The sequence below is a fragment of the Mesorhizobium sp. BR-1-1-10 genome (assembly GCF_020165595.1).
GTDB classification, from domain to species: domain Bacteria; phylum Pseudomonadota; class Alphaproteobacteria; order Rhizobiales; family Rhizobiaceae; genus Mesorhizobium; species Mesorhizobium australicum.
In genome coordinates, this window is record NZ_JAIUIL010000014.1 from 1 (window position 1) to 57,031 (window position 57,031).

Here is a 57,031-nt window from a genome sequence, read left to right on the forward strand (position 1 = left end):
CCCCCCCCCCCCCCCCCCACGGCACAGATGGCAAAAATACAACACCTCTTTGCGAAAGGCGGTCCTCGGGCCGCCTTTTTCATGTCCTGACACCCGAAACAAAATTTGGCCGAAGTCTCGCGCCCTGCTATGAGCCGAGGGCGCTTGGCTGGTCTCACATCGATTGGAAGGCGCGAACAAGCTAACGATTGGACGGCGAGAGACACATGCATTTGAGATCGGTTCTAAGCGGCACGCTGGCGCTGCTGCTCCTATCAGGCGTAACCGCTTCGGCGAGCGGTACAGGGCAAACAGCCGAGACCGGCTTTTCCTTCCATCTGCCGACACTCGAGTTGCCCAGCCTTTTCGGCGAGAAGAAAAAGCAAGATCAGGTCCAGCTCGCCCAGTCGAGCGGCGCCGGCGTGACCGGGCTCGAGGACCAAATGCGGCAGCTGACCGGCAAGGTCGAGGAACTCAATTTCCAGATCCTGCAGATGCAGGAGCAGATCCGCAAACAGCAGGAAGACAACGAGTTCCGCTTCCAGCAGCTTGAAGGCGGCTCGCAAGGTGGACAACCGCCGGCGCAGAAGAAATCAGATGCCACCACCGGAACCAACACCGACGTGGCCTCGGCCCCGGCAACCCAGGCGCCGGCCGATGCCGGGGCCGCGCCGGGCGGCGATCAATCCACAGGCGGCAAGACGGTCGAGGACGTCATCGTCGAATCACCCGACGGTGACCCCGGCAAGGTGATCCCCGGCAAGGGAGCGCCCGAAAAGACCTTTGGGTCCATCACTGTCGACAAGAATGGCAATGTGATCGATGCTGGCGGCAGCACGCAGGCAACCGCGCCGGCACAGGACACGGCACCAGCCGCCAGCGCGCCGGCCAAGGCCGGCAAGGCCGGCGGCACGGTGGTCGCGGCGCTGCCCGCGACCAACAATCCCGAAGAGCTTTATCGCAACTCCTACCAGTTCATCCTGTCGGGTGACTACGGCACCGCCGAACAGGGTTTCCGCGATCATATCTCGCGCTTCCCCAAGGACGCGAAGGCGGCGGACGCGCATTACTGGCTGGGGGAATCGCTGCTTGGCCAGCAGAAATACCGCGATGCGGCGGAAGTGTTCCTCGCCGCCAGCAAGGATTATCCCAAAGCCAAGAAGGCGCCCGACATGCTGTTGAAGCTGGGCGTGTCGCTGGTCGGTCTCAAGCAGCACGATGTTGCCTGCGCCACCTTCAGCGAGGTCGGCAAGCGCTATCCCGATATTTCCAGCACACTCAAGGAACGCGTCAAGCAGGAGAAGGCCCTGGCTGCGTGCTGATTTTTTCTGGGGGTCTCGTAGTCCCAAAACCGGGACCGCTTTTTGGCGACATGGATTGATGCTCGATACGGGGCCTGATCTTTCGACCGGACTCTTTTCGCATATCGATTTTTCCAACGGCGCCGTAGCGGCCGTATCCGGGGGCAGCGACTCGACTGCGCTCCTTCTCCTTCTCAAACAGCATCTCGACAAAACCGCACCGTCCGCGAAGCTGCTCGCGGTCACAATCGACCACGGCTTGCGGCAAGGTTCGGCTGATGAGGCGCGGACCGTGGCGAAGCTTTGCGCGGATCGCGACATCGCCCACCGCATGCTGGCCTGGTCCGGCGCCAAGCCGTCGACCGGCCTGCCGGCGGCGGCGCGCGAGGCGCGCTACCAGCTGCTGGCCAGCGCCGCCCGGGCGGAAGGCATCGGCCTGATCGTGACCGGACATACAGCGGACGACCAGGCCGAGACGGTGCTGATGCGGCGCGATCGCAACGATGCGACCCGCGACGAGGGACGGGGCCTCGCCGGCATGGCGCCCGCCACCCTGCATGACTGGCGCGACTGGATCGTGCGACCGCTTCTTGGCGTGCGGCGCGATGCGCTGCGCGATTTCCTGCGGCGCCAACAGGTCGGCTGGGCCGAGGACCCGACCAATGCCGATGAAGCTTTCGAGCGCACGCGCATGCGCGCAGCCCTTGCCGGGGAGGCCGGCGCGCAGCGCATGAACGACGCGCTGGCGTTGGCCGCGCGGCAGGCCGGCGACCGGACGCGGCTTGGCGGTGAGGCCGCCCGTCTGATCGAGCGCTTTGCCAGCCAGCCGGCGGCGGGCCTCATCCGGCTCGATCCGGCCCTGCTCGGCGCCGGCGCCGATCGGGCGGCCGTATACGCACTGCGCGTGCTCCTGGCGACGTCAGGCGGGATTGCCTTCCTGCCGGACCAGGCCCGCGGCGAGGCGTTGTTCGCCCGGCTGAAAGCCGGATTTCTTTGCGCCACATTGTCGCGGACAGTGGTCGACTTCCGGCGCGCCGGCATCTTCCTGCGTCGGGAGATGCGCGGTTTGCCGGCGGCGGCGGCAACGATCGACGGCGCCATCTGGGATGGGCGCCGCCAAATCACATTGAACGACGCCGGCGGCGCATTGTTGATCGCGCCATTCGGGGCAATGGCGGCGAAGCGGCTGGCTGTAGGCCGGGACGAAACCCCGCCAAGCCTGCTGCGTGCCGCATTGGCGGCGGAACCAGGATGGCTGCAAGCCGTCGAGAAGGTGGGTCCGGAGCCTGATTGGCCGACATCGCAAGGGTTCGCGGCCTCGCCGGTCGTTGCTCCCTTTGCCCGCTTCCTGCCGTCCTTCGACCTGGCCCCGGCGCGCGCCGTCGCCGGGTTGATCGGCGCGGCGCCGCTTCCCGCCCTGCCATTGCGTGGCCCTAGTGCCGGTTGATGCTGGGCGAAAGCTTAACCCAGACATGCTGTTCTGCTTGGCAAGGGGGTACGCTCTCCCTATGTTAGGCCCAAGTTTCCTCTCATGATGCTGTCCGCTCGCGGACGCCAACGGGACAATTGATGAATCCGAACTATCGCAACCTCGCGCTCTGGGCGATCATAGCGGTCCTGCTCATCGCCCTCTTCAATCTGTTCCAGACGCCGCAGACGCGCGGGGCTTCGAGCGATGTGCCTTATTCGCAGTTCCTGCAGGACGTCGCGGCCGGCCGGGTCAAGACGGTGACCATCGCGGGCGCCCGCATCACCGGCAACTACACCGACAATTCCAGCGGCTTCCAGACCTATTCGCCCGGCGATCCCCAGCTGGTCTCGCGGCTGCAGGACAAGAACGTCACCATCAATGCGCGGCCCGAGACCGACGGCTCCAATTCGCTGTTCGGCTATCTGATCTCGTGGCTGCCGATGATCCTCATCCTCGGCGTGTGGATATTCTTCATGCGCCAGATGCAGTCCGGCTCCGGGCGCGCCATGGGCTTCGGCAAGTCGAAGGCCAAGCTGCTTACCGAGGCGCATGGCCGCGTCACCTTCCAGGACGTCGCCGGCGTCGACGAGGCCAAGGAAGACCTCGAAGAGATCGTCGAATTCCTGCGCGATCCGCAGAAGTTCCAGCGCCTCGGCGGCAAGATTCCGCGCGGCGTGCTGCTGGTCGGCCCTCCCGGCACCGGCAAGACGCTGCTTGCCCGTTCGGTCGCCGGTGAAGCCAACGTGCCGTTCTTTACCATTTCGGGTTCGGATTTCGTTGAGATGTTCGTCGGCGTCGGCGCGTCCCGTGTCCGCGACATGTTCGACCAGGCCAAGAAGAATGCGCCCTGCATCATCTTCATCGACGAAATCGACGCCGTCGGCCGCCATCGCGGTGCCGGCCTCGGCGGTGGCAATGACGAGCGCGAGCAGACGCTGAACCAGCTGCTCGTCGAGATGGACGGCTTCGAGTCCAACGAAAGCATCATCCTGATCGCCGCCACCAACCGGCCCGACGTGCTCGATCCGGCGTTGCTGCGTCCAGGCCGTTTCGACCGCCAGGTGGTGGTGCCGAACCCAGACATCGTCGGCCGCGAGAAGATCCTCAAGGTGCATGTGCGCAACGTGCCGCTGGCGCCCAATGTCGACCTCAAGGTCGTCGCCCGTGGCACGCCCGGCTTCTCCGGCGCCGACCTGATGAACCTGGTCAACGAATCCGCGCTGATGGCGGCGCGGCGCAACAAGCGCCTCGTCACCATGGCCGAGTTCGAGGACGCCAAGGACAAGATCATGATGGGCGCCGAGCGCCGCTCGTCGGCCATGACCCAGGCCGAGAAGGAACTGACCGCCTATCACGAGGCCGGACACGCCATCCTGGCGCTCAACGTGCCGTCGGCCGATCCGCTGCACAAGGCGACCATCATCCCGCGCGGCCGCGCGCTCGGCATGGTCATGCAGTTGCCGGAAGGCGACCGCTATTCCATGAGCTACAAATACATGGTCTCGCGCCTCGCCATCATGATGGGCGGCCGCGTTGCCGAGGAGTTCAAGTTCGGCAAGGAGAACATCACGTCCGGTGCTTCCTCCGACATCGAGCAGGCGACCAAGCTGGCGCGCGCCATGGTCACGCGCTGGGGCTTCTCCGACAAGCTCGGCCATGTCGCCTATGGTGACAACCAGGAGGAAGTGTTCCTCGGCCATTCGGTGGCGCGCACGCAGAACATTTCGGAAGAGACCGCGCAGATCATCGACGGCGAGGTGCGCCGCCTGATCGACGAGGCCTATTCGACGGCGAAGTCGGTGCTGACCAAGAAGAAGAAGGAATGGATCGCGCTGGCGCAGGGCCTGCTCGAATACGAGACGCTGTCGGGCGAGGAGATCAAGCAGCTGATCGCGGGCAACAAGCCCTCGCGCGACCTCGGCGACGACACGCCGCCGAGCCGTGGCTCGGCCGTGCCGAAGTCCGGCGGCCGCCGCAAGAAGGGTCCCGAGCCCGAAGGCGGCATGGAGCCACAGCCGTCAAGCTAGACCAGAGCGGTTCACCGTTTCACGGAACGCAGAACCGCTCTGTTCTTTGACGCTATCCCCGACGCGCTTTAAGTCTTTGCTTCTAAGTATGTCGTCGCCCCCAAACCACCTTTGGGCGACATCGCATCAGGAGGCTGGCCGGACGTACATTTGGAACGTCAACCTCGGGCTAGCCCGAGGTCCAGATGTCGCCCGACAGCAGATCCTCGGGACAGCCTGAGGATAACGGCCACGTCTGCGGGAAAAACGGTGAACCGCTTTCCGCCGTTATCGCTTTTTATGATTCAGCTTTCAGCCGCGCATTGCACAGGCTGTAATAACCACCGCCCTTCTGGATCCAGCGAAGGCCGTTCAACGTACCTGCCTCCTTGTTGCCATGGTAACCCTGCAGGCAGGTCTTCATCCGTGCCTTCGCGGGCTTTTCGGTCTCGAACTCGGCGGCGAGGGTGGTCGGGAATGTTACGCCCGCTGGCGCTACGGTGGGGGCAAGTGCCGCGCTGGTTTCCTTTTTCGGCTGCGGTGCGGTTTCGACCTTATCCGCGCTGACACTCTCCGCAGCCGACGTCGCGCATTTCTCCTTGCGGAAAGCGGCCCAGTCCATGCCATTCAGAGTGCCGCTCTCCTTGGCTGTCCGATAGGTCTCGCCACATTCCTTCATCGTCAATGCGCTTGCAGGGGCGACGCCGCAAGCAACCAATGCCGTCACAGCCAATACCGCCAATTTTAAACTGGGCATAAGATCCTCCTGGTTGATGACAAGTTCAGACGTGTTTTGTATACTGTTTGTTCCTGATATGTTCAATCAGAATTTTCATGAGTTACCAATCAGCCTCGCGGCGAGAGTGTAAGCGATGATACAGGCAGCTTCCGCGATATGCAGACGCGAGCAAGACCCTGGCGTCTTCGTGCGCAACAAAAGGCCCGCGAAGCAGATGCATCGCGGGCCTTTGCCTGGCCTTGCCAGATTTCATCTAATTCAATTCACCGTCATGCCCCATCGATCCCGGGGGGGATGCTATGCGCGGCTCAGCCCTTCAGCTTGGCATTGCAGAGGCTGTAGAAGCCGCCGCCCTTCTGGATCCACTTCAGACCGCCAAGTGCGTTGGCGTCCTTGAGGACATAGTACTGGTCAAGGCAGGTATGCATGCGGCCTTTTCCGGGGGTCTCGCTGGCATATTTCGGCGAGATCGCGGACGGGAAGGTGACGCCCTTGGGGGCAACCGTCGTCGGCTTTGCGGGTTCCTTGGTGTAGCTCGCCTCGCTTGGAGCGGGCACGCTGTCGTCATCCGAGGCACTGGCGCCGCATTCGGCCTTGCGGAAGTCGTTCCACTTCATGCCCTTCAGCGTGTTCGCCGTCTTGGCAGCCTGGTACTTGGTGCTGCATTCGGCCATGCTCAGGCCCTTGCCAGAAGCTGCGGCCGTCGTGGTCGCAGCCTTGGTGGTCGCCGGCTTGACGGTGTCGGCGGCGGCGGATGCGCCAGCGGCGCATTCGGCCTTGCGGAAGTCGTTCCACTTCATGCCGTTCAATGTGCCGGCGGCCTTGGCCGCCTGGTACTTGGTGCTGCATTCCTTGGCGGTCAGGCCCTTGGCCGTGCTGTCGCTGGCCGCTGCGGCGGCCTTGGTGGTCTTGGCCGGCTTGGCTTCGGCCGGCTTGGTTTCAGCAGCCTTGGTCGTGGCCGCCTTGGTGTCGGTGGTGGCGGCGGCGTCAGTGCCGCACTGTGCCTTGCGGAACTGGTTCCAGGTCGCCCCGGCAAGTGTCCCAGCGTCCTTGGCGGCGTTGTACTTCGTGCTGCACTCGGCCATCGTCAGCGCGTTGGCTGGCGCGGCCAGGAACAACGTCGCGACCGCAAGGCCGGTCAGAGTAGCAATTCGGTGGATGAGCATAGCGTTTCTCCGTGGCTGCAGCCCATTATACGTCCCAGCGAATCAATAACGCTCAACGGTCGGTTGCGCCAGATGCCAAGCGGCTTATATATCGCCGAAATCGCTTTCTAACGACAAGGTGATGAAATCATTCGGCCTGACTGCCGCCGAGGCAAGAATTCTCGGGATGTATCCGCGCCGAATGGCTGGCAAAACTGGTATATGTGACGCCACAGCGTCTCCGTGCTAGGCTGCGGCCATGTTGTGTGCAACGCACAACAATGATTTTCTAAGGATTGGTAACATATAATCACACAATGTGATCAAGGCACGACGGCCAATTGTGGCATGACGTGCCGGCTAAGGACAACCAAGGAAACTGACTGGCATGGCAGGGAATTACTTCGGCACGGACGGCATTCGCGGGCGCGCCAACAAGTTTCCGATGACCGCGGAAATCGCCATGCGGGTCGGCATGGCCGCCGGCCTTTCGTTCCAGCGCGGCAGCCATCGCCATCGTGTCGTGCTCGGCAAGGACACCAGGCTGTCCGGCTATATGATCGAAAACGCGATGGTGGCCGGCCTTTGCGCCGCCGGCATGGACGTGTTTCTGCTCGGCCCGATCCCGACCCCGGCGGTTGCCATGCTGGTGCGCTCGCTGCGCGCCGACATTGGCGTCATGATCTCGGCCTCTCACAATCCCTACTACGACAACGGCATCAAGCTGTTCGGCCCAGACGGCTACAAGCTGTCCGACGAGATCGAAGAGCGCATCGAGAGCATGCTCGACAAGGATATCGAACTGGCGCTCGCCGATTCCGACGGGCTTGGCCGCGCCAAGCGCGTCGACGGCGTGCATGACCGTTACATCGAATTCGCCAAGCGCACCTTGCCGCGCTCGATGTCGCTTTCGGGTCTGCGGATCGTCGTCGACTGTGCCAATGGCGCGGCCTACAAGGTGGCGCCCGAGGCGCTGTGGGAACTGGGCGCCGAAGTCGTGGCCATCAATGTCGAACCCAATGGCTTCAACATCAACAAGGAATGCGGCTCGACCCATCCCGCCGATCTGCAGAAAAAGGTGCACGAAGTGCGCGCCGACATCGGCATCGCGCTTGATGGCGATGCAGACCGGGTCGTCATCGTCGACGAGAACGGCGCCATCGTCGACGGCGACCAGATCATGGCGCTGATTGCCGAGTCCTGGCACCAGAGCGGGCGGCTGGCTGGCGGTGGCGTCGTTTCGACGGTCATGTCCAATCTCGGCCTCGAGCGCTTTCTCGGCGACATGAAGCTGCAATTGCATCGCACCAAGGTCGGTGACCGCTATGTCGTGGAGCATATGCGCGCGCATGGGCTCAATGTCGGTGGTGAGCAGTCGGGCCACATCGTGCTGTCCGACTTCTCGACCACCGGCGACGGGCTGGTCTCGGCACTGCAGGTGCTGGCCTGCATCAAGCGGCAAGGCCGCCCGGTCAGCGAACTGTCGAAGAAGTTCGAGCCGGTGCCGCAACTGCTGAAGAACGTTCGCATCGCCGGCGGCAAACCGTTGGAGGAAGCCCCGGTCAAGGCCGCGATCGAGGACGCCCGCCATCGTCTCGGCAAGGCCGGGCGGCTGGTCATCCGTCCATCCGGCACCGAGCCGCTGATCCGTGTGATGGCCGAGGGCGACGATCCGCAACTGGTCGAGGCCGTCGTCAACGACATCGTCGGGGTCATCTCGGAAACCCGCAGCAGCGCCGCCTGATCCCCGCCAGCCTCGAAGGCGTCACGCCGCCGCCTTCATTGCATCGAAGCCCGCCCCTCCGGCGGGCTTTTTTGTTGGCAAAGGATCGGTCTCTTTCTGTCGAAATCCTTGCCAGATCTCCGGGATTCTGGAGATTCGTGGTTAATCGACAGGGTTAAACGCCTTTTAACTTTTGCAATTCATTATCCACGCCTGAAAGCCAATCTTATTCGGACGCGATCGCCGTTCCGAGGTTTCTAGGGGTGACAAGCATGTTCAATACAGCAAGAAAGGCCCTGTTCGCGCTGCTGTTCGCGGGCTTGGCCTGGCCGGTGTTCGCAGCTGACCTGCCCGAGCCGCAAGTCGAAGAAGCGCCGCCGCCGGTCTATGAGCAACCGGTCGATGTCGGCGGCTGGTATATCCGTGGCGACCTCGACTATCACAAGTCGAAGGTCGGTGACATCGACTACATCACCTACGGCGCCGCGCCTTGCCCGTGCGGGCCTCCTGTCGGGGTCGCCGGGAGCAAGTCCTTCGACTATGGCAAGCTCAAGGGCGGCTTCTCGCTTGGCGGCGGCGTCGGCTACAAGATCAACGAACACTTCCGCACCGACCTGACCGCCGACTACTGGTTCAAGTCGAACTTCAACGGCGGCACCTCGGATCTCACCACGGTCTCGGTCGAGTCGTCGAAGATGAGCGCCTTGCTGCTTCTGGCAAATGCCTATGTCGATATCGGCACCTGGCACGGCATCACGCCCTATGTCGGCGCCGGTATCGGCGGAGCGCGCGTCAAATGGGATACCGTCTACGACCCGACCCCGGGCGCAACCGAGTCCAACCCCGGAACATCCAGCTGGCGCTTCGCGTACGCGGTCATGGCCGGCGCCTCCTACTGCTTGACCGACAAAGTCATCCTCGATGCTGGCTACCGTTTCTCCCATATTCAAGGCGGTCGCATGTTCGAGTATGGTCCAGCCGGCGCCACGCCGGGCGCCGGGCCGGGCTTCGATCACGGCTTCAACACCCACGAGGTGCGCGGCGGTCTGCGTTACCAGTTCGGCGGCAACAACGGTTGCGCCGCGCCGGTGGTGGCCTATCAGCCGGAGCCCGAGCCGATCTACACCAAGTAATCGCTTCGAAGCTTCCAGGAATTCGTCGACCGCCCGGCATCAGCCGGGCGGTTTTCGTTTGAGATGAGCCGAGGTCAGCCCGTTCGAAATCAATTCGCTAACCCTCTGTTAGCCTTAACCGGCACTTAACCACTATGGTTAACAATGGCTCATGAAACGTTGGCCGCCGTTGCTTGTTTGACGGCGCCGAATTCGGGAGCCGGGGACCATGATATCAATATCGCGTATGGCGCTGGCGCTTGCCGCACTGCTGTTGCCGCTGACGCCTGCAATCGCCGCCGACTACGATCCGCCGATCTATGTCGACCAGGCGCCGGATTATGTGCCGGTCGAGGTCGGCTCCGGCTGGTACCTGCGCGGCGATGTCGGATATGCGTTCAACAAGCCATATGAGATTTCGGAAACGCCGGCCGGCTTGACCCACGACACCAGCCCGCTATCCGCCTCGATAGGCATGGGGTATCATTTCAATGACTATTTCCGCGGTGAATTGAACTTCGGTCTGCTGCCGACAAGCAAATTCTCCAGCAAATTCGACAGCACTTGCGATGGGACGCAGACGGTGAGCGTTACCAGCGGCGGCAGTACAAGCGTATTCGCCGGCCCAAGCACCCGCGGGTGCGAAAGCTCCAACAGCGGCGACAACAAGGCTTACGATGTGATGGCCAGCGCGTTTGTCGATCTGGGCACCTATGTCGGTATCACGCCCTATGTCGGAGGCGGTGTTGGCATAGCGTACAGCACCTACAAGTACGCTGAAGGCGCTCGCAATTGCCGCAATTCCTCGACGACAGTGGGTTCGACCACGACGATCTTTGAATGCGACGATCCAAGCGGCTACGATGGGACGACGAAGTCGGAGAAGCAGTTCAGCCTGGCATATACGCTGGGCGCTGGCTTTGCTTATCAGGTCAGCAAGAATGTTGCCGTCGATGTTGGCTATCAATACACGGCGCTGCCTTCGGCGAAATACGTGACGGCAGACGATGTCGGCAACCCTGTCTTCAAAAAGGGCCTGGATTATCATCAGGTCAAGGTCGGTCTGCGCTACGATCTCTGGTAGCCATATGACGCCTGGCACGAACACGGCGGATCCCTGTGGTCCGCCGTTTGCGTTTGCGGTCACGAGATGCTGATCGCGGAGCTTTCCTGTTTGATGCATGTCGTTGTCCCAAAACCGCCGCGCACTTTTGGGCGACATGCATCCGGTATCCCGGCAGCGACAAAAACTTTCCTCTTGACGCCCGAAGCCTGAACGCATATCGCCGTCCGTGGGCCACCCCTCCCCAACGAGGGGCCACTATCTGGAAGGATAGACCACGATGACGACGCTTACGAAGCCCGGACTCCGTCCGGCAAATCCCAATTTTTCCTCTGGTCCCTGCGCAAAACGTCCCGGCTGGTCGGTCGAGGCGCTGAAAGCTGCCGCGCTCGGCCGCTCCCACCGCGCCAAGATCGGCAAGACCAAGCTCGAGCAGGCGATCGCGTTGACGCGCGAGATACTCAAGGTCCCGGCCGACTACCGGATCGGCATCGTGCCGGCCTCCGACACAGGTGCCGTCGAGATGGCGCTGTGGTCGCTGCTCGGCGAGCGCGGCGTCGACATGGTCGCCTGGGAAAGCTTCGGCTCCGGCTGGATCACCGATGTCGTCAAGCAATTGAAGCTCGCCGATGTGCGCAAGATCGAGGCTGGCTACGGCGCGCTGCCGGATCTGGCCAAGATCGATTTCGATCGCGACGTGGTCTTCACTTGGAACGGCACGACCTCGGGCGTGCGCGTGCCGGACGGTGACTTCATTCCCGCCGATCGCAAGGGCCTGACCATTTGCGACGCTACTTCAGCGGCCTTCGCGCAAAGGCTCGACTTCGAGAAGCTCGATGTCGTGACCTTCTCCTGGCAGAAGGTGCTGGGCGGCGAGGGTGCGCATGGCATGCTGATCCTGTCGCCGCGTGCCGTAGCGCGGCTGGAGAGCTACAAGCCTTCATGGCCGTTGCCGAAAATCTTCCGCCTGACCTCGGGCGGCAAGCTGATCGAGGGCATTTTCAAGGGCGAAACCATCAACACGCCGTCGATGCTTTGCGTCGAGGATTATCTCGACGCGTTGAACTGGGCTAAGTCGGTCGGCGGCCTCGATGCGCTGATTGCCAGGGCGGATGCCAATGCCGCCGTGCTCGACCGGTTCGTGGAAAGATCATCCTGGCTCGGCCATCTTGCGGTGGCCCCGGCGACACGCTCGAACACGTCGGTCTGTCTGTCCTTCACCGACCCCGATATCGCGGCGCTCGACGCTGATGGACAGGCGGCGTTTGCCAAGGGCCTGGTCTCGACGCTCGACAAGGAAGGCGTCGCCTACGACATCGGTTCTTATCGCGATGCCCCGCCGGGATTGCGCATCTGGTGCGGCGCAACCGTCGAGACCTCCGATCTCGAAGCGCTGCTGCCTTGGCTCGACTGGGCCTTTGCCAGCCAGAAGGCGTCGCTCAAAGCGGCCGCCTGAGAGTTTCCGTGGCGGCCCCGAGGGCCGTCCGTTCCCGGGTCAATTTCATTTTCAAGGAGGCCGCCATGGCGCCCCGCGTTCTCGTCTCTGACAAACTCTCTCCCACCGCCGTGCAGATATTCAAGGATCGCGGCGTCGAGGTCGACTATCTGCCCGACCTCGGCAAGGACAAGGAAAAGCTGCTCGAAGTGATCGGCAAGTATGACGGCCTCGCCATCCGTTCGGCGACCAAGGTCACCGAGAAGCTGATCAACGCGGCTACCAATCTCAAGGTCGTCGGTCGCGCCGGCATCGGTGTCGACAATGTCGATATCCCGGCGGCAAGCCGCAAGGGTATCATCGTGATGAACACGCCCTTCGGCAATTCGATCACGACGGCCGAACACGCCGTGGCGATGATCTTCGCGCTCGCCCGCCAGATCCCGGAAGCCAACGCTTCGACCCATGCCGGCAAATGGGAGAAGAACCGCTTCATGGGCGTCGAGATCACCGGCAAGACGCTGGGCGTCATCGGCTGCGGCAATATCGGTTCGATCGTCGCCACACGCGGCGTCGGGCTGAAGATGCACGTCGTCGCCTTCGACCCGTTCCTGTCGGACAAGCGCGCCGAGGAGCTCGGCGTCGACAAGGTGGAACTGGACGAACTCTTCGCCCGCGCCGACTTCATCACGCTGCACACGCCGTTGACCGACAAGACCCGCAACATCATCGATGCGGCGGCGATCGCCAAGATGAAGAATGGCGTGCGCATCATCAACTGCGCGCGTGGCGGGCTGGTGGTCGAGGCCGACCTGGTCGCGGCGCTGAAGAGCGGCAAGGTGGCAGGCGCCGGCATCGATGTGTTCGAGGTCGAACCGGCGGAGCAGAATGCGCTGTTCGGCATGGAGAACGTGGTGGCGACACCACACCTTGGCGCCTCGACGGCGGAAGCGCAGGAGAATGTCGCGCTGCAGGTCGCCGAGCAGATGGCCGACTACCTGATCAAGGGCGCGGTCTCCAACGCCATCAACATGCCCTCGATCACGGCGGAAGAGGCGCCGCGGCTGAAGCCGTTCGTCAAGCTCGCCGAAGTGTTGGGCGCCTTTGTCGGCCAGGTCACCGAGGATCCGATCAGCGAGGTCGAGATCCTGTTCGACGGCTCGACCGCGACGATGAACACGCGGGCGCTGATCAGTGCCGCCCTGGCCGGACTGATCCGGCCGCAGGTCGCCGACGTCAACATGGTGTCGGCGCCGATCATGGTGAAGGAGCGCGGCATCATCGTCGCCGAAGTCAAGCGCGACAAATCGGGCGTCTTCGACGGTTACATCAAGCTGACCGTCAAGACCGAGCACATGACGCGCTCGATCGCCGGTACCTGCTTTTCGGACGGCAAGCCGCGCTTCATTCAGATCAAGGGCATCAATCTCGACGCCGAGGTCGGCCAGCACATGCTGTATACGACCAATGCCGATGCGCCCGGCATTATCGGCCTGCTCGGCACTGTCTGCGGCGAGAACGACGTCAACATCGCCAACTTCCAGCTTGGCCGCAACCGGCCGGGCGGTGACGCTATCGCACTGCTCTATCTCGACGCCCCGTTCCCCGAGAAGGTGCTGGAGCAGGTGCGCGGCCACAAGTCGATCGATTCGGCAAAGCGGCTGCGGTTCGACGTGGGCGGGATCTAGCCCCCACACCCTCTGAGGTGACAAGCCATACATCGGACGCCCCGTTTGCCGGCATGCATGCGGGGCGTTTCCACGACCGCTGGCGCCGCCCGACGGTTTGCGTCGTTGCGGGCGCCGCCGCAGGCGTCGCGCCAACGGCGTCCTTGCGTCAAGCTGCTGCAAGATATCCTTTTTAGCCGTCAGTACATTAGCGGATGTAGATAAGCATAAGGTCTGGCCCAATCTAACGATTTTGTGATCTGCTTGACGATCCCGGTTTCTTTTCGCACGCTGCGGTCAATTGATGGATGCGATCTAAACTTAACTGGGTTGGTCATGATTTTGCGCGCAACATCCGGCGCGCTTCTGTTGCTGTCGGGGTGCCTTCGATGGATCATCGCAATACTGTCCGACTGAGCCGGCGTCTTTTTCTGTCTTCGGCTGCGATGTTTACAGTGACGGCAACATCGGCAGGTTTTGCCCGATCCTTGTCCGGCTCGCTGCCCTGGGCGCCGCTGTCTTCCGATCCTCCTATGCAGGTGGTGTCCGGCGGCTGGCAGTTCTTCACGCCGCAGGAGGCCGCGCTGGTCGAGGCTATCGTCGACCGCATCATCCCCGCCGACGATCTGTCGATGGGCGGCAAGGAGGCCGGCTGCGCCGTCTATATAGACCGTCAGTTGACGGGCGCGTTCGGAACGTCGAGCCGGCTCTACACAAAAGGACCGTTTCTGCCGGGATTGCCCACGCAGGGCTACCAGGGGGAGGCAAACCCCGCCCAGCGCTACCGCTCCGGCCTCGCCGCCATCGACGCTTTCCTGAAGCAGCGCGATGGCAAGGCGTTCACCGAACTCCAGCCAGCCGATCAGGATACGTTCCTGGCGGCGATGGAGGCTGGAAAGGTCGACTTGCCCAATGGAGTCAAGGCTGCCGGCTTCTTCGGACTTCTGCTGCAGAACACGATGGAAGGGTTCTTTGCCGATCCGGTCTATGGCGGCAACAAGGACATGGTGTCGTGGCGCATGCTTGGTTTCCCCGGCGCGCGCTATGACTACCGGGATCACGTCAGCAAGCACAATCAGCCCTATCCGCGGCCGCCCGTCTCGATCGAGGGCAGCCCGGAATGGCTCGTGAAAAGGAGCTGACCATGACGACGATACTGCCCCGCAAGGACGTCGTGATCGTCGGCCTCGGCTGGACGGGGTCCATCCTTGCGCATGAACTGACCGATCAGGGCCTGGACGTGCTGGCCATCGAGCGTGGTCCCTGGCGCGACACGGCGACCGATTTCAACATCGGCTATGCGCAGGACGAGTTGCGCTACAGCGTGCGGCGCGACCTGTTCCTGCAGCCAGCAGTCGAAACCATGACGATGCGCAACGACCCTTCGCAGACGGCGCTGCCGATGCGCGATTTCGGCTCGTTCCTGCCCGGCAACGGCGTCGGCGGCGCAGGCGTCCATTGGAACGGCCACACCTGGCGGTTCTGGGACTCCGACTTCCAGATCAAGACCAACCTGACCAAGAAGTATGGCGCGGCGCGGATCGCCGATCTCCAGGTCGAGGACTGGGGCGTGACCGGCGCCGAGATGGAGCCGTATTACGACCAGTTCGAATATCTGGCGGGAATCTCGGGCAAGGCCGGCAATATCCAGGGGCAGATACAGGAAGGCGGCAACCCGTTCGAGGATCCGAGGTCCCGGGATTACCCAAATCCGCCAATGGAGATGACCTACGCGCCGACCCTGTTCGCCAATGCCGGCAGGTCCATGGGACTGCACCCGTTCCCGACACCGTCCGCCAACATGTCGCGGCCCTATGTCAATCCGCTCGGCATCACCATGGGGCAGTGCACCTACTGCGGATTCTGCGAGCGGTTCGGCTGCGCCAACTACTCCAAATCCAGCGCCCAGACCACCATCCTTCCCGTGCTGATGAAGAAGGCCAATTTCGAGGTGCGCACCGACAGCGAGGTGCTGCATGTCGATCTCGCCGCCGGCGGCAAGTCCGCGCGAGGTGTCACTTACGTCGATACGTCGGGGCAGGAATTCTTCCAGCCGGCCGATCTCGTGCTTCTGTGCGCCTACGGCCTGCACAATGCCCGGCTGATGATGCTGTCGGGCATCGGCAAGATCTACGATCCCGCTACCGGCGAGGGCACCGTCGGGCGCAATTATTGCTACCAGACCAATGCCGGCGTGCAGGTGTTCTTCGACGATAAGAACTTCAACCCATTCATTGCCGCGGGCGCGCTCGGACAGACGATCGACGACTATAATGGCGACGCCTTCGACCATGGCGGCCTCGATTTCGTCGGCGGCGCGGGCATCAACTGCATTCCCACCAATGGACGTCCGATCGGGACGAGGCCGACGCTGCCCGGCACGCCGAAATGGGGTAGCGCCTGGAAGAAGGCGACCGTCGCGGGCTACAAAAGCACGCTTGGCTTCTCCTCGCAGGGCAGCAGCTATGCGACGCGCACCAACTACCTCGACCTCGATCCGACCTACAAGGACCGCTTCGGCCGGCCGCTCATGCGCATGACCTTCGATTTTCCCGACAATGATATCCGGATGTCGAATTATCTCTGCGACCGGATGGAGGAGATCGCCAAGACGCTTGGGGGCAAGCAGTACAATGTCGGCCGCCGCAAGAAGGGCTGGGACAGCGTCCCTTATCAAAGTACCCATAATACGGGCGGCGCCATCATGGGAACGGACCCTAGGAAGAGTGCGGTCAACAGCTTCCTGCAAAGCTGGGATGTACCCAACGTCTTCGTCATCGGCGCCTCGGCCTTTCCGCAGAATGCCGGCAAGAATCCGACGGGAACGGTCGGCGCGCTCGCCTACCGCGCCGCTGACGGCATCCGCAATCACTATTTGCGCAATCCCGGCGCGCCCTTGGTGCAGGCATGAGGACGCTCGCCGCCGCCGCCGGCGCCGCTATGCTGGCGATCACCCCGGCGCTCGCCGCCGACCAGGCCGACCAGATCATCCGTGGCCAGTATCAGGCCGTGCTCGGCGATTGCGCGGGCTGTCATACCAGGCCGGGCGGCAAGCCGCTGGCCGGCGGCCTGCCGCTCGAAACGCCTTTCGGCACACTGGTGCCGCCCAACATCACGCCCGACCACGAGACGGGCATCGGCAATTGGTCCGAGGGCGATTTCCGCAACATGATGAAGACCGGCGTCGGCCACAATGGCGTGCGGCTTTATCCCGCCATGCCTTACCCCGCCTATACCAGGATGAACGAGCAGGACATTTCCGACCTGTGGGCCTACATGACCACGGTCGACCCGGTCTCGAACAAGGTCGAAGCCAACCAGCTGCCGTTCCCGCTGAACATCCGGCTGGCGATGTGGGGCTGGAACCTTCTCAACTTCAGCGAGGCAAGCTTCCAGGCCGACCCCTCCAAATCGGCGGAATGGAACCGCGGCGCCTATATCGTCCAGGGCGCCGGGCACTGCGGCACCTGCCACACGCCCAAATCGTTCCTTGGAGCGGACCAAGACAGCGGCTTCCTGCAAGGCGCCTCGCTGCAAGGCTGGTTCGCCCCCGACATCACCAACAATGCCCAATCCGGCCTGGGCAAATGGTCGCAAGAAGATGTGGTCGCCTACCTCAGGACCGGCGTCAACGCGCATTCGATCGCATCCGGTCAGATGGCCGAGGCGATCGAGAACTCGACCTCCAAAATGACGGAACCCGACCTCAAGGCCGTGGCCGTCTATCTCAAGAGCCTGGGGCCGGACACCGGCAATGCGCAGGCGCCCAAGCCCGACGAGGCGCGGATGGTGGCGGGCGCGGCGATCTATCATGACAATTGCTCGGCCTGCCATGGCGGCGATGGCGCCGGGGCCGGAGCGCTTTTCCCGGCGCTTGTCGGCAACTCGATCGTCGCGCAGGGCAATCCCGAGACCCTGGCCCGCATCGTTCTCGCCGGAAGCCAGGCCGTGCACACGGCCGGCGCGCCGACGACGCCTTCGATGCCCTCATTGGCATGGCGGCTGAAGGACCAGGAAATCGCCGACGTGCTGACCTATGTGCGCGGCAGCTGGGGCAATTCCGCTCCGGCGGTCTCGTCGGACGATATCGCGGCGGTGCGCAAAGAATTGGTGCAGTAATTTTAGGCGCGACCTCAGAAGCCAGACGCCATCTTGCGGCCGCTGTATTCGGCGAGCCCGATGCCGCCCAGAACGAGGACCAGCGCCAGCGCCTGATAGAGCTGGAAGGTCTCGCCGACGATCAGCACCGAAAGCAGCGTGCCGAAGATCGGCACCAGATTGATGAACAGGCCGGCGCGATTGGCGCCGATCAGTTCGTTGCCCCTGATATAGGTTATCTGCGAGATGACCGAAGCGCCGATCGCCGTGTAGACGATGACCGCCCAGCCGCGGGCGTCGGGCACGATCACCTTGCCGACGGCGGCTTCCCACAGGAAGAAGGGCAGTGAGGTGATGAGCGCGGCGAACGACATGGCCAGCATCAGGCTTTGCCAGCGCATCGCCGGCTTCAGCCGTAACCCGACCGAATAGCTGCTGTAGAGAACGACCGCGACGAGCATGATGGCGTCGCCGAAATTGAGCTCCAGCGTCAGCAGCCGGCGCGGATCACCATGGCAGGCGGTCAGGATGACGCCCAAGATGGTCAGCACCACGCCGGCGATCTGCGCCCAGTTCACGCGAAGGCGGAAGAAAACGAAATTGGCTGTCATGATCAGGATCGGCATCGCCGCCTGTTCGATCGAGACATTGATCGCCGTGGTGTAGTTGAGGGCGGTGTAGAAGATGGTGTTGAACAGGGTGAAGCCGCTGGCGCCAAGCGCCGCCAGCACGAGCCAGTGCCGGCGCACGACGGGCCAATCCTCCTGGATCGTGCGCCAGCCGATCGGCAGCAGGATCGCCACGGCCAGCATCCAGCGCAGGAAGACCAGCGTCATCGGCGAGACGTGGCCGACCGCCAGCTTGCCGGCCACCGAATTGCCGCCCCACAGCAAGGTGGTGAGCAGCAGGAACATGTAGGCGTTTCGATGCATCGCTGGCTTCCGGCCGCGGGATGGGCCGCGGTGTTTGCCGGCCTATTGCCCCGGTCAGCCCAAGTAAATGATGTCAAAGCCGAAAATTGTTGTGCCTCAGGGCATTTTCGGCGGCAAAGAAAGGTCGCACTCGCGAGGTCTTGACGCTATAGAGGCCTGTCGTTTCGAACCATATCCAAGCCGCGCGGCGGCGTCTCAAGGGAAAAGAAACATGGCCAATGTGGTGGTCGTCGGCTCGCAGTGGGGCGACGAAGGCAAGGGCAAGATCGTCGACTGGCTGTCGGAGCGCGCCGATGTCGTGGTGCGTTTCCAGGGCGGCCACAATGCCGGCCACACGCTGGTCGTCGACGGCAAGGTCTACAAGCTGTCGCTGCTGCCTTCGGGCGTCGTGCGGGAAGGCAAGCTGTCCATCATCGGCAATGGCGTGGTCTTCGATCCGCATGCTTTCGTCGCCGAGGTGCAGAAACTGAAAGGCCAGGGCGTGGACGTGACGCCGGATCGCCTGAAAATAGCCGAAAACACGGCGCTTATCCTGTCCGTACACCGGGAGCTGGACGGGTTTCGCGAGGATGCCGCTTCGAATTCCGGAACAAAGATTGGCACGACCCGACGCGGGATCGGCCCCGCCTACGAGGACAAGGTGGGCCGGCGCGCGGTGCGGGTGATGGATCTGGCGGATTTGGAAACTTTGCCCCTGAAGGTCGACAGGCTGCTGACGCACCACAATGCGCTGCGTCGCGGGCTCGGCCATGACGAAGTCACGCATGATGCGATCATGCAGGAATTGACCTCGGTCGCGAACGACATCCTGCCCTACATGGACCGCGTCTGGAAGGTGCTCGACGACAAGCGCCGCGCCGGCGAGCGCATCCTGTTCGAGGGCGCGCAAGGCACGCTGCTCGACATCGACCACGGCACCTATCCGTTCGTCACCTCGTCCAACACGGTCGCCGGCCAGGCCGCCGCCGGCTCCGGCGTCGGCCCGGGCGCCATCGGCTATGTTCTCGGCATCACAAAGGCCTACACGACGCGTGTCGGCGAAGGTCCGTTCCCGACCGAGCAGAAGAACGAGATCGGCGAATTCCTCGGCACGCGCGGCCATGAATTCGGTGTCGTCACCGGGCGCAAGCGCCGCTGCGGCTGGTTCGATGCGGTGCTGGTGCGCCAGGCGGTTGCCGTCAACGGCATCAAAGGCATCGCGCTGACCAAGCTCGACGTGCTCGACGGGTTGGATGAGATCAAGGTCTGCACCGGCTACAGGCTGGACGGCGAGACGATCGACTATCTGCCGGCAAGCCAGGGCGCCCAGGCTCGCGTGGAACCCATCTACGAGACCTTGGAAGGCTGGAAGGGCACCACCGCCGGCGCACGCAGCTGGAACGACCTTCCGGCCCAGGCCGTCAAATATGTCCGATACATAGAGGAGTTGATCGGCGCGCCGGTCGCGCTCCTCTCCACCAGCCCGGAACGGGACGACACGATACTTGTGACTGATCCGTTTCAAGACTAGTTTCTGAAGCCTTTCCGGGCATCGCGGCTGATTTGCGGGGGCCGGCGCGGAGGCAAAAAATACAGGTCGACTGAAGCATGGCAGATTTCGTTGCTGTTCTGAAAAACGCGTTCGAGAAGCACGGCGACGAGACGCCTGAGAAGCGTACGCGCATCTATAACAGCGTGCGCGCCATGCTGGCGAAGAAGCTGGCGGAATATTCGCCGCCGCTGGCTTCCGAGGCCATAGACAAACAGAAACGCGCGCTGGACGACGCCATCGCCGGCGTCGAGCGGGACTATGTCAAGAGCGTGCCCGAGCCGGATCCGCTCGCGGAACTGGAACACATCTTTTCCTCCATCGACCGCAATAAGAACCAGTCGAACCACGTCAAGCAGCCGGCCAAGGCGGAGGCTGCCGCAATTCCTGCTCCGTCTCCGTATCGGCCCGCCCCGGCCACGGTCAGGCCGGAGCCGTACAAGCCGGCACAGCCGGCGGCGAACCCCGAACCCTACCGGCCCGCTCCAGCCGCCAAGGTCGAGCCAGGCTGGCAAAGGCCGGCGCCGGTGCAGCCCGCTCCGGACTTTTCCGAGAAGACCTTGCCGGGGATGGACGCGGATCGGGACGACGACCAGGACGACGTCTTTGCCGATGACGAAGCGCCTGCCGCCACCGACACTTTCGAGCGTTTGCGCCCGGCCGAACGCAAGCGCAGCTATGGCGGGCTGATCGCCGCCGTCGTCGCACTGCTGGTCGTTGCCGGCGGCGGCTACGGCATCTGGCTGAACAAGGATGCCTTCGGCAAGATGCTGGGCCTGGAGAGCAGCAAGGTTGTTGCCAAGACCGAACCGGTGAAAACGACGCCGGCCAAGCCGGCGACCGATACCACGGCCACGCCGCCGGCGCCCGCGACCGGCGCGGAAGGCACGAAGTTCACGCAGCGGCTGACGCCTGAAGGCGGCGAAACCGACCCCGGCCCAGCCGGTGGGCAAAGTGGCGTAGGCGAGGGCGAATCCGTCGCCGCGCTGACCACACCGCCGACGGCAACGAATGCGCCGGCCACGGCAGCGCCGGCGGTTCCCGCGCCGGCTGCCAATACGCCGGCTGCCAATACGCCTGCTGCCGGTACGCCCGCGGCAGGCGCGCCAGCCGCGACCACGCCCGCAGCGGGCACCCCGCCCGCGACACCGCCCACCAACGGAACCGTGCCCGCGGCCTCGGCCGATGCCGCCGCCACGCCGCCGCCCGCACCGGCAGCCGCAACGCCGCCGGCGGCACCGGCTCCGGCCGTGGCGCCAACCTCGGTTCCGGTCGGCCAGAAGGCGATCTTCTATGAGGAGCGCACCAGCACCGCGCAGGGTTCAGCCGAGCCCGGCAGCATCGTTTGGTCGCTGGTGCAGGAATCGCCCGGCGGCGACCTGCCGCCCGAGCCGGCGATCCGTGCCGAGGCGACCATTCCCGGCAAGGACATCCAGTTGCGCATGACCATCCGTCGCAATACCGACCAGACCCTGCCGGCCAGCCATATCATCGAGATGATCTTCCTGACCCCAGACGGGTTCGAGGGCGGCGGCGTCGACAATATATTGCGCGTTGCCATGAAGAGTTCGGAACAGGACGCCGGCAGCCCGCTGATCGGCATCCCGGCCAAGATCGCCGACGGCTTCTTCCTCGTCGCGCTCAACGACACCAAGGCCGACGAAGACGCCAACATGACCCTGTTGCGCGGCCAGGACTGGATCGACGTGCCGGTCGTCTACAAGACCGGACGGCGGGCACTGCTGACCATGGAAAAGGGCATTCCCGGCGAGAAGGTGTTCGACGAGGCGATCAAGGCCTGGCAGGCCAAGACGGCGGGCTGAGACGGCGGGCTGAGACGGGCGGCGTAACGGTCGCCTCCGTTCAGAATCCTTGGAACAGCATGTCGAGCGCGGCAACGATGTCATCGTGATGCTTCGCCAGGTTCAGCCGACTTTCAACCAATTCGCTTGCGGGAACGGTGGCGATCAGGTGTGTCGCCATGACCAGCTTCCGTCCATTGATCTCGAAGATCGGATGAAGCTTTCGCATTGGCGGCGGCACCGTTGCGACCGGCAGAAGCGGAACGACAATCCGCGTCTTGAAATTGTCGAGCAGGTCGGATTGGACGTCGAGCAAATAGTTGTCTTCAACGCGACCGGCGAAGACATCATAGCGGGGCATCAGAACTGCCGATACTGTTCCAACGGGATGCCGTTCTTGTCGATGTAGTCGTTCCACGCATCCATCGTGGTACGGTTCTCAAGCTTCCACAGCCGCGCCTTTTCAGCTGCCACCGCCTCCGCGATGCCGGCTTCCGCAGCGCGCGAGACATTCACGTTAAGCCCCTTGGCTTCCCGCATGAGGTTCGAGTCGATCGACAGATTTGCTGGCTGACGGATCGCATTCAAGGCAATCTTACGCATAATGGCCTCCGCAACATGCGCATAATGTATGCGCATTGCGATGTGGAGGCAATGCTCAGGCGCAGCAAGGAGCGCCCCACTATGGCTCCGGGCGCTCGTCGCTTCAGTCGACAAATCGTTGTCAATCGATCGGCCTACGGCCGACCGCTCTTCACCCTTCCATCTCCTCGCGCAGCATCTCCAGTTCCAGCCATTCTTCCTCGAGCGCGGCCAGCGTCGCACGCTCCTTGTCGAGGGCGGCGATCGTCTTCTGGAACGAGGCCGGGTCGCGTTCGTAATAGGCCGGGTCGGCGATGTTGTTCTCCAGCCGCGAGATCGACGCGGTCACTGCCTCGATCTTCTTGGGTAGGGACTCCAGCGCGAACTTCTGCTTGAACGACAATTTCTTCGCCGGCCCTTTTGGCGCCGCCGGATCGCTCTTGCCCGGTGCCGGCGCATCGCCGGCTTCCGCCTTGGCGCGCGCCTTGCGGTCGTCAAGCCTGGTGCCGCCGCGCTGCGCCAGCATGTCGGAATAGCCGCCGGCATATTCGACCCAGCGGCCGCCGCCGTCCGGCGCGATGATGCTGGTGACTGTGCGGTCGAGGAAATCGCGGTCGTGGCTGACCAGGATGACGGTGCCGGCAAAACCGGCGACCAGTTCCTGCAGCAGTTCCAGCGTCTCCATGTCGAGATCATTGGTCGGCTCATCGAGAACCAGGAGGTTTGCTGGCCGTGCCAGCACGCGCGCCAGGATCAGCCGCGCCCGTTCGCCGCCGGACAGCTCGCGCACCGGCGTGCGGGCCTGTTCCGGCTTGAACAGGAAATCCTTCATATAGGACACGACATGGCGCTGCTCGCCATTGATGACGAGGTTCTCGCCGCGCCCGTCGGTCAGATATTGCGCCAGCGTCTCTTGCGGGTCGACCGCCTCGCGCTTCTGGTCGAGCGTGGCGATCTCCAGATTGGTGCCAAGCCGTATCGAACCCGCGTCCGGCGCCAATTCGCCGGTCAGCATCTTCAGAAGTGTCGTCTTGCCGGCGCCGTTCGGCCCGACAAGGCCGACGCGGTCGCCGCGCTGGATGCGGGTCGAGAACCCCTTGACGACGGTGAGGTCGCCAAAGCTCTTCTCGATGTTCTTGGCCTCGATCACCAGCTTGCCGGATTCGGCGGCGTCGCTTGCCACCATTATCGCGGTGCCTTCGGCGCCGCGATGGCCGCGAAAACGCTGGCGCATGGTCTGCAACTCGCCCAGGCGCCGCATGTTGCGCTTGCGCCGCGCCGTCACCCCGTAGCGCAGCCAGTGCTCCTCGCGCACGATCTGGCGGCCGAGCTTGTGCTGCTCGCGCTCTTCCTCTTCCAGCACCAGGTCGCGCCATTCCTCGAAATGGCCAAAGCCCTTGTCCAGCCTGCGCGTCTGGCCGCGATCGAGCCAGACTGTGGCGCGCGATACGCGCTCGAGGAAGCGGCGGTCATGCGAGATGACGATGAGCGCCGAGGAGGTCCGGACGAGCTCTTCTTCCAGCCATTCGATGACAGATAAATCAAGATGGTTAGTCGGCTCATCAAGAAGCAAGATGTCAGGCTCCGGCGCCATGACGCGGGCAAGCGCGGCGCGCCTGGCCTCTCCGCCGGACAGGTCGCCAGGCCGTTCTTCGCCCGACAGGCCGAGATGCTCCATCAGATAGCTGGCGCGGTAGGGATCGTCGGCGGGCCCGAGCCCGGCCTCCACATAGGCGCGCACGGTTGCAAAGCCGTCCATGTCGGGCATTTGCGGCAGATAACGCACCGTCGCCGAAGGCTGGCGGAACACCTCGCCGTCCTGTGGTTCGATCAGGCCGGCGGCGATCTTGAGCAGCGTCGACTTGCCGGACCCGTTGCGGCCGACCAGCGCGATCTTGTCGCCGGCCGAAGCGGTCAAGGCGGCGCCGTCGAGCAGCGGCGCGCCGCCGAAGGTCAGTCTTATCCCGTCGAGATTGAGAAGAGGCGGGGCCATGTCAGCTTTCGGGCAATGGATAGGGATGGGCGAGCAGCAGCGCGCGGCCATGGCCGAGCGCGATGTCGAGGCGGCCCCCGGTCTTGCCGAACTTGACCTCGTTGGAAATGGTCAGCGACGAACCGAACGCCACCTCGACCTTGTCGAGCGGCCATTTGGCGCCGGTGACGGTCAGGCCGGAGAGTTCGGAGAAGCCGAGAATCGAGAACAGCGTGCCGTCGGCATAATCGAAGCCGGCCCTGCCGGGCAGCAAGGGAACACCTTCCTGGGCGCCGCTGGTCAGAAACACATCCATTCCGGCTTCGGCCAGCCGCAGGCCAAGCGCCAGATGCAGGAAGGCGTGGTCGGCGCGCTTGCCGCCGAAGGCGCCCGCCAGCACAAGGCGGGTCGCCCCGCGCTCCAGTGCGGCCGCGATCGCCAGTTCTCCGTCGGTCTTGTCCTTTTCCGCCGGGAAGGTTTGCCGCGGCACGGCGGCGAGGTCGGCGGGCAGATCAGCCGGGACCGAGTCGAAATCACCCACCCACAGTTCCGGCACGAGGCCCAGCATCTGCGCATGGCCGATGCCGGCGTCGGCAGCGATGACGCGCGAGCCTTCGACCTGGCGGTCGAGCCGAGGCGTGCGGATGAGGTCGCCGCCAAGCAGGATGGTGAATGTGCTCATATCCCGTCGCCTTACCAGCCCGGCACGGGAAACGGAAGGCGGCAAAGTCCCACTTGCGCGGGTCATCGGCCCGGCCTATGTGTCGAAACGCTCTAACGGGGTGCCGGACGCGAATTTCGCGGGCCGGCTGAGAGGCAGTCTCGCCAACCCGCTGAACCTGATCCGGTTTGTACCGGCGGAGGGATTAGACGTTTCGGACACTCCGACGCCTCAATTCCTTTCAACGCAAACGAAGGAGGCGCCGATGCGCACGTTTTTATATTCTCTGGTCGCCGCCACGGCAGTAACCCTGTCCGGGCCGGCCTTGGCCAAGGACAAGCTGACCGTCTACACCTATGAGAGCTTCACCGCCGACTGGGGTCCAGGTCCCGTGGTGAAGAAGGAATTCGAGGCAGAATGCGGCTGCGATCTCGAGTTCGTCTCGGTCGCCGATGGCGTGGCGCTGCTCAACCGCGTCAAGCTGGAAGGCGCTTCGACCAAGGCCGACATCGTGCTCGGCCTCGACACCAATCTCACCGCCGATGCCAAGGCCTCGGGCCTGTTCGCGCCACATGGCGCAATAACGGACGTCAACGTGCCGGGCGGCTGGACCGACGACACTTTTGTCCCGTTCGATTACGGCTACTTCGCCGTCGTCTACGACACTGAAAAGCTGAAGAGCCCACCCAAGAGCTTGAAGGATTTGGTGGAGGGTAGCGCCGACGACAAGATCGTCATCCAGGACCCGCGCACATCGACGCCCGGTCTCGGCCTGCTGTTGTGGGTGAAGTCGGTCTACGGCGACAAGGCGCCGGAGGCCTGGGCCAAGCTCAAGACCAAGGTGCTGACCGTGACGCCGGGCTGGAGCGAGGCCTATGGCCTGTTCACCAAGGGCGAGGCGCCGATGGTGCTGTCCTACACCACCTCGCCGGCCTACCACATGGTCGCCGAGAACACCGAGCGCTATCAGGCGGCGTCGTTCGAGGAAGGCGAATATCTGCAGATCGAGGTCGCGGGCATCACCACGACCGGCGCCAAGAATCCGCTGGCGGAAAAGTTCATGGCCTTCATGACTGGGCCGAAATTCCAGGACGCCATCCCCGAGACCAACTGGATGTTCCCGGCCGGGAAGACCGACAAGCCGCTCAACCCCGCCTTCGACAAGCTGGTCAAGCCGACCAAGACCTTGCTGTTCAGCCCGGAGGAGGTCGCGGCCAACCGCAAAGCCTGGGTCGATGAATGGCTGGCGGTGATGAGCAAGTAGGTTTTGTGGGCTAATCTCGTGAGATGAACGCTCTCCGGCGATGCTCCCTAAGCTTCACCCAATCGTTGATGTGCGGTGTGCAAACCCGCTCTGATCCCCGCATCACAGCCGGCGTGATAGGGCTCGCCGCCATCGCCATTTTGATCGGCGGAGCGTTTGCGGGGCTGCTTGTCGAAGGTGCTCGCGATTTTTCCGGCGCTTGGGCTGCGTTCGATCTCTACCTGTTCCGGGTCGTGCGCTTCACGCTCTGGCAGGCGGCCCTGTCGACGCTGCTCTCGGTCGGGCCGGCCCTGCTCGTGGCGCGGGCGCTGTCGCGGCATCCACGGTTTTTCGGCCGTGCCTTCATCCTGCAGCTCTTCGCCGTGCCGCTGGCGCTGCCGGGCATCGTCGCGGCGCTCGGTATCCTGGCGCTCTATGGCCGCGCCGGCTATTTCTCCGGCTTTCTCAGCGCCGTCGGCGGCCAGGGTTGGCCGGGCATCTATGGCCTGTCCGGCATTCTCGTCGCCCATGTCTTCTTCAACCTGCCGCTGGCCACACGTCTGCTCCTCGAGGCGCTGCGGACCATTCCCTCCGACCAGTGGCGGCTGGCGAGCCAGCTCGGCATGGGGGCGCGGCCGGCATTCCGGCTGATCGAGTGGCCGACGCTGCGTGCCGCGCTGCCCGGGGTCGCCGGACTTGTCTTCATGCTGTGCGTCACATCCTTCACCATCGTGCTGACGCTCGGCGGCGGGCCGGCCGCGACGACGCTCGAAGTCGGCATCTATCAGGCATTGCGCTTCGATTTCGATCCCGCGAGGGCTGTCGCGCTGACAACGCTGCAGATCGCCTTGACCCTCATCGTGGTGCTGGCGTTGACCCGACTCGGAGCCGACGTCGTCGGCGACGTCAACCTGCCGGTCGCGCCGCGCCGCTACCTCTCCGTCAACAGGACCGAAGCCTGGCTGAACGCGACGCTCATCGTGTTGGCCTTGCTGTTCGTTGCGGGGCCGATGGCGGCGACCGTGGCGGCCGGCCTTGGCGCCGACCTCGGCCGGCTTGCAGGCGAGGCCACTGTCCGTCAGGCGACGCTGACCAGTGCCGTGCTCGCTTTCCTTTCGGCATTGCTTTCGGTGATGCTTTCGCTGGCATTGACCATGGCGCGCAGGGCGCTGGCGTCGAACCGCCGCTTCGGGGCAAGGACACTGCTCGAACATGCCACCGATACCGGCGCCGGGTTTGTCCTGGTCGTGCCGCCGATCGTCGTCGGCGCCGGCTGGTTCCTGTTGCTGCGCCATGTCGGCGATGTGTTAGCCATCGCCCCGCTCATGGTCGTCACCGTCAACGCTGTCATGGCGATGCCTTTTGCGCTGCGCGCCATCCGTCCCGCCTATGATGCGGCAAGCGAGCGTCACGAGCGGCTTTGCGCGCAGCTTGGAATTTCCGGCTGGTCAAGACTGTGGCTGGTCGACTGGCCGACGTTGCGGCGCCCGCTGGCCACCGCTTTTGCCTTCGCCATGGCACTGTCGCTCGGCGATCTCGGCGTCATCGCCCTGTTCGGCAGTGATTCCGTGCAGACCTTGCCCTACCTTCTCCTGGCGCGCATGGGCAGCTACCGAACCGAGGACGCCGCCGGCTTGGCGCTGCTGCTCGGCCTTGTCTGCCTGGCACTGGTGCTGGCAGCGGACCGGCTGGGAAAGGAGACGGCCCGCAATGTCTGACGGGGCGGCTGGCGGCAAAGGGGTTTCGGTGCGGCTGGACAAGGTTTCGTTCAGCTATGGCGAGACGTTGTTCACCTTCGATGCCGAGTTCACGGCGGGGCAAATCACCGCCATCATGGGACCGAGCGGCTCCGGAAAGTCGACGCTGCTCAATCTGGTGGCCGGGTTCGAGCCGCCGCGATCCGGTCGCGTGCTGATCGGCGGGGCCGATGTCAGCACCGCGCCACCGGCGACGCGGCCAGTGTCGATGGTTTTTCAGGAAAACAACCTTTTCGCGCATCTTTCCGTCGAGCAGAATGTCGGGCTCGGCCGTTCGCCATCGTTGCGGCTGGCCGAAGGCGATCGCGCTGCGATCGCCGATGCGCTTGCGCGCACCGGCCTTGCCGGCAAGGAGAAGCGGCTGCCCCGCGAACTTTCCGGCGGTGAGCGCCAGCGCGTTGCCCTGGCTCGCGTGCTGGTGCGTGACCGCCCGGTGCTGCTGCTCGACGAGCCCTTCGCTTCGCTTGGGCCCGCCTTGCGAGACGATATGCTCGACCTGGTTGCCGGCCTGCATGCCGAGCGTGGCATGACGGTGCTGTTCGTCACGCACCAGCCGCAAGATGCGCGCCGCATCGGTCAGAGGCTGGTGTTTATCGAGAACGGCGCGGTCGCCGCTATCGGCACGGCGGATGATTTCTTTGCCGGGGCTGGTCCGGAGGCATTCCGGCGCTATATCGGAGCCGGTGCCGGGGATTCCTTATCACGAGATATTGCCCGGAAGCGGACATAATTTACGCTCAAACCGGCCCGATGCGATGTGGCGCTTGCTTGCCATGACTGGAGTAGTGTGGCTAGGTCCGCTCGATACCGGTCCGGCACAGGCCGTGATTTGCCTACAGCTTCCGCCGCATGCTCCGAGGGGCGCGTGACGGATACTGTAGCAGTTTGTTTTGCGCATGTGGTCATGTGCAGGGACCTGAAAGGAAGCCGTTCTGGCGATCGGCGTTGACAGGCTACGAATGAACCCGCTGGCGCGCTTTCTGGCGCTGGCCGGCTTTGCCGTGGCGCTGGCAAGCTGCCAGATGTTCACGCCTCCGGAAGTCCAGGAATCAGGCTTCCAGCCATCCGACAAGCCGATCACGGTCGACAATGTCGCCGCCAACAACAAGCTCGCGGAACTCGCCAAGGCGCAGCATCCGCGCATCCTGGCGACCTATGGCGGCGAATATTCCGATCCCAAGCTCGAACGCATGGTCGCCAAGGTGGTCGGCAATCTGACCGTGGTGTCGGCGAACCCAACCCAGACCTATCGCATCACCATCCTCAATTCGCCCAACGTCAACGCCTTCGCGCTGCCGGGCGGCTATCTCTACATAACGCGCGGCCTCTTGGCGCTGGCCAATGATTCGTCCGAGCTCGCCGCCGTCATCGCGCATGAGATGGGCCACGTCACCGCCAATCATGGGTTGCAGCGCCAGCAGCTGGAGGCCGAGGAAGGTCTGGCGACCAAGGTCGTTTCCGATGTGCTTGGCGACAGCCCGACCGCCAAGGCTGCACTTATCCGCGGCAAGCTCAGGCTGGCGCAGTTCTCGCGCAACCAGGAGCTTGAGGCTGACGCCATCGGCATCAAGTCGATCGGCGAAGCCGGCTACGATCCCTATGCCGCCGGCCGCTTCCTGCAATCGATGTCGGCCTATACCGATTTCCGCTCGATCAGCGGCGCCACCGACGCCAGCCTTGACTTCCTGGCGACGCACCCCAACACGCCGCAACGCATCGATTTGGCACAGCGGCACGCCCGCCAGTTCGGTGCGCCAGGCTTCGGTACACGCGACCGCGATTCCTTCCTCGCCGGCATAGACGGCCTGCTTTACGGCGACACGCCGGAAGAAGGCTATGTGCGCGGCGAAACCTTCCTGCATCCAGGCTTGGGCGTGTCGTTCACGGTGCCGGACGGTTTCATCATCGACAATTCGGCGGCGGCGGTGACGGCGACCGGTCCCGGCGACATAGCGATCCGCTTCGACGGCGTTTCGATCGACAAGAACCGCGCCCTGACCGACTATATCAGAAGCGGCTGGGTGGCCGGGCTCGACGACAGCACCGTCAAGCAGGAAACCATCAACGGCAATGAGGCGGCGACCGCCCATGCAGGCGCCGAAGGCTGGCAGTTCGATATCGCTGTGATCCGCGCCGGCGGCCAGGTTTACCGATTGCTGACCGCGGCCCCCTCGGCCAGCACCTCGCTTGAAACGGTGGCGCGCTCGGTCAGCGGCTCCTTCCGTATCCTCAGCCCCGCCGAGAAGGCGGCACTGAAGCCACTGCATATTCGTGTGCTCACCGTGCAGCCGGGACAGACCATGGGATCGCTTGCCGCGCAGATGGTTGGCGTCGACCGCAAGCTCGACCTGTTCCGCGTGCTCAATGCGCTGTCGCCGGGGGCCGCGGTTTCGGCCGGCGACAAGGTCAAGATCGTCACCGACAAATAAAAGCCCGAGCGGGAGATCAGGCGGCGGTCGCCATGAATTCCGGATTCTGCTTCACCAGCGCGACCTTGAGCTTTTCCATGGCGCGCGCCTCGATCTGGCGGACACGTTCCTTTGAGATGCCGAGCGTCTCGCCGAGCGCCTCGAGCGTGGCCCCCTCGTCATTAAGCCGGCGTTCCTCGATGATCCTGAGTTCACGCGCGTTGAGCGCGTGAAGCGCTTCCTTCAGCCAGAGCGAGCGGCGCGCGACATCGATCTTGTCGCCGACAGTTTCGTCCGGCAAGGGATCGTCCGAGACCAGGAAATCCATCCGCTCGGTGCCGCCCGCATCGTCGGCCAGCGGCACGTTCAGCGAAGAATCCGGAGCCGACAGCCGTGAATCCATCATCGCCACATCAGCCTCGGATACACCAAGCGCAACCGAAACCTCGCGGTAGAGATTTGTGTTGGAGAGCGGCTCGGCGCCGTTCGCGAGACGCGCACGCAAGCGTCTGAGATTGAAGAACAGGGCCTTTTGCGCCGAACTGGTGCCACCACGCACAATCGACCAGTTGCGCAGGATGTAGTCCTGCATCGAGGCGCGGATCCACCACGTCGCGTAGGTCGAGAACCGCACCTCGCGCTCCGGTTCGAAACGGGCGGCGGCCTCGAGCAGTCCGACATGGCCCTCTTGAACCAGATCGCCGAGCGGCAGTCCGTAATGGCGGAATTTCGAGGCCATGGAAATGACCAACCGCATGTGGGCGACGGTGATGCTGTGCAGCGCGTTCTGGTCGTTGTCTTCCTTCCAGAGCAATGCCAGCCGATGCTCCTCCTCGCGCTCGAGATAGGGTGCCTTCATTGCCGCGCGGACCATGATCCGTCCTGCCGTGTCTTCCATCATAAGGCGCTCCGTGGCTCGGCGAGGCAAATGGCAGACACCGGCTTGAAATGACGGCGGCGTGCCCTACAACAGCCAAAACTGTCATGCGCGAGAAAGGTTCCGCCGGTGCGGGCAGGGCAAGCGCTAGCGTCCGCGCAGCTGTCTGGAACTTCCGGGCCTGCGAGTGAATTCCTTCCGGAGAATTTGATTTCCGGAAGACGCTTTGCTTGAAATTTCATTCCTTATTTTTTCGATGTGCATCTGTCATTTTCCAGCCCTCACAACATGCCGGGTTACCGGCCAAGGACGGGATCACAGAAAAATGAAATGGCTCAAGTCACTCATCATCGCCGGAACGTTGCAGGCCCTGGCCGTCGCATCGGGCCACGCCGGCGCCAATCTCGACCAGATCAAGCAGGCCGGAATCATCAAGGTCGGTACGGAGGGCACCTACGCTCCCTTCACCTACCATGACGCTTCCGGCGCGCTGGTTGGCTTCGATGTGGAGATCGCGAAGGCGATCGCCGATAAGCTCGGCGTCAAGGCTGAGTTCCTCGAAGGCAAGTGGGACGGGCTGATCGCCGGCCTCGACGTCAACCGTTATGATGCCGTCATCAATGAAGTCGGCATCACCGACGCCCGCAAGGCCAAGTACGACTTTTCCGATCCCTATATCGCCTCCAAGGCAGTGCTGATCGTGCGCGGCGACAACACCGACATCAAGGCCTTCGCCGACCTCAAGGGCAAGAAGTCGGCGCAGTCGCTGACATCCAATTTCGGCAAGCTGGCCGAGTCCAATGGCGCCGAACTGGTCGGCACCGACGGCTTCGACCAGTCGATCCAGCTGCTTTTGACCGGCCGTGCGGACGCTACCATCAATGACAGCCTGTCGTTCCTCGACTTCAAGAAGCACAAGCCCGACGCCAATGTGAAGATCGCCGCCCAGGAAGAGAATGCCGATTACTCCGGCGTCATCGTGCGCAAGGGCGATCCGGAGCTGGTCGCGGCCATCAACAAGGCGCTGGCCGACATCAAGGCGGACGGCACCTACCAGAAGATCGCCAACACCTATTTCGGCCAGGACGTCTCGAAGTAATTCACCAGGCGGGGCCGGCTGTCGCCCTGTGACGTATCCAGCGGCGAGTCGTTTTTGACGGCTCGCCGCTTTTGTCGTGATATGGCTGGCGCATTCGCGCTTCGATGACGTTCCCCGTCCATTCCGGAGGATCTTTCGTGCCGCACTGGCTGCAACTGATGCTGGACTCGCTGCCCTCGCTGCTGTGGGCAGCGTTGATCTTTACCGTGCCGCTGACGTTGCTGTCCTTCGTGCTCGGCCTGACGGTAGGGCTGGGCGCGGCGCTCGGCAGGCTGTTCGGCCCGAAGCCTCTGGTGGCGCTCGTGCGCTTCTATGTCTGGATATTCCGCGGCACGCCGCTCCTGGTGCAGCTCTTCTTGATCTTCTACGGCCTGCCGTCGGTCGGCATCCTGCTTGACGCCTTCACCGCGGCGCTGATCGGCTTCACGCTCAACATCGGGGCCTACACGTCGGAAATCATCCGGGCGGCCATCGGCTCGGTGCCCAAGGGCCAGTGGGAGGCCGCCTATTCGATCGGGATGACCTGGAGCCAGGCGATGCTGCGCACCATTCTGCCGCAAGCCGGACGGGTGGCGGTGCCGCCGCTCTCCAACACTTTCATCTCGCTGGTCAAGGACACGTCGCTGGCCGCCGCCATCACCGTGCCGGAAATGTTCCAGGCGGCGCAACGCATCGTCGCCACCACCTATGAGCCGCTCATCCTCTATGTCGAGGCGGCGATCCTCTATCTGGCGATGAGTTCGGTACTGTCGGCCTTGCAGACGCGACTGGAGGAGCGGCTCAACCGCTATGGCGGCTTCCTGGAGGCACGCTCATGATCAGCCTCACCAACATCGAAAAGCGTTTCGGCGACAATCTCGTGCTGAAGGGGGTGACTGTCGCCATCGCCGAAGGCAGCGTCACCGCGCTTGTCGGCCCTTCCGGCGGGGGGAAAAGCACGCTGCTGCGCTGCATCAACCTGCTGGAGATCCCAACTTCGGGCACGGTGCGGATCGGCGACGAGACGCTTGAGTTCCGCCCGGGCGGGAAGGTGCCGGCGGCGGACATAAGGCGTCTGCGCCTGCAGACCGGCATGGTGTTCCAGAATTTCCAGTTGTTTCCGCATCGCACCGCCATCGAAAATGTCATGGAAGGCTTGGTTACGGTGCTCAAATGGTCGCCGCAGAAGGCACATGAGCGGGCACTCGCGCTGCTGGAGAAGGTCGGCATGGTGCATAAGGCCGATGCCTGGCCGGCGACGCTGTCGGGCGGCCAGCAGCAGCGCGTGGCGATCGCCCGTGCGCTGGCGCCGTCGCCGAAGGTGCTGCTGTGCGACGAACCGACTTCGGCGCTCGACCCGGAGCTGGCGCAGGAGGTGGTCGATGTGCTGGGTCAGCTCGCCAGCGAGGGAACGACCATGGTGATGGCGACGCATGATTTGCGCCTGGCCTCCAAGATCGCCCAGGAGGCGGTGTTCCTCGACGCCGGCGTCATCGTCGAGCAGGGGGCATCCGCCAAGCTGTTCGGCAATCCGGAGCGCGAACGCACCAAGCGGTTTATCGCCACGCTGAAGCAGGAGGCGGCGGAGGAAGAGGGAGGCGCATAGGCGCGACAATCGCGGCCTTCCCCAAAAACAAAAACCCGGCGCGAGGCCGGGTTTTCGTCAACTTGAATGCGAAAAAGCTCAGGCAGCTTCTTCCTGCTCGGCTTCCTCATTGTCGGCCTTGGCGCCACGCTTGGGGCCTTTGTTGAGGTTGACCTCGATCAGGCGCACGGCTTCGGTTTCCGACATGCGGTTGACGGCCGCGATCTCGCGGGCCATGCGGTCGAGTGCCGCCTCGTAGAGCTGGCGTTCGGAATAGGACTGCTCCGGCTGGTTGTCGGCGCGATAGAGGTCGCGCACGACTTCCGAGATCGAGATCAGGTCGCCCGAATTGATCTTGGCATCATATTCCTGGGCGCGGCGCGACCACATGGTGCGCTTGACGCGGGCGCGGCCCTGCACGACCTTCAGCGCGCGCTCGACATAATCCTCTTCCGACAGCTTGCGCATGCCGATAGAGGTCGCCTTGGCGACCGGCACTTTCAGGCGCATCTTGTCCTTCTGGAAGTCGATGACGAACAGTTCCAGCTTGTGGCCGGCCACTTCCTGCTCGTCGATCGAGACGATCTGGCCGACGCCATGCGCCGGATAGACGATAAACTCGCCGGTCTTGAAACCGTGACGTGCAGCTGTGGACTTCTTCTGCGGGGTGATCGTTGCCATTACGCCCTGAACTCCTTGTTGTGGGCCGGCGGCGGTGCCGGCTGAACTCACGTGATCGGGGTCACCGATCATTAGCCGCACAACAGATGAACCCACCGGAAAAGCCGGGACCGGCAAACCGCAAGAATTGCGACCGCCTGGCCCAGATCGCTCTGGTCCGGAATGGGATTTTCACCTTTCAGTGATTTGGGGCGTCTGCGCCATAAATCGACGTTGTGTCACCGGCATGTTTCGCTGATGTAACACAAAAAGTCGGAAGAATCAAGGTTTTGCTGCGTAAGCGAAGGCCACAACCAATCGCCGCCTGTCAAGGCGGTTAATCCGGCGTGCCTGTTACGCTGCGTCATACAAGCCTTTACAGCGGTGTTGTCAATCGCCTTCGCCGGGCTCGGCGGAGAAGTATTTCTCGAATTTGCCGGCCTCGCCGTCGAAGCTCTTGGCGTCGGCCGGCGGCTCCTTCTTGGCGGTGATGTTGGGCCATTTATCGGCATATTCGGTGTTGATCTGCAGCCATTTGTCGAGGCCGGACTCGGTGTCGGGCTTGATCGCGTCGGCCGGGCATTCCGGCTCGCAGACGCCGCAGTCGATGCACTCGTCGGGATGGATGACGAGCATGTTCTCGCCTTCGTAGAAGCAGTCGACCGGACAGACCTCGATGCAGTCCATGTATTTGCATTTGATGCAGTTGTCGGTCACGACATAGGTCATCGGTCGGCTCCGGGACGTCCCGTTTTTGTTGGCTTTTTCCGTGAGGTAACGCCTTTATGGGCTGCTTGCAAGGGTAGCCATTCCCAGCGGCGCCAGAGTTTGGGAATTGAATTTTCAGGTCGGCGGTGCCGCGACGGTCCCGCATCCCTCACCGACGTTGGTTTGCCGGTGCAAAATTCGCTTTGGTTGCCGTTGCCGCGGGAGCGCACATCTGCGTCGATCGGCAGGCTCAATCTTCGTCGCGCAATCGGTCGGTCTGGCGACGCTCTTTTTTGGTCGGGCGGCCGCTGCCTGCCTCGCGCAGCGCCGCGATAGCGTCGGGCGGGGCGTCGCCCTTTGGTGCGGGCGGAGGCGACATGTCTTGATAAAGAGTGCGGGCTTCCTCGGACGGGCCGCGCCGCGCGCCAGCGCCGAGCACCTTCCAGACGAAGATACGCCGGTCGAGCGTGATGGTCAGCACGTCGCCTGGCTTGACCAGATCGGAGGCCTGCGCCGCTTTGTCGCGATTGATGCGCACGCGGCCGGCGACCACCAATTTGGCCGCCAGCGAGCGCGATTTCACCGCGCGCGAGAAGAACAGCCATTTGTCGATGCGCTGACGGCCTTCAGCAACCATCGAAGCGAGTTTACTTCTTCAATTGGTCGCGCAAGGCGGCGAGCTTGGCGAAGGGTGAGTCCGGATCGAAACGCACCGGGCGCTCCTCGCGCGGCTTGGGCTGGAAAGCGGGCTTTCCGCCGCGATCGGCACCCTTGCCTTCCGGCCTGCCGCCCTTCCAGTCTGGCCGGCCTTCGCGGCGCTCGGGACGCTCGCCCTGCGGGCGGCCGTCGCGGCGCTCAGCACCCTCAGCTTGCGGCTTGGGCTTGAACTTCGAGCGGTCGAAGCGCGGCTTTCCGGCGCCGTCGCGGCGTCCTTCGTGTGTGGGACGGTCCGCGGGCGCGGCTGTTGCTTGTTCACCGCCGGCCGGCGCGTTGCTTCGGCCGCGCGCCTGTCCGTTTTGCGGCCGGTTGTTGCGGCCGTCGCGATGACGCGGACGCTGGTCGAAGCGACCTTGGCGCCACAGCAGGATCGGCTTTGGCGCTTCGGCTTCCGGCACGGGTTCGCCGGCGGCTTCCGCCACTGCAGCCGGTTCGGCGGCTTCAGTCGACGCGGAGGCTTCGACGGCGGGCTCCGCCGCTGCGGTTTCCTCGGTGGGCTCGGCAGTTTCAGGTTCGGCCCGCGGCTCAACCGGCGCCGGCTCGGCGGCTTCAACAGCGGCTTCGGCTACAGGTTCCTCCGCAACTTCAGCGGTGGCTTCCGCCTGCTCTTGCGCGACAGCTTCCACCGGCGCGTCGGCGGCGACTTCGGCTGGAACCTCCGTCTCCACGTCGGTTGCCGCATCCGGCACCAGTTCAACTCCCTCGGCGGCCGGCGAAACCGCCTCTTCCGCCGCCTTGGCTTGTTCCGCGCGGGCTGCTTCTTCGGCTGCCTGCCTGGCCGCGGCGGCTTCCCGCGCGGCATTGTCCTGCGCTTCCAGCCGTGCCTTGACTTCCGCGGCCGGCTTCGGCTCGGCGCGATAGCCAAGACCCTTGAGGATCTCTTCCATGTCGTCGGCGGTGGCGCCAAGGATCGACATCATCGGCGGCGTCACCATGAAGGACTGGCCGTCATAGGCGCCGTCCGGACGCTGGCCAAGGCCGGGCTTCCAGTTGGTCGCCGGGCGGATCAGGTCGGCCAGCCGCTCCAGAATGTCGATGCGCACGGCGCGGCGGCCGAGATTGCGGTAGCCAGCGAGCTTGTAGAAGGCCTTGTCGAAGGCCGGGTCGATGACAACAGAGGTGCGGCCCGAGGCCAGCGCGTGGACGACGTCGCCGAAGCCTGGCTTGTCCTTGCCGTCGTTCTTCAACGCCCACAGCAGCGTCACCAGCCCGGCGGGTGCCGGCTTGATCAGCGCGGGCACGAACACGTGGTAGGCGCCGAAGCGGACGCCAAGCCGGCGCAGCGCCGCGCGGCCTTCCTGGTCCAAGGATTTCATCTCTTCGGCGATGTCACGACGGTTGATGAGGCCGAAATTCTCGACCAGCTGGAAAGCGATGCCACGGCCGATGCCGGAAATCTGCTCGGCGTTCTTCAGATCGACCAGCGGCTTCAACAACGACTCGATCTGGAAATTGACGAAGCGTTCGGCGCGCGCCGCGACCTTGTCGCGCGCCGGGCCCGTCAGCTGTTCGTCAGTCAGCAACACCAGGCGCGGCTTCAGCGCGTCTTCGCCCGAGACCAGCGTGCCTATCGGCGCGCCGATCCAGCGCAGCGTGCCGTCCGAACCGAGCGCGAGATCGCCATTGGCGCAGGCGCCGAAGCGCTCCGCGCGTGCCTCGAACTCGGCGGCAAGCGCCTTTTGCGCGGCAGTGCGCACGGCCTTGGCGTCTTCGCCGCCGGCGGTCTGGTCGGCGGTGAAGCGGAACCCTTGCAACTCGCCGACATGATGGCCTTCGACAAGGACGGTTCCGGTAGGACTGATTTCGGCTTCAGGCATGGTATTTTCTCTAAGGCGCCGCATGAGGACGGAAGTCCTGCGGTCTACGAAGCGTTTCGTCAACCGCTCATGCAGCGCATCCGACAATCTGTCTTCGATTTCGCGCGTCTTTTCCTGCCAGTGTGCCTGATCGGCCAGCCAGCCGGGCCGGTTCGACACGAATGTCCAGGTGCGGATCTGGGCGATGCGGTGCGACAGCGTGTCGATGTCGCCCTCGGTGGTGTCGGCGCGGCGCACCTGTTCGGCCATGTAGTTCTCGTCGACATGGCCCTGCCGGGCGAGGTCCATGTAGATCGAGGCGATGAGGTCGGCATGCTGGGCAGGCGCGATCTTGCGATAGTCGGGCAGGGCGCAGGCTTCCCACAGCAGCGCCACGCGCTTGGCGTTGGTGGCGAGCGCGCGGATGTCTTCGTCGCGGGAGAGATGTTCGAGCGCTTGCGCATCGACGGCCGGCAGCGCGCGTGTCAGGCCCTCGACCGGAGCGTTGGTTTCGATCGAGCGCTTCAGCGCATCGAGGCTGGCGAAATCGAATTGGGCGGTGCGCCACTGCAGCACCTTCACTGGGTCGAAGTCATGGCCCTCTATCTTCTGGACCAGGTCCTCGTCCAGCGGATCGACCTGGCCGGTGACGCCGAACGTGCCATCGCGCAGATGCCGGCCGGCGCGGCCGGCGATCTGGCCGAGTTCGGCCGCCGTCAGATTGCGGTACTGGTAGCCGTCGAACTTGCGGTTCTGGGCGAAGGCGACATGGTCGAGGTCGAGGTTGAGGCCCATGCCAATCGCATCGGTGGCAATGAGATAGTCGACATCGCCCGATTGGAACAGCGCCACCTGAGCATTGCGGGTGCGGGGCGACAGCGCCCCGAGCACGACGGCCGCACCACCCTGCTGGCGGCGGATGAGTTCGGCGATGGCATAGACCTCGTCGGCGGAGAAGGCGACGATCGCGGTGCGCCGTGGCAGGCGGGTCAGTTTCTTGGAGCCGGCATAGGCGAGATGCGACAGCCGCGGCCGCGTCACCACGGAGATGCCTTTCAGCAGCCGCTGGAGAATGCCGTGCATGGTGGCCGCGCCAAGCAGCAGCGTCTCCTGGCGGCCGCGCAGATGCAGGATGCGGTCGGTGAAGATATGGCCGCGCTCGAGGTCGCCGGCCAGTTGCACCTCGTCGATGGCAACAAAGGCGGCGTCGGTTTCACGCGGCATGGCTTCGACGGTGCAGACCGAATATCTGGCGCCCGGCGGCTGGATCTTCTCCTCGCCGGTGATCAGCGCCACTTTGTTGGCACCGACCTTTTCGCAGACGCGAGTGTAGACCTCGCGGGCCAGCAGCCTCAGCGGCAGGCCGATGACACCGGTTTCGTGCGCCACCATGCGCTCGATTGCGAGATGGGTCTTGCCGGTGTTGGTCGGCCCAAGCACGGCGGTCACGTCGCGGCCCGACAGGATCAGCGGCTCGGTGTGTTTCGGCTGGATGTTCATCGGCTCGGAAATAAGGCTTTCTGGCCTCTCGTGGTCGGGAGCGTGCCAGGACGGCGCGTATGACAGCCGACACATAGGGATTTCGGGCGCGAAGCGAAAGCAGAATGTTCCGGCAGGGTTCCGGAGACGCCCGCCTCACTCCGCAAATCAGCCCCTGCTTAACAGTTGGAACGAGTCTGGAACGAATCAGCGACGAATCGGCGACTCCGTCAGATTCAGCTTTTGTTCACGGCTAGATATGGATTTCGTGACCACGAGTCTCACCACATGCTGAATCACCGAACTGGCCCGTTTTATGCTGGGCGGGTCCTGCCGTTAACTTTCGCCGGGAACGATGAGGGCGATTCGGTGCGCGTCCTGTTAAGCTTATGAAACTGTTAATCTTTCTAAACTCGGCGTTAAAGAATAGCAGCTTATCGCGGCCATTAATCTTAACATTGGGGCTCAAAGCCGGAACGAATCGGCGACAAAGCAGCGCCGGCCGTATTTTCTCTTTTTGTTCCCTCAATATCTTGTGTTGTGAACAGCTTATCCACCGAGAATCCACAGGCTTGATCACAGGGTTCGCACAGACGCGCCTACCGGCATTAGCCTTTGCGTGCCGGATTGGGGCATTGCGTCACAGCGGCGTCTTCCAAGAGTCAGGCGCCATTTGGAAGCGGACCGATTTTCCGGTCCGCTTATCGCAGGGCACGCATGGATCCGCAGCGTTGGACTGCGCGAGCAGACGTCTCAGACGAAGTACTGGCCGCCATTGGCGGTGAGGGTCGAGCCGGTGATGAAGCCGGCATCTTGCGAAGCGAGGAAGACCACGCAGCGCGCGATCTCTTCCGGTTCGCCAAGGCGGCCGACCGGGATTTGCGGGATGATGCGCTCGTTGAGCACCTTTTCGTCGATTGCCTTGACCATCTCGGTGGCGATGTAGCCAGGGCAGATGACGTTGACGGTGATGCCCGCGCGGGCACCTTCCTGGGCGAGCGCCTTCGAGAAGCCGATGTCGCCGGCCTTGGCGGCGGAGTAATTGACCTGACCGGCCTGGCCCTTCTGGCCGTTGATCGAGGAGATGGTGATGACGCGGCCGAACTTGCGGTCGCGCATGCCGCCCCACAACGGATGGGTCATGTTGAAGACACCGGACAGATTGGTATCGATCACCTCTTTCCACTGCTCGCGGGTGATCTTGTGGAACATGGCGTCGCGGGTGATGCCGGCATTGTTGACCAGCACCGAGACAGGGCCGAGGTCGGCCTCCACTTGTTTGATACCGGCCGCGCAAGCGTCATAGTCGGCGACCGACCATTTGTAGACCGGAATGCCGGTCTGCGCCTTGAACTTCGCCGCCGCCTCGTCGTTGCCGGCGTAGTTCGCGGCAACCGAATAGCCGGCGTTCTTCAAAGCGATCGAGATCGCCGCGCCGATGCCACGCGATCCACCCGTGACGATTGCAACCTTGGTCATGCATTTCCCCTTTTTGAAATCGCCCTGTTGTCGGGCTTGGCAGGCACTGGATTTGCTACAGGCACCACATGTGAAACGGGCGGCTTGCGCCGCCCGTCCAAAGTCTATCAGAAAGCCTCCACGCACATGGCGACGCCCATGCCGCCGCCGATGCATAGGGTGGCCAGTCCCTTCTTGGCGCCGCGCCGGCGCATTTCGAAGACCAGCGTGTTGAAGATGCGGGCGCCCGAGGCGCCGATCGGGTGGCCGATGGCGATGGCGCCGCCATTGACGTTGACGATCGAGGGGTCCCAGCCCATGTCCTTGTTGACGGCGCAGGCCTGTGCGGCGAACGCCTCGTTGGCCTCGACAAGGTCGAGATCCCCTGCCGACCAACCGGCCCGTTCCAAGGCCTTGCGTGAAGCGGGAATGGGTCCGGTGCCCATGATCGCCGGATCGACGCCGGCGGTCGCCCAGGAGGCGATGCGCGCCAGCGGGGTGATGCCACGCCTTGCGGCTTCCGCTTCGCTCATCAGCAGCGCGCCGGCGGCACCGTCATTGATGCCGGAGGCATTGGCGGCGGTCACCGTGCCATCCTTGTCGAAGGCCGGCTTCAGCTTGGTCATGGCATCGATCGTGGCGCCGTGGCGGATGTATTCGTCCTGATCGACAACCGTATCGCCCTTCTTGCCCTTGATGGTGAAGGCGACGATCTCGTCCTTGAACTTGCCCGCCTTCTGCGCGGCCTCGGCCTTGTTCTGCGAGGCCAGTGCGAACTGGTCCTGGTCGTCGCGGGTGATCTGGAACTGGCGGGCGACGTTCTCGGCGGTGTTGCCCATGTGGTAGCCATTGAAGGCGTCCCACAGCCCGTCCTTGATCATGGTGTCGATCATCTTGTAGTCGCCCATCTTGACGCCGGCGCGCAGGTGCTCGGCGTGCGGCGACAGCGACATCGATTCCTGGCCGCCGGCAATGATCACCTTGGCGTCGCCGGTGGCGATCTGCTGCATGCCGAGCGCGATGGCGCGCAGGCCCGAACCGCAAACCTGGTTGAGGCCCCAGGCGGTGGTCTCCTTGGGCAGTCCGGCAAGGATCGAGGCCTGGCGGGCCGGGTTCTGGCCTTGCGCCGCGGTCAGCACCTGGCCGAGGATGACCTCGTCGATCTCGGCCGGTTCGACCCCGGCACGCGCCAAAAGTTCCTGCACGACGACGGCGCCGAGCTCATGCGCGGGCGTGGCGGCGAAGGCGCCGTTGAAGGAGCCTACAGCCGTGCGCGCGGCGCTGGCAATGACGATGGAAGCGGACATTTTCTTCTCCAGACTTCAAGGGTGTTGTTGTGCCGTTGAGGACTTTTTTGCCCTTTCCCACCCCCAAGTCAAACCGGAAATCGGCATGGCGCCGATGCGCCGCAAGCGGGCCGCGCATCGCGGTGTCGGCGGTCCGGTCGCTGCCGCGCAGCATATTTTGCCTGCTATGCAGCATTATATGATCCCGCAGTGCACAAACTGCTTGGAATTGTAGGGCTTTTGCGCATATCCTCAAAAAGGGCGCAATCGTTACCGGCTGCTTACTCAGGCGTGCCGGTGTCCGGGGAGGATGCAGATGGCCGCAAAAGACGACCCTATCATTATCAAGAAATACGCCAATCGCCGCCTCTATAATACGGGGACGAGTACGTATGTGACGCTCGAGGATCTGGCCGAGATGGTCAAGAAGGGCGAGGAGTTCACCGTCCAGGACGCCAAGACCGGCGACGACATCACGCATCCGGTGCTGACCCAGATCATCTTCGAGCTGGAGAACAAGGACGGGCAGAACATGCTGCCGATCCCGTTCCTGCGCCAGCTGATCGCCTTCTACGGCGACCAGATGCAAATGATCGTGCCGAGTTTCCTCGAGCAATCGATGATCGCCTTTTCCAAGGAACAAGAGCGGTTCCGCGAGCAGATGAAGGGCGCCATCGGCAAGTCGCCACTGGACGTGATGAAGATGGCGACGCCGATCAAGGCGCTGGAAGAACAGACGCGCCGAAACATGGAAATGTTCCAGAACGCGATGCGGCTGTTCACGCCTTTTCCGCCCGCCGGCTCGGCACCGGCAGCGGCCCCCGCCGAGCCGGCCAGGAAGGAAGCGCCGGAGAAGTCCGACGATCTGCAGCAGTTGAAGGACCAGATCGCGGCCATGCAGCGCAAGCTCGACACGATGTCATGAGCGCATAGCGCTCACGCGATTTACGGCAGCAATCCCTCATAGCGGCCGCGCGGCCGGATGATGCTGCCGCTCACGATCTGTTCGACCAGATGTGCCGCCCAGCCGACGCTGCGTCCAAGCGCGAAGAGGTGGAACGGTGCATCGAGCGGCAAGCCAAGGCTGCGCGCCAGCACGGCCAGGGCAAAATCGATATTCGGTTGGGCGCCGGTCGCCGCCATGGCGGCGGTTTCCAGCGACCGCAATGTTTCATCGGTGTTGTCGAAGGTCGCCAGAAGCGCCGTGGCCCGGGGATCGCCCTCGGGATAGAGCTGGTGGCCGAATCCCGGCAGTGGCCGGTCGTGGCCAAGCCAGCGCCGGATCGCGGCATCGGCACCATATCGTCCCGCGTCTTCGGCGAGTTGCATTACCGCTTCGCCGGCGCCGCCGTGGCGGGGACCTGACAGTGTCGCCAGGCCGGCCAGCAGACAAGCGGCGGGCGAGGCTCCGGTCGAGGCGGCGACGCGGGCCGCGAAGGTCGACGCATTGAGTTCGTGATCGGCAAGCAGCACAAGCGCACGCCGAATCGCATCCGCGCCTTCATCGTCCACCGACCAGCCCCGCGCCAATCGCTGGTGTACTGGTTCCGACCCCGCCTCGGCGCCGAGGGCGCTGGCCAACACGCCGATCGCGTGTGCGGCATCAGTGCACAGCGAGGCACCATTTCGTCCAAGCGAGGGCCGCGCCTGGCCGGCAAGCAAAGCGAGTTGCACGAACGCCTGGGCGCGGCCGGTCGGGCGCGGCGCATCTGGTGGCGATGCTTCGAAATGGACCGGGCCGGACAGAGCCCAGAGCAGTCCAGCGGTTTCTTCCAGCGTGGCATGGTCGGACAGCGCAACGGCATCCCGGCCCCGATAGATGAGGTTGCCGTGCCAGACGGTCGAAATCGCGGTGACGAGCGACGGCTCCCCCCAGGCGATCGCGCTTTCGGCGATGGCCGAGGGGCTGCGCCCGCGCGCCCTTCGCGTAGCCAGCGCCGCGATATCGTCGGCGCGGTACTGGCTGCGGCGCGGATCGGCCCGATCCGGGCGCATGCCGATGCGGCCGCGGCTGACATAGGCATAGAGCGTCTGCGGCCTCACCCGGAGCCTTTCCAGTGCCTCTTCCCGCGACAACCATTCGGACATATCGAGCTCAGATATTGATTCTATTGATCAAGATTGATGCTTATGGCGCCCATCCTTATCTCCCACCGGGAAAAGCTACAAGGAGACAAGGCCATGGCGAATGGGCTCGATGATGTGGTGGCGGCCGAAACCGTGCTGTCCGACGTGGATGGCCTGGGCGGCCGCCTGACGATCCGAGGCCATTCGCTTGGGGACTTGGCTGGACGATGGAGTTACGCCCGGGTCGTCCGCCTGCTGCTGGACGGCTTCTTCGACGATCTGCCTGGTGACGCCGAACTGGCGGCAAGGTTGGGCGGGGCACGCACCGAGGTCTTCGACCGGCTCGCGCCTTCGCTGCCCCTGCTGGCGCCGCTCGAAGTCTACAGCGCCATGCGCGCTGGTATGGCCTTGCTGCCGGATGGCGAAACGCTGGCGGACGCCTTGCGGCTGATCGCTGCGCCCGCGGTGCTGACGCCGGCCCTGCTGCGCCTGCGGCGCGGCGAGCAGCCGATCGCACCCGACGGCAAGGCGGATCATGCCACCGACATGTTGCGGATGCTCAGGGGATCGGTCCCGTCGCCGGCATTGGCAAACGCGCTCGACACCTATCTGGTGACCGTTTGCGATCATGGCCTCAATGCCTCGACCTTCGCCACCCGCGTCGTCGCTTCGACCCTGGCGGGCCTGACATCGTCGGTGCTGGCCGGGCTTGGCGCGCTCAAGGGGCCGCTGCATGGCGGCGCGCCCGGCCCGGTCATCGAGATGCTCGACGCCATCGCCGCGCATGGCGATGCGGCCACCTGGCTGCGCGACGAGATCGCGCATGGCGAACGCATCATGGGCTTCGGTCACCGCATCTACCGCGTGCGCGATCCGCGTGCCGATGTCCTGAAAGCGGTGGTGCGCAAGCTTGGCGGTGAGGGCGACACCGGCAGGCGGCTGGCTTTCGCCGAGACGGTCGAGCAAACCGCGCTCGACGTGCTCCGGGTCGCCAAGCCGCAGCGTTCGCTGCAGACCAATGTCGAATTCTACACCGCACTGGTGCTGGAAGCGGCAGGGTTTCCGCCCGAGGCGTTCAGCAATGTCTTCGCAGCCGGACGCGTCGCCGGGTGGGTCGCGCACGCGCGCGAGCAGCAGACCACCGGACGGCTGATCCGTCCGCAGTCACGCTATATCGGGCCTGTGCCGGACCTCGTCGCCTAGCTCCCATTTGCCTGGCTTCATGTCTGTTTCGAAAGCCGCGGTCTCTCCGCATGCAGCGATTGGCTTTCGCATGACCGAAATTTCATGTGATCACGCGAGCGTGTTCGTGTTCTTGCCTTGGCCCATCCTTATATATTGCACTGCAACATAAGCTGGCGATAGCTGCTTCCTTCGAATGACGTGGGGGGCGGGCTGGCGTATCAGGATGACAGGAACGCCATGACGAAGAGCGGCAAGGCGGAGGAAAAGAAGAAGATCAACATCGCTCTCCAGGGTGGCGGCTCGCATGGCGCCTTTTCCTGGGGCGTGCTCGACCGGCTGCTGGAGGATGGCAGGCTGGAGATATCGGCGGTGTCCGGTACCAGTGCCGGCGCGATGAACGCGGTGGCGCTGGCTGACGGTTTTGTCAGAGGCGGGGTCGAGGGCGCGCGCAAGAAGCTGGACGATTTCTGGCGCGCGGTGGCGGCGAAGGGACGGTTCAGCCCGGTGCAACGCATGCCGTGGGATGTCGCCTGGGGCAATTGGTCGATCGAGAACACGCCGGGCTATGTCTTCTTCGACACCATGTCGCGGGTATTCTCGCCCTATGTCGCCAACCCGCTCGGCCTCAATCCGCTGCGCGACGTCGTCGCGCAGGAGATCGATTTCGGGAATGTCCATGCCTGCAAGCCGATGGAACTGTTCATCTCCGCCACCAATGTCGAGACAGGGCAGTTGCGAGTGTTTTCCGATGGCGAGATCGATCTCGACACAGTGATGGCCTCGGCCTGCCTGCCGCAATTGTTCCGTGCTGTCGAGATCAAGGGCGTGCCCTATTGGGATGGTGGCTATGGCGGCAATCCGGCGCTCTATCCATTCTTCAAGACGGCGGCGACCGAGGACGTGCTTCTGGTGCAGATCAACCCGGTGGTGCGCGAGGGAACACCGAGAAGCGCCAACGAGATCCAGAACCGCATCGACGAGATCACCTTCAATGCCGGGCTGCTGCGCGAATTCCGCTCGATCGCCTTCGTCAAGGAACTGATCGCCGCCGGGCGTCTGCCGCATGGCGAATACCGGGACATCCGCATGCACCGCATCGATGCCGACGAGGCGTTCAAGGATCTGTCGGCATCCTCGAAGGTCAATGCCGAATGGGCCTTCCTGACCTATCTGCGCGACCTCGGTCGCACCGCCGCCAGCGACTGGCTTGAAGAGAATTACGCTGCCGTCGGCAAGCATGCCACGCTCGATCTCTCGGGCGAACTCGACGACGGTTTCAAGCCGGTCCGCGGTCCAGCACCGGGCCGTCGCGTGAAGGAGTTTCTCGCCGTTCGCAAGAATCCGGAGGCAGAGCGCCGTCGGGCCTGAGCCCGCCGGCGGCATGGCGGGGTCTCCGCAACAGCGCGTAGTCCAGCGCTGCTGGCGTGACAGCAACCTTGGCGTGCGGAAGAGCCGTCATCATGCTGACGCCTGTTGCCACCAACGGTCAGATGACGCCGGGCGGAAGACGTCCGAAGGGATCGGGCGCAATGCTCGACCCGAATTGCGAATGGGACGAAACACACTCGGTGTTCCCGCACCTGTCTCGTGCCGAGCCCTATGTCGCGCGTATCGCGACGCGATGGTCCAAGGCGTAAGAATGCGGGCGCGTTGAGTTTTTCAGCATCAGGTTCGACCTCGGGGCCTTGGCGGCGACAAACCTGACCTGAAAGGTTGCCGTGCCTTTTTTTCGAACAATTCCAGCCCTTTAGTCGAGTGTTATGGTGTCTCGACCATTGCCTCTCGCCGATCACACTGACGCGGATCGTCGGTTTGTGCCTGCACTTCGATCGGCGACGCAATGCGGATCGCGGCTATATTTCGGAGACGGCCGGACGGGCCTGTGGCGAGCCGCGCTGGTCTCCGGTGGACGATGTTTCAGAGCCGGATCGTGAGCCGGCGGCCGGCTTCACCAAGTAGCCTGGCAAGTGACGAAGTACCGTTTCATGGCGGCCACACCTTGTTCGGCTACGCAATGCTGCTGCAACTTTGGGGCTATATTGCGATGCAACTTTGATGTAGAAGCGCGCTCGCCGATCACGGCAATTTGAACACGGTCGAGCGCGCACCCATATCGGCGACGCGCACGCGTCATCAGACGCGGTGCTGGCCGAACCCGCAGTGGAAAAATGACGATGCCTAAAATCAGGTTTCACAAGCTTGCAGCCATTGTTGTGCTCATCGGTTTCGCGGCGTGGATGGCGACAGGCGAGTTCTCGTCGGTCGGCAGCGTGGCGGCGAACAAGGCCAAGGCAGCCGAAGCCGAGCAGGGCAAGACGCCGGACGCGAGCAAGCCGAAGACGGCGGAAGCCGAACCGAAGGCCCCGCTGCGTACCGTCGCTGTGGTGACGCCGCCGCGAAAGACCTATGCGCGCGCCATCCGCATTTCCGGGCTGACCGAAGCCGACAAGCGCGCGGTGCTGGCAACCCGCGTCGCCGGCGTCATCGACAAGCTGCCGGTCAAGCAGGGCGACCACGTCAAGACCGGCGACCTGGTGCTGATGCTCGCCGCCGAGGAAAAGATCTCGATGGTCGACAACGCCAAGCAGCTTGTGGCGCAGCGCAAGGCCGAACTCGACGCCGCCGAGCGTCTGGCCAAGACAGGCAATTTGCCGAAGCTGCAGCTCGACACCGCCCGCTCCAACCTGACCCAGGCGCAATCGCAGCTGGACACCGCACAGGCCGAGCTCGACCGCAACGAAGTGAAGGCGCCGTTCGACGGCGTCATCGACCGGGTGCCGGTGGAACTCGGCAGCTCCGTCATGCAGGGCGGCGAGGTGGCGACGATCCTCAAGCTCGATCCGGTGATCGCGCGCGGCGAAATCAGCGAGCGCGACCTCGGCTATCTCAAGATCGGCGACAAGGCCAGCGTTCGGCTGGTCAGCGGCCAGACCGTCGAAGGCACCGTGCGCTATATCAGCCGCGACGCCTCGTCGGCGACCCGCACCTTCCGTGTCGAGATTGCCATCCCCAATGCCGATGGCTCGGTGCCGGCCGGCATGACGGCCGAAATCAAGCTCAGCGCGCTGCCGACCGACGCGGTGCTTTTGCCGCGCTCGGTGGTGACGCTCGGCGACAAGGGCGACCTCGGCATCCGCGCCGTCGGAAAGGACAACAAGGTGGCGTTCTTCCCGATCGATCTGGTCGACGATACGCCGACCGGTCTCGTGCTTGGGGGCATCCCGGCCGATGCGCGCATCATCGTTGCCGGCCAGGAACTGGTGAAGGAAGGCGACGAGGTCCATCCGGTCGAGGCCGACCAGGCGACCATCAAAAAACTGATCGGCGAAGCCACCGCCGGGACGCAGTAGCGCATGGGCGCCGGCGCCGGGCCTTGTCCGGCGACAGCATGTCCGTTCGCCACTCCCGAAAGCAACAGCAGGCATAAGTCATGGATATCGTCAGACTCGCAATCAACAATGCCCGCCTGACCATCTCGGTCCTGGTCTTCCTGCTGATTGCAGGCTGGGTCGCCTATCAATCGACACCGAAGGAAGCGGAACCCGACGTTCCGATTCCGATGATGTATGTCAGCCTAATCTATCAAGGCATTTCGCCGGAGGATTCCGAGCGTCTTCTGCTGCGGCCGATGGAAAGCAAGTTGAAAAGCCTGAAGGGCCTCAAGGAGATGCGCTCGGCCGCCTTCCAGGGCGGCGGCTACGTTCTGGTCGAGTTCCAGCCGCAGACGAACCTGGCGACGGCACTGCAGGACACACGCTCCAAGGTGCAGGACGGCAAGGCCGACCTGCCGCAGGCGGCCGAGGAGCCTGTCGTCACGGAGGTCAACATTTCCGAATTCCCGGTGCTCGTCGTCACGCTGTCCGGCGAATTGCCCGAACGCGTGCTGGCTGCCGCGGCGCGCGAACTGCGTGATCGCATCGAGGAAGTGCCCGGCGTGCTCGAAGGCTCGTTGCAGGGCTCGCGCGACGATCTGGTCGAGGTCGTCATCGATCCGATGAAGCTGTCGTCCTATGGCCTGCAGCTCGACCAGCTAATCGGCGCGGTCGGTGCTTCCAACAGCCTGGTCGCCGCCGGCAACATCGAGGGCTCGGAAGGCAAATATGCCGTCAAGGTGCCGTCGCTGATCGAGACACCCGAGGATGTGGCGGCACTTCCCGTGGTCGCCGGGCCCAATGCCGTGGTGCAGGCCAAGGACATCGCGACGATACGCTCGACCTTCGCCGACGCGACGACAATCACGCGCCTCAACGGCAAGCCGGCCATCGCCATCGAAGTCAAAAAGCGCATCGGCGCCAATCTGATCGATACGCTGACCAAGGTCAGGGAGGTGTCGGATGCCTTCGTCAAGACCATGCCCGAGGGCATGCACGTCACCTACACGCAGGACAAGTCGGTCTTCGTCAACCAGCTGCTGGGGGACTTGCAGAACCATGTGATGATCGCCGTCATCCTGGTGTTCATCGTCATCCTCTACGCGCTGTCCGGCCGTGCCTCGCTGCTGATTGGCCTGGCCATTCCGTCGTCCTTCCTAATCGGTATCCTGCTGCTTGCCATGATGGGCTACACGATCAACATGATCGTGCTGTTCAGCCTCATCCTGGCGGTCGGCATGCTGGTCGACGACGCCATCATCGTCACCGAGTTCGCCGAACGAAGGATGAGCGAAGGCATGCCGAAGCAGGAAGCCTTCGCGCTTGCCGCCAAGCGCATGGCCGGCCCGGTCATCGCCGCGACGATGACGCGTATCGCCGCCTTCTCGCCGCTGTTGTTCTGGCCCGGCATCATCGGCGATTTCATGAAGTACATGCCGATCACGCTGATCGTCACGCTGTCGGCCTCGATGCTCTATGCGCTGGTCTTCGCGCCGACGCTGGGCGCTATATTCGCCAAGGCGCCGCAGCATCACGAGGATGGCAATCGCGACGGCTGGTACATGGCTGTCGTCAAGCAGGCGGTGCGCTTTCCCATCACCGTGATGGTGCTCACCGTCGTCTTGCTGACCGGTATTTTCGTTGGCTATTCAAAGTACGGTGCCGGCGTCGAGTTTTTCCCGAGCGTCGAACCTGACTACGGCCTGCTTTACGTGCATGCCCGTGGCAACCTTTCGCTGGCCGAAATGGATACGGCGACCAAGATCGCCGAGAGCCGGTTGCTCGGGTGGCCTGGCGTGAAGTCGGTCTACACCCGCGTCGGCAAGACGCAGGGCGGCGGCCAGGACGTGCCCGAGGACGTCGTCGGCGTCATCCAGTACGAATTCATCGACTGGCGCGAACGCAAGTCCGCCAACCAGATCCTAAGCGATCTGCGCGGCGTGATGGCCGGCATTCCCGGGGTCGACGTGGAGGTGCGCGTGCCGGAAGCCGGTCCGCCGACCGGCAAACCGATCCAGATCAGGCTATCGGCCGTCGATCCAGCCGGCCTCGACGACAAGGCGCGCGCCGTCGCGGCGCGTATCGCCAAGGTGCCGGGCGTCATCGATATTTCCGATGGCCTGCCGCCGCCCGGCGTCGACTGGGCTCTCGAGGTCGACCGCGCCAAGGCCGCGCAATACGGCATCAGCCCGACTTCGGTCGGCACCGTGGTGCAGCTGGTGACGAACGGACTGAAGCTCTCCGAATACCGGCCTGCTGGTGCCGATGACGCCGTCGACATCCGCCTGCGTCTTCCGGAAGACCGGCGCACGCTGTCGACGCTGGACGAGCTCAGGGTGCAGACCTCGCAAGGGTCGGTGCCGATCTCAAACTTCGTCGTGCGCAAACCCGAGCCGACGGTCGGCATCCTCAACCGCATCGACGGTGCCCGAACCGTGGTGGTGCAGGCCAATGTTGCCGCCGGCCAACAGGTCGCGGCAGTCCAGCAGCAGGTCACTCAGGCCGTCACCGATATGAATCTGGGCAGCGGAATACGCTGGAAGCTCGCCGGATCGAACGAGGACAGCGCGGAAGCCAGCGCCTTCCTCAGCAAGGCCTTCGGCGCGGCGATCTTCCTGATCTTCTTGGTGCTGCTGGCGCAGTTCAACAAGTTCACCAGCGTATGGCTGGTGCTGTCCTGCGTGGTCATGGCGACAATCGGCGTGTTCCTTGGACTGCTGATCACGGGCGAGACGTTCGGCATCGTCATGTCGGGCATTGGCGTCATCGCGCTGGCCGGCGTGGTGGTGAACAACAACATCGTGTTGATCGACACCTACGACCGGTTGCGTGAGGAGGGCTGGGACAAGATGGACGCGGTGCTGCAGACCTGCCGCGAGCGTGCGCGACCGGTTGTGCTGACGGCGGTGTCGGCGATTCTCGGCGTGCTGCCGATCGCCTTCGGCCTTGGGCTCGAAATCTTCCATCACGAGACGACGATCAATGCGCCGTCGACGCAATGGTGGATTTCGCTGTCCTCGGCGATCGTCTTCGGCCTGTCCTTCGCCACCATTCTGACGCTGGTCGTGACGCCGTCGATGCTGATGGTGTTCACCCGCGCCAAGATCAAACCCGGCGCGCGACGCGGCTTAATCAGCCGTCTCTTCCGGCGCGGCAAGGGCGAGATCTCGTCCCAAGGGCCTCTGGCAGATGTCGGCGCCGAGCCGGCAGTCAGCTTCCCGAAGGCGGCGGAATAGAGCGTTTCGCAGGCCAAGCAACAAAGGCCGTCCGGGAACAACCGGGCGGCCTTTTGCATTGTTCCCTCGAATGCAACCAGACGGCGAGGGCTCAAAATGACGATCAGCACACTTCTCGTTATCATCCTGATCCTGATCCTGATCGGCGCTGTGCCGGCATGGCCGCATTCGCGCTCCTGGGGCTACGGACCATCGGGCATTGTCGGCGTCATCCTGGTCGTGGTGCTGATCCTGCTTGTGCTGGGCAGGATCTGACCGGCAACGATCCGCCGCCGGACCTTACCGAGCGCAGCCGTTCTCACCTGCCAGCAAGCTCGATCAGGCGGCCTGGCGACGGGTGGGCGCGACGGCGATGCCGATATCCTGCAAGGCTTCGTTCACCGCCTGATCGAGCGGCGTATGCGGGATTTCGCCGATGATGCCTGCCAGCCGCGTCGAGGCCAGCCGGTGCGGCTCGAAGCGCAGGTATGACATCGAGACGATCTCTCGCCACATCGCCACGAACGGGCTGCCGGCGCGCAGCACCCACCAAGGCATGGAAGTCATCTTGAGTTGATGGCCGATGGCGTTCTCGGCGGCCACCTTGATCTCGAGATCGGTGGCGGCATGGCCTGGAAAGTTCAGCGCCTCATAGAAGCCGAGCTTGTCGAGATTGCGGGCCAGCGCGACGAAACCGACGGCGAAATCCGGCAAATAGGCCCATTCATGCACGAGGTCGGCCGGACCGGGCGCGGTGTAGATGCCCTTGTTGATCTTGGCGGCGACGATCAGGTCAAACCAGGAGCCGCTGCCGGTGCCGCCGAAGAAATCGCCGGCCCGCAGAACAATGGTGCGCACCCGTCCGGCCTCGGCCTCACGGCGGAACAGATCCTCCATGGCACAGCGGATGCGGCCCTTCTCGGTCGTCGGATGGAACGGCGTGTCTTCCGTGATCACCGCCGGCATGGGCGAGCCGTAATTGTAGACGGTGCCGGGGAAGAGATGCTGCGCATCGTTGGCATGGCAGGCGGCCATGACATTTTCGGCCATTGGCAGGCATTTGCCCCAGTCGGTGTAGATCGGGTTGAGGCCGTTGAAGATGATGTCGACACCCTCGGTGGCCTGGATCAGCGATTGACGGTCCAGCGCATCGCCGGCAACCGCCGTGGCGCCCTCAAGCTCGGCCGGCACCATGCCGGTACGGGTGACGGCGCGGACGTCGAAGCCGGCGTCGATGAAGGCCTTGGCAACCACGCGACCGAGCCGGCCATTGGCGCCGAGAATTGCGATCTTGGTCATTCTTCGTCTCCTTATTCGTTTTCAAGTGCGGGGTTTGCCTAGAAGCGACGGGACGAGCCCGCCGCTTCTGGATTTTCGAGGACCACCGTTCAGCGGCTGCCGAAGAGGTCGCGGTTGCTGCCCTGGACGACAGGCTTCTGATTGGTCGCCTCGGATTTGCTGATCGACGAGGTGGTCACATTGTCGGTGGTGGCGACGGTCTGGCTGGCATTGTCCGAGCCAAACTTGTCGCTGCCGGCAAAAGCCGTGTTGGCGGCGATGAGGAGGGCGGCGGTTGCGAGTGTGATCTTGGTCATTGGATTACTCCTGGTTGGTTGTGCAGTCCGTATCGGTGTTTGCAGGGTGAATATGATTGCTTCATCGATGAATTAAAATTGACCAAGATTGCAGTTTTGTTATTCATTACCGAATGGATGAGATTGACTGGAACCTGATCAAGAGCTTTGTCACCGTGGCGGAAACCGGCAGCCTGTCGGCCGCGGCGCGAAAGCTGTCGGCGAGCCAGCCGACGCTTGGCCGTCACATCGGGGAGTTGGAACAGGCGCTCGGCGTCACACTTTTCCGGCGCGGTCGAAGCGGCTATGCGCTGACCGAAGTGGGAGCCACGCTGTTCGAGCGCGGCAAGACGGTGAGCGAGCAGGCAAGCGCCTTTTCACGGCTCGCGCTGGGTTCGGTCGAGGCGATCGAAGGCACGGTGCGCATCGCGGCCAGTGAGGTGGTAGCGGCCTATGTGCTGCCCGACATGATGGCGCGGCTCGGCGTCGACGAGCCCGGCATCGAGGTCGAGATCGTTGCCTCGAACCAGGTCGAGAACCTGCTGCGCCGGGATGCCGACATCGCCATCCGCATGGTCAAGCCGGCGCAGAACGAACTGGTGGCGCGCAAGGTCTGCGATATCGGACTCTGCGCCTGTGCAGCCATATCCTACCTCGATAGGCGCGGGCGCCCGCTGGGACCGGCCGACCTCGTCAATCACGCCCTGATCGGCTTCGATCGCAGCGACGAGATGATCCGGGCCTTTTCCCAGCATGGCATCCCGGTCACCCGAAACAGCTTTCGTTTCAGGGCCGACAATCAGATCGTGCTCTGGGAAGCGGTGCGGGCGGGAAACGGCGTTGGTCTTGGCCAGGAGCCGCTGGCAGACCGCGATCCGCTGGTGGAGAAGGTGTTGCCCGGCCTGCCCTTGCCTGCCCTGCCGGTATGGCTGGCCATGCATCGCGACGTGCGCACCAGCGTGCGCATCCGCCGCGTGGCTGATTTTCTCCACGAGGAATTGAAACGTTATTCGGCGGGCGCGGCATCCGGAGCGAATTCGGCGCGGTGAGCCAAACCGGCCATCAGCAAGACGACGATCAGCAGAGCCGACATGGCGATGAAGATCGGGCCGAAACTGGAATGCTCGGCGACGAAGCCGATCGCCGACGGCGCCACCAGAATGCCGGAATAGCCCATGGTGGTGACGACGCTCATGCCGGTGCCCGAGGACATGCCCTCCTGGTTGCCGCCGGCGGAAAAGATGATCGGCACCATGTTGGCGATGCCGAAGCCGCAAAGCGCAAAGGCTGATATGGCGAGCCAAGGCGAAGGCGACAGGCCGGCGATCAGCATGCCGGCGGCCGCGACGATGGCCGAACCGCGCAGTGTCATCACTGCGCCGAAGCGGTTGCGGACGCCATCGCCGAAAAAGCGCATGATCGCCATGACGCCGGAGAAGGCGGCATAGGCAAGACCGGCGACGGCGAGGTCGGCGCCGAGTTCCTGCCGCAGATACAGCGCCGCCCAATCGAGCACCGCGCCCTCTGAAATCATCGTCAACAGGGCCATCAGGCCGATGAGGTAGACCAATGGGTTTGCCGGCAGAGCGAATTTATGATGCTCGACCGCCTGCGGTTTGTTTTCGGCCACGATGTGGGGCACCGCCGCCGCGATTGCCGCGAAGGCAAGCACGGTCACCACCGCGGCATGGGCGAGGTGGCCATAGGTCTGGATGGCGAAGCCGCCGAGGGCGCCGCCGGCGAAACCGCCGAGGCTCCAGAAGCCGTGCGACGAGGACATGATGGCGCGCCCCAGCCGCCGTTCCACTACCACCGCATTCGCATTCATGGCGACATCCATGCCGCCGATGGAGCCGCCGAATATGAACATGGCGATGGCCGCCAGCGGCACGTCGGGTGCCAGCGCCACGACCAGCAGGCCGAGGCTGCCGCACAGGCCGAACCAGCGCAGCACGGTGCGCGAGCCGTGTTTGGAGATCAGGTGGCCGCACCATGTCATGGCGGTGACCGCGCCGGCGCCGAACAAAAGGATCAGCAGGCCGAGCGTGAATTTCGAGATGTCCAGCCGGGTCAGGAAGACAGGAATCTGCGGCGCCCAGCTGCCGGTCAGGAAACCATTGGCGAGGAAAATGGCCGCCACGGCCCATCGCCCGCGAATGGCAGTCTGCATGGCGTTCGAAGCGTTCATGGCACGAATCCGGTCAGAAAATGGCTTTGCGCGGCAAATTAGATCGATTCAATTTTCAGTCAAGCGCTGTTGTGGGAAAGCATTTGGGCCAAACGGGCTCAGTGATCCTTCGGGCGCCGCGCTTCGAATTCCGCCTTCTTGGCGTCTGAAGCCTCTGTCTGGTTGAGCGCCTGCCACTGCGCATAGGGCATGCCGTAGACGATCTCGCGCGATTGGTCCTTGCCGAGATCTACGCCTTCGGCATTGGCTGCTTCGCGGTACCAGTTCGACAGGCAGTTGCGGCAGAAGCCGGCGAGGTTCATCAGATCGATGTTCTGCACGTCGCCCCGTTCACGCAAGTGCTCGACCAGTCGCCGAAAGGCGGCGGCCTCGAAGTCGCGCTTCTGTTCGTTGCTGAGTTCGGTCATCGAAACCTCCGTCATAGCGGCCCGGTGCGCGAGCCGAACATCTTTACCGCATGTATATCGGGACGGCGGTCGATCGCGTCAACGATCGGTGCGAGCCGCCCGGCCCAGGCGACAATGCCCTTCTGGTCCGCTATCAGATCCTGGCGGATTTCGATCAGCGCGTGGGCATAGCCATTGACGATGGCGTGCCTGAACATGGTGTCGCCGCGCAACGCGCCATCATACGGTTCGTTGTCGCCAACCACGAGTTGTTTGTCCTCAGCCAGCATATCGATCAGCGGTCGCGCCACCCGGTCGTCCTTGTCCCACAGGATACCGACATGCCACGGACGTTGCTTGCCCTGCATGGCAGGGGTGAAGGAATGCACCGAGAAGATGAAAGGCGCTTGCCCTGAAGCCTGCGCGACTGACGCAATCATGGCGCCGACCGCGTCGTGATAAGGGCGGTAGAAGCGATCGAGCCGCCTTTCGCGTTCCTCCTGCGCCAGGGGATAATTTCCCGGAATGATGGTGCCGTCGTAAAGCTGGCGAATGAGTGTTGGATCGTCCTCGCCTCGGTTGGGGTCGATCAGCAGCCGCGAGAAATTGGCGAGCACCGCCGGCGCATCGAGCAGGGCCGCCAGCTCGCGCGTCACCGCTTCGACGCCAATGTCATAGGCGATATGGCGGTCGAATTCGGCCGCCGGCAGCCCCAGGCTGCCATATTCTTCCGGCAGGTCGCGGCGGGCGTGATCGGCCAGAAGCACGATGCCTCGC

Annotated in this window: 49 protein-coding genes and 1 riboswitch (1 of these 50 cut by a window edge); of the genes, 29 read left to right on the top strand and 20 right to left on the bottom strand. The window is 63.7% G+C overall.

The features are described from left to right. Positions 1 to 206 precede the first annotated feature (206 nt). The 3 genes from ybgF to ftsH all read left to right on the top strand — a co-directional run bounded on the left by ybgF (position 207) and on the right by ftsH (position 4,778). Entirely contained in the window at positions 207 to 1,301 is a 1,095-nt protein-coding gene (ybgF, locus tag LB555_RS25410; protein WP_140720002.1) for a tol-pal system protein YbgF, read from the top strand. A 58-nt stretch (positions 1,302 to 1,359) separates the two neighbouring features. Then, positions 1,360 to 2,727: a tRNA lysidine(34) synthetase TilS gene (tilS, locus tag LB555_RS25415; protein ID WP_015315274.1), complete on the top strand. Its 1,368-nt coding sequence runs from the start codon at positions 1,360 to 1,362 to the stop codon at positions 2,725 to 2,727. Between the two features lie 122 nt (positions 2,728 to 2,849). After that, a complete protein-coding gene (gene ftsH / locus LB555_RS25420; RefSeq protein ID WP_015315275.1) occupies positions 2,850 to 4,778 on the top strand; it encodes an ATP-dependent zinc metalloprotease FtsH in 1,929 nt (642 codons plus the stop codon). Between the two features lie 277 nt (positions 4,779 to 5,055). Here ftsH and LB555_RS25425 read toward each other — a convergent pair whose 3' ends face one another. Then, the gene (locus tag LB555_RS25425) at positions 5,056 to 5,514 is read right to left on the bottom strand and encodes a hypothetical protein (protein ID WP_015315276.1); all 459 of its coding nucleotides are present in this window, start codon (positions 5,512 to 5,514) and stop codon (positions 5,056 to 5,058) included. Between the two features lie 290 nt (positions 5,515 to 5,804). Next, positions 5,805 to 6,662 (bottom strand): hypothetical protein, encoded by an 858-nt coding sequence (locus tag LB555_RS25430; RefSeq protein ID WP_224684060.1) that lies wholly within the window; start codon positions 6,660 to 6,662, stop codon positions 5,805 to 5,807. A gap of 367 nt (positions 6,663 to 7,029) precedes the next feature. Between LB555_RS25430 and glmM the strand changes: the two genes are divergently transcribed. From glmM to LB555_RS25470, 8 genes are all read left to right on the top strand, one after another. Further along, on the top strand, positions 7,030 to 8,385 hold the full coding sequence (gene glmM / locus LB555_RS25435; RefSeq protein ID WP_015315278.1) for a phosphoglucosamine mutase: 1,356 nt from the start codon (positions 7,030 to 7,032) through the stop codon (positions 8,383 to 8,385). A gap of 251 nt (positions 8,386 to 8,636) precedes the next feature. Continuing rightward, positions 8,637 to 9,497 carry an outer membrane protein gene (locus LB555_RS25440; protein ID WP_015315279.1) on the top strand — a complete coding sequence of 287 codons (861 nt, stop codon included), beginning with the start codon at positions 8,637 to 8,639 and terminating at the stop codon, positions 9,495 to 9,497. 208 nt (positions 9,498 to 9,705) lie between these two features. Further along, complete coding sequence (locus LB555_RS25445) at positions 9,706 to 10,560, top strand: outer membrane protein (protein ID WP_224684061.1); 855 nt, start codon at positions 9,706 to 9,708, stop codon at positions 10,558 to 10,560. A 259-nt stretch (positions 10,561 to 10,819) separates the two neighbouring features. Continuing rightward, a complete protein-coding gene (locus LB555_RS25450; protein ID WP_224684062.1) occupies positions 10,820 to 11,995 on the top strand; it encodes a phosphoserine transaminase in 1,176 nt (391 codons plus the stop codon). 65 nt (positions 11,996 to 12,060) lie between these two features. Beyond that, positions 12,061 to 13,662, top strand: coding sequence for a phosphoglycerate dehydrogenase (serA, locus tag LB555_RS25455; protein WP_015315282.1), 1,602 nt, complete (start codon positions 12,061 to 12,063; stop codon positions 13,660 to 13,662). Between the two features lie 512 nt (positions 13,663 to 14,174). Next, entirely contained in the window at positions 14,175 to 14,783 is a 609-nt protein-coding gene (locus LB555_RS25460) for a gluconate 2-dehydrogenase subunit 3 family protein (protein ID WP_224684063.1), read from the top strand. Between the two features lie 2 nt (positions 14,784 to 14,785). Continuing rightward, positions 14,786 to 16,552: a GMC family oxidoreductase gene (locus LB555_RS25465; RefSeq protein WP_224684064.1), complete on the top strand. Its 1,767-nt coding sequence runs from the start codon at positions 14,786 to 14,788 to the stop codon at positions 16,550 to 16,552. After that, entirely contained in the window at positions 16,549 to 17,760 is a 1,212-nt protein-coding gene (locus tag LB555_RS25470) for a c-type cytochrome (RefSeq protein ID WP_224684065.1), read from the top strand. The genes LB555_RS25465 and LB555_RS25470 overlap by 4 nt, the downstream gene beginning before the upstream one ends. Before the next feature lie 14 nt (positions 17,761 to 17,774). Here the strand turns inward: LB555_RS25470 and LB555_RS25475 are convergent, their stop codons facing one another. Then, on the bottom strand, positions 17,775 to 18,671 hold the full coding sequence (locus LB555_RS25475) for a DMT family transporter (RefSeq protein WP_140712607.1): 897 nt from the start codon (positions 18,669 to 18,671) through the stop codon (positions 17,775 to 17,777). Between the two features lie 211 nt (positions 18,672 to 18,882). Between LB555_RS25475 and LB555_RS25480 the strand changes: the two genes are divergently transcribed. Together LB555_RS25480 and LB555_RS25485 are read left to right on the top strand one after the other, a co-directional pair. Further along, on the top strand, positions 18,883 to 20,181 hold the full coding sequence (locus tag LB555_RS25480) for an adenylosuccinate synthase (protein ID WP_015315287.1): 1,299 nt from the start codon (positions 18,883 to 18,885) through the stop codon (positions 20,179 to 20,181). Positions 20,182 to 20,258: 77 nt separating this feature from the next. Further along, the gene (locus LB555_RS25485) at positions 20,259 to 22,022 is read left to right on the top strand and encodes a hypothetical protein (protein WP_224684066.1); all 1,764 of its coding nucleotides are present in this window, start codon (positions 20,259 to 20,261) and stop codon (positions 22,020 to 22,022) included. A 40-nt stretch (positions 22,023 to 22,062) separates the two neighbouring features. Here the strand turns inward: LB555_RS25485 and LB555_RS25490 are convergent, their stop codons facing one another. The 4 genes from LB555_RS25490 to LB555_RS25505 form a co-directional block, all read right to left on the bottom strand. Continuing rightward, the gene (locus LB555_RS25490; protein WP_140712611.1) at positions 22,063 to 22,362 is read right to left on the bottom strand and encodes a CcdB family protein; all 300 of its coding nucleotides are present in this window, start codon (positions 22,360 to 22,362) and stop codon (positions 22,063 to 22,065) included. Next, the gene (locus tag LB555_RS25495) at positions 22,362 to 22,604 is read right to left on the bottom strand and encodes a type II toxin-antitoxin system CcdA family antitoxin (RefSeq protein WP_224684067.1); all 243 of its coding nucleotides are present in this window, start codon (positions 22,602 to 22,604) and stop codon (positions 22,362 to 22,364) included. Before LB555_RS25495 ends, LB555_RS25490 begins: the two co-directional genes overlap by 1 nt. Before the next feature lie 151 nt (positions 22,605 to 22,755). Further along, positions 22,756 to 24,576: an ABC-F family ATP-binding cassette domain-containing protein gene (locus LB555_RS25500; RefSeq protein WP_015315291.1), complete on the bottom strand. Its 1,821-nt coding sequence runs from the start codon at positions 24,574 to 24,576 to the stop codon at positions 22,756 to 22,758. A 1-nt stretch (position 24,577) separates the two neighbouring features. Continuing rightward, the gene (locus LB555_RS25505; protein ID WP_015315292.1) at positions 24,578 to 25,237 is read right to left on the bottom strand and encodes a thiamine diphosphokinase; all 660 of its coding nucleotides are present in this window, start codon (positions 25,235 to 25,237) and stop codon (positions 24,578 to 24,580) included. A gap of 86 nt (positions 25,238 to 25,323) precedes the next feature. Then, a riboswitch (TPP riboswitch) is annotated at positions 25,324 to 25,438 on the top strand. 43 nt (positions 25,439 to 25,481) lie between these two features. Between LB555_RS25505 and thiB the strand changes: the two genes are divergently transcribed. From thiB to LB555_RS25525, 4 genes are all read left to right on the top strand, one after another. Beyond that, complete coding sequence (gene thiB / locus LB555_RS25510; protein ID WP_015315293.1) at positions 25,482 to 26,480, top strand: thiamine ABC transporter substrate binding subunit; 999 nt, start codon at positions 25,482 to 25,484, stop codon at positions 26,478 to 26,480. Positions 26,481 to 26,548: 68 nt separating this feature from the next. After that, the gene (thiP, locus tag LB555_RS25515; protein ID WP_224684068.1) at positions 26,549 to 28,177 is read left to right on the top strand and encodes a thiamine/thiamine pyrophosphate ABC transporter permease; all 1,629 of its coding nucleotides are present in this window, start codon (positions 26,549 to 26,551) and stop codon (positions 28,175 to 28,177) included. Beyond that, positions 28,170 to 28,946 carry a thiamine ABC transporter ATP-binding protein gene (gene thiQ, locus LB555_RS25520; RefSeq protein ID WP_140874790.1) on the top strand — a complete coding sequence of 259 codons (777 nt, stop codon included), beginning with the start codon at positions 28,170 to 28,172 and terminating at the stop codon, positions 28,944 to 28,946. Before thiP ends, thiQ begins: the two co-directional genes overlap by 8 nt. Positions 28,947 to 29,175: 229 nt before the next feature. Continuing rightward, on the top strand, positions 29,176 to 30,645 hold the full coding sequence (locus tag LB555_RS25525) for a M48 family metalloprotease (RefSeq protein ID WP_023784820.1): 1,470 nt from the start codon (positions 29,176 to 29,178) through the stop codon (positions 30,643 to 30,645). A 16-nt stretch (positions 30,646 to 30,661) separates the two neighbouring features. Here LB555_RS25525 and LB555_RS25530 read toward each other — a convergent pair whose 3' ends face one another. Next, complete coding sequence (locus LB555_RS25530; RefSeq protein WP_224684069.1) at positions 30,662 to 31,525, bottom strand: RNA polymerase factor sigma-32; 864 nt, start codon at positions 31,523 to 31,525, stop codon at positions 30,662 to 30,664. A gap of 301 nt (positions 31,526 to 31,826) precedes the next feature. Between LB555_RS25530 and LB555_RS25535 the strand changes: the two genes are divergently transcribed. The 3 genes from LB555_RS25535 to LB555_RS25545 all read left to right on the top strand — a co-directional run bounded on the left by LB555_RS25535 (position 31,827) and on the right by LB555_RS25545 (position 34,185). Next, complete coding sequence (locus tag LB555_RS25535; RefSeq protein ID WP_015315298.1) at positions 31,827 to 32,600, top strand: amino acid ABC transporter substrate-binding protein; 774 nt, start codon at positions 31,827 to 31,829, stop codon at positions 32,598 to 32,600. A gap of 137 nt (positions 32,601 to 32,737) precedes the next feature. Beyond that, positions 32,738 to 33,418, top strand: coding sequence for an amino acid ABC transporter permease (locus tag LB555_RS25540; RefSeq protein ID WP_224684070.1), 681 nt, complete (start codon positions 32,738 to 32,740; stop codon positions 33,416 to 33,418). Further along, positions 33,415 to 34,185 carry an amino acid ABC transporter ATP-binding protein gene (locus tag LB555_RS25545; protein WP_015315300.1) on the top strand — a complete coding sequence of 257 codons (771 nt, stop codon included), beginning with the start codon at positions 33,415 to 33,417 and terminating at the stop codon, positions 34,183 to 34,185. Before LB555_RS25540 ends, LB555_RS25545 begins: the two co-directional genes overlap by 4 nt. 78 nt (positions 34,186 to 34,263) lie before the next feature. Here LB555_RS25545 and LB555_RS25550 read toward each other — a convergent pair whose 3' ends face one another. The 6 genes from LB555_RS25550 to LB555_RS25575 all read right to left on the bottom strand — a co-directional run bounded on the left by LB555_RS25550 (position 34,264) and on the right by LB555_RS25575 (position 42,289). Further along, positions 34,264 to 34,845: a CarD family transcriptional regulator gene (locus LB555_RS25550; protein ID WP_015315301.1), complete on the bottom strand. Its 582-nt coding sequence runs from the start codon at positions 34,843 to 34,845 to the stop codon at positions 34,264 to 34,266. A 369-nt stretch (positions 34,846 to 35,214) separates the two neighbouring features. Then, the gene (gene fdxA / locus LB555_RS25555; RefSeq protein ID WP_015315302.1) at positions 35,215 to 35,553 is read right to left on the bottom strand and encodes a ferredoxin FdxA; all 339 of its coding nucleotides are present in this window, start codon (positions 35,551 to 35,553) and stop codon (positions 35,215 to 35,217) included. A gap of 229 nt (positions 35,554 to 35,782) precedes the next feature. Next, positions 35,783 to 36,169 carry an RNA-binding S4 domain-containing protein gene (locus LB555_RS25560; RefSeq protein WP_015315303.1) on the bottom strand — a complete coding sequence of 129 codons (387 nt, stop codon included), beginning with the start codon at positions 36,167 to 36,169 and terminating at the stop codon, positions 35,783 to 35,785. A 10-nt stretch (positions 36,170 to 36,179) separates the two neighbouring features. Further along, positions 36,180 to 39,545 carry a helicase-related protein gene (locus LB555_RS25565; RefSeq protein ID WP_224684071.1) on the bottom strand — a complete coding sequence of 1,122 codons (3,366 nt, stop codon included), beginning with the start codon at positions 39,543 to 39,545 and terminating at the stop codon, positions 36,180 to 36,182. A gap of 732 nt (positions 39,546 to 40,277) precedes the next feature. After that, the gene (gene phbB / locus LB555_RS25570; protein WP_015315305.1) at positions 40,278 to 41,003 is read right to left on the bottom strand and encodes an acetoacetyl-CoA reductase; all 726 of its coding nucleotides are present in this window, start codon (positions 41,001 to 41,003) and stop codon (positions 40,278 to 40,280) included. Between the two features lie 107 nt (positions 41,004 to 41,110). Further along, positions 41,111 to 42,289, bottom strand: coding sequence for an acetyl-CoA C-acetyltransferase (locus LB555_RS25575; protein WP_015315306.1), 1,179 nt, complete (start codon positions 42,287 to 42,289; stop codon positions 41,111 to 41,113). On the opposite strand from LB555_RS25575, the gene LB555_RS25580 reads away from it, so the two are divergent. Beyond that, positions 42,270 to 42,503, top strand: coding sequence for a hypothetical protein (locus tag LB555_RS25580; RefSeq protein ID WP_224644112.1), 234 nt, complete (start codon positions 42,270 to 42,272; stop codon positions 42,501 to 42,503). The genes LB555_RS25575 and LB555_RS25580 overlap by 20 nt on opposite strands. A gap of 81 nt (positions 42,504 to 42,584) precedes the next feature. Continuing rightward, complete coding sequence (gene phaR, locus LB555_RS25585; RefSeq protein ID WP_015315307.1) at positions 42,585 to 43,193, top strand: polyhydroxyalkanoate synthesis repressor PhaR; 609 nt, start codon at positions 42,585 to 42,587, stop codon at positions 43,191 to 43,193. Positions 43,194 to 43,213: 20 nt separating this feature from the next. Here phaR and LB555_RS25590 read toward each other — a convergent pair whose 3' ends face one another. After that, positions 43,214 to 44,356, bottom strand: a complete 1,143-nt coding sequence (locus LB555_RS25590) for a citrate synthase (protein ID WP_224684072.1) — start codon at positions 44,354 to 44,356, stop codon at positions 43,214 to 43,216. A gap of 93 nt (positions 44,357 to 44,449) precedes the next feature. Between LB555_RS25590 and LB555_RS25595 the strand changes: the two genes are divergently transcribed. From LB555_RS25595 to LB555_RS25620, 6 genes are all read left to right on the top strand, one after another. Continuing rightward, a complete protein-coding gene (locus LB555_RS25595) occupies positions 44,450 to 45,538 on the top strand; it encodes a citrate synthase/methylcitrate synthase (protein WP_224684073.1) in 1,089 nt (362 codons plus the stop codon). A 219-nt stretch (positions 45,539 to 45,757) separates the two neighbouring features. After that, on the top strand, positions 45,758 to 46,888 hold the full coding sequence (locus LB555_RS25600) for a patatin-like phospholipase family protein (protein ID WP_224684074.1): 1,131 nt from the start codon (positions 45,758 to 45,760) through the stop codon (positions 46,886 to 46,888). A gap of 92 nt (positions 46,889 to 46,980) precedes the next feature. Continuing rightward, the gene (locus LB555_RS25605; protein ID WP_224684075.1) at positions 46,981 to 47,157 is read left to right on the top strand and encodes a hypothetical protein; all 177 of its coding nucleotides are present in this window, start codon (positions 46,981 to 46,983) and stop codon (positions 47,155 to 47,157) included. Positions 47,158 to 47,694: 537 nt separating this feature from the next. Beyond that, a complete protein-coding gene (locus tag LB555_RS25610; protein ID WP_224684076.1) occupies positions 47,695 to 48,870 on the top strand; it encodes an efflux RND transporter periplasmic adaptor subunit in 1,176 nt (391 codons plus the stop codon). Positions 48,871 to 48,950: 80 nt separating this feature from the next. Next, a complete protein-coding gene (locus LB555_RS25615) occupies positions 48,951 to 52,127 on the top strand; it encodes an efflux RND transporter permease subunit (RefSeq protein WP_140822534.1) in 3,177 nt (1,058 codons plus the stop codon). Between the two features lie 96 nt (positions 52,128 to 52,223). Then, positions 52,224 to 52,382 carry a DUF3309 family protein gene (locus tag LB555_RS25620; RefSeq protein WP_015315312.1) on the top strand — a complete coding sequence of 53 codons (159 nt, stop codon included), beginning with the start codon at positions 52,224 to 52,226 and terminating at the stop codon, positions 52,380 to 52,382. 63 nt (positions 52,383 to 52,445) lie between these two features. Here the strand turns inward: LB555_RS25620 and LB555_RS25625 are convergent, their stop codons facing one another. After that, the gene (locus tag LB555_RS25625; RefSeq protein ID WP_224684077.1) at positions 52,446 to 53,405 is read right to left on the bottom strand and encodes an SDR family oxidoreductase; all 960 of its coding nucleotides are present in this window, start codon (positions 53,403 to 53,405) and stop codon (positions 52,446 to 52,448) included. 89 nt (positions 53,406 to 53,494) lie between these two features. Next, on the bottom strand, positions 53,495 to 53,701 hold the full coding sequence (locus LB555_RS25630; RefSeq protein WP_224684078.1) for a DUF680 domain-containing protein: 207 nt from the start codon (positions 53,699 to 53,701) through the stop codon (positions 53,495 to 53,497). 113 nt (positions 53,702 to 53,814) lie between these two features. On the opposite strand from LB555_RS25630, the gene LB555_RS25635 reads away from it, so the two are divergent. Further along, positions 53,815 to 54,729: a LysR family transcriptional regulator gene (locus LB555_RS25635; protein WP_224684079.1), complete on the top strand. Its 915-nt coding sequence runs from the start codon at positions 53,815 to 53,817 to the stop codon at positions 54,727 to 54,729. On the opposite strand, the gene LB555_RS25640 is transcribed toward LB555_RS25635, so the two are convergent. The 3 genes from LB555_RS25640 to LB555_RS25650 form a co-directional block, all read right to left on the bottom strand. Then, positions 54,687 to 55,868 carry an MFS transporter gene (locus LB555_RS25640; RefSeq protein ID WP_015315316.1) on the bottom strand — a complete coding sequence of 394 codons (1,182 nt, stop codon included), beginning with the start codon at positions 55,866 to 55,868 and terminating at the stop codon, positions 54,687 to 54,689. The two genes, LB555_RS25635 and LB555_RS25640, sit on opposite strands and share 43 nt — an antisense overlap. A gap of 98 nt (positions 55,869 to 55,966) precedes the next feature. Next, positions 55,967 to 56,275: a DUF1244 domain-containing protein gene (locus LB555_RS25645; protein WP_224684081.1), complete on the bottom strand. Its 309-nt coding sequence runs from the start codon at positions 56,273 to 56,275 to the stop codon at positions 55,967 to 55,969. Between the two features lie 11 nt (positions 56,276 to 56,286). After that, positions 56,287 to 57,031, bottom strand: the 3' portion of a protein-coding gene (locus tag LB555_RS25650; protein WP_140662695.1) for an N-formylglutamate amidohydrolase. It continues 53 nt past the right edge of the window; only the last 745 of its 798 coding nucleotides appear in the window; its start codon lies off the right edge, out of view — the gene reads right to left on this strand; it ends in the stop codon at positions 56,287 to 56,289.

Bases quoted from the DNA above. Each gene is read 5' to 3' on its own strand.
- LB555_RS25475 (WP_140712607.1), bottom strand. From the start codon at position 18,671: ATGCATCGAAACGCCTACATGTTCCTGCTGCTCACCACCTTGCTGTGG.
- ftsH (WP_015315275.1), top strand. From the start codon at position 2,850: ATGAATCCGAACTATCGCAACCTCGCGCTCTGGGCGATCATAGCGGTC.
- LB555_RS25560 (WP_015315303.1), bottom strand. From the start codon at position 36,169: ATGGTTGCTGAAGGCCGTCAGCGCATCGACAAATGGCTGTTCTTCTCG.
- LB555_RS25625 (WP_224684077.1), bottom strand. From the start codon at position 53,405: ATGACCAAGATCGCAATTCTCGGCGCCAATGGCCGGCTCGGTCGCGTG.
- thiB (WP_015315293.1), top strand. From the start codon at position 25,482: ATGCGCACGTTTTTATATTCTCTGGTCGCCGCCACGGCAGTAACCCTG.
- glmM (WP_015315278.1), top strand. From the start codon at position 7,030: ATGGCAGGGAATTACTTCGGCACGGACGGCATTCGCGGGCGCGCCAAC.
- phbB (WP_015315305.1), bottom strand. From the start codon at position 41,003: ATGACCAAGGTTGCAATCGTCACGGGTGGATCGCGTGGCATCGGCGCG.
- LB555_RS25495 (WP_224684067.1), bottom strand. From the start codon at position 22,604: ATGCGTAAGATTGCCTTGAATGCGATCCGTCAGCCAGCAAATCTGTCG.
- LB555_RS25550 (WP_015315301.1), bottom strand. From the start codon at position 34,845: ATGGCAACGATCACCCCGCAGAAGAAGTCCACAGCTGCACGTCACGGT.
- tilS (WP_015315274.1), top strand. From the start codon at position 1,360: ATGCTCGATACGGGGCCTGATCTTTCGACCGGACTCTTTTCGCATATC.
- LB555_RS25445 (WP_224684061.1), top strand. From the start codon at position 9,706: ATGATATCAATATCGCGTATGGCGCTGGCGCTTGCCGCACTGCTGTTG.
- LB555_RS25615 (WP_140822534.1), top strand. From the start codon at position 48,951: ATGGATATCGTCAGACTCGCAATCAACAATGCCCGCCTGACCATCTCG.
- LB555_RS25640 (WP_015315316.1), bottom strand. From the start codon at position 55,868: ATGAACGCTTCGAACGCCATGCAGACTGCCATTCGCGGGCGATGGGCC.
- fdxA (WP_015315302.1), bottom strand. From the start codon at position 35,553: ATGACCTATGTCGTGACCGACAACTGCATCAAATGCAAATACATGGAC.
- LB555_RS25630 (WP_224684078.1), bottom strand. From the start codon at position 53,701: ATGACCAAGATCACACTCGCAACCGCCGCCCTCCTCATCGCCGCCAAC.
- phaR (WP_015315307.1), top strand. From the start codon at position 42,585: ATGGCCGCAAAAGACGACCCTATCATTATCAAGAAATACGCCAATCGC.
- LB555_RS25590 (WP_224684072.1), bottom strand. From the start codon at position 44,356: ATGTCCGAATGGTTGTCGCGGGAAGAGGCACTGGAAAGGCTCCGGGTG.
- LB555_RS25580 (WP_224644112.1), top strand. From the start codon at position 42,270: ATGACGATGGAAGCGGACATTTTCTTCTCCAGACTTCAAGGGTGTTGT.
- LB555_RS25525 (WP_023784820.1), top strand. From the start codon at position 29,176: ATGAACCCGCTGGCGCGCTTTCTGGCGCTGGCCGGCTTTGCCGTGGCG.
- LB555_RS25440 (WP_015315279.1), top strand. From the start codon at position 8,637: ATGTTCAATACAGCAAGAAAGGCCCTGTTCGCGCTGCTGTTCGCGGGC.
- LB555_RS25605 (WP_224684075.1), top strand. From the start codon at position 46,981: ATGCTGACGCCTGTTGCCACCAACGGTCAGATGACGCCGGGCGGAAGA.
- LB555_RS25465 (WP_224684064.1), top strand. From the start codon at position 14,786: ATGACGACGATACTGCCCCGCAAGGACGTCGTGATCGTCGGCCTCGGC.
- LB555_RS25530 (WP_224684069.1), bottom strand. From the start codon at position 31,525: ATGATGGAAGACACGGCAGGACGGATCATGGTCCGCGCGGCAATGAAG.
- LB555_RS25480 (WP_015315287.1), top strand. From the start codon at position 18,883: ATGGCCAATGTGGTGGTCGTCGGCTCGCAGTGGGGCGACGAAGGCAAG.
- thiQ (WP_140874790.1), top strand. From the start codon at position 28,170: ATGTCTGACGGGGCGGCTGGCGGCAAAGGGGTTTCGGTGCGGCTGGAC.
- thiP (WP_224684068.1), top strand. From the start codon at position 26,549: ATGTGCGGTGTGCAAACCCGCTCTGATCCCCGCATCACAGCCGGCGTG.
- LB555_RS25545 (WP_015315300.1), top strand. From the start codon at position 33,415: ATGATCAGCCTCACCAACATCGAAAAGCGTTTCGGCGACAATCTCGTG.
- LB555_RS25610 (WP_224684076.1), top strand. From the start codon at position 47,695: ATGCCTAAAATCAGGTTTCACAAGCTTGCAGCCATTGTTGTGCTCATC.
- LB555_RS25485 (WP_224684066.1), top strand. From the start codon at position 20,259: ATGGCAGATTTCGTTGCTGTTCTGAAAAACGCGTTCGAGAAGCACGGC.
- LB555_RS25645 (WP_224684081.1), bottom strand. From the start codon at position 56,275: ATGACCGAACTCAGCAACGAACAGAAGCGCGACTTCGAGGCCGCCGCC.
- LB555_RS25425 (WP_015315276.1), bottom strand. From the start codon at position 5,514: ATGCCCAGTTTAAAATTGGCGGTATTGGCTGTGACGGCATTGGTTGCT.
- LB555_RS25595 (WP_224684073.1), top strand. From the start codon at position 44,450: ATGGCGAATGGGCTCGATGATGTGGTGGCGGCCGAAACCGTGCTGTCC.
- LB555_RS25430 (WP_224684060.1), bottom strand. From the start codon at position 6,662: ATGCTCATCCACCGAATTGCTACTCTGACCGGCCTTGCGGTCGCGACG.
- LB555_RS25620 (WP_015315312.1), top strand. From the start codon at position 52,224: ATGACGATCAGCACACTTCTCGTTATCATCCTGATCCTGATCCTGATC.
- LB555_RS25500 (WP_015315291.1), bottom strand. From the start codon at position 24,576: ATGGCCCCGCCTCTTCTCAATCTCGACGGGATAAGACTGACCTTCGGC.
- LB555_RS25450 (WP_224684062.1), top strand. From the start codon at position 10,820: ATGACGACGCTTACGAAGCCCGGACTCCGTCCGGCAAATCCCAATTTT.
- LB555_RS25505 (WP_015315292.1), bottom strand. From the start codon at position 25,237: ATGAGCACATTCACCATCCTGCTTGGCGGCGACCTCATCCGCACGCCT.
- ybgF (WP_140720002.1), top strand. From the start codon at position 207: ATGCATTTGAGATCGGTTCTAAGCGGCACGCTGGCGCTGCTGCTCCTA.
- LB555_RS25565 (WP_224684071.1), bottom strand. From the start codon at position 39,545: ATGAACATCCAGCCGAAACACACCGAGCCGCTGATCCTGTCGGGCCGC.
- LB555_RS25635 (WP_224684079.1), top strand. From the start codon at position 53,815: ATGGATGAGATTGACTGGAACCTGATCAAGAGCTTTGTCACCGTGGCG.
- LB555_RS25600 (WP_224684074.1), top strand. From the start codon at position 45,758: ATGACGAAGAGCGGCAAGGCGGAGGAAAAGAAGAAGATCAACATCGCT.
- LB555_RS25470 (WP_224684065.1), top strand. From the start codon at position 16,549: ATGAGGACGCTCGCCGCCGCCGCCGGCGCCGCTATGCTGGCGATCACC.
- LB555_RS25460 (WP_224684063.1), top strand. From the start codon at position 14,175: ATGCAGGTGGTGTCCGGCGGCTGGCAGTTCTTCACGCCGCAGGAGGCC.
- LB555_RS25535 (WP_015315298.1), top strand. From the start codon at position 31,827: ATGAAATGGCTCAAGTCACTCATCATCGCCGGAACGTTGCAGGCCCTG.
- LB555_RS25490 (WP_140712611.1), bottom strand. From the start codon at position 22,362: ATGCCCCGCTATGATGTCTTCGCCGGTCGCGTTGAAGACAACTATTTG.
- serA (WP_015315282.1), top strand. From the start codon at position 12,061: ATGGCGCCCCGCGTTCTCGTCTCTGACAAACTCTCTCCCACCGCCGTG.
- LB555_RS25575 (WP_015315306.1), bottom strand. From the start codon at position 42,289: ATGTCCGCTTCCATCGTCATTGCCAGCGCCGCGCGCACGGCTGTAGGC.